This window comes from Clostridium swellfunianum (assembly GCF_023656515.1).
GTDB classification, from domain to species: domain Bacteria; phylum Bacillota; class Clostridia; order Clostridiales; family Clostridiaceae; genus Clostridium_AT; species Clostridium_AT swellfunianum.
The window spans coordinates 2,048,086-2,104,445 of sequence record NZ_JAMOFV010000006.1 but is presented as its reverse complement, the minus strand read 5'-3'; the positions used below and the strand labels follow the sequence as shown (position 1 = coordinate 2,104,445).

Genomic DNA, 56,360 nt, shown 5'->3' with positions numbered 1-56,360 from the left:
GGAGTATAAGGTTGTAACAATTAGAACAGACAATTATTTTAAGGCAAAATTACCTAAGATTATATCTCCAGTTTCGCAGAATGAGTACGATGATTATAATCACCCTGAAAGCGTTGATTATAAAAAAATTATAACAGACTTAAATAATTTCATTCTAAAGGAATATGATATTATTATTATTGAAGGTATAATGATATTTTATTTTGAAGAGATAAGAAGGCTATTAGATCTTAAAATATTCATAGAATTGGATTCTGACGAACGGATGTATAGAAGGATTAAAAGAAATATGTCTTTATGGGGACTAAAAATGAAGGAAATAGCGGATTACTACCTCGAAGCAGCTAAACATAGAGAAAGAGAATATATTATTTGGACAAAAATGTTTGCAGACATTATAATAAACGGAAATAATTTTGAACCGATTCCATTAGAAGTAATAACGAGCTGGATTAGAAACAGAACTATTAAGAGATAATTTTAGATAAGTTCTCAGTTTTCAGCGCACTATTTAAGACTAAAAAATGAATAAGTTTTTATAATACCGTGTTATTCAGGAATGAGTACTACGGTATTTTTGTTTATAAAAATAAGGGGATGATTAAATGCAAACATTGTGGCAGCCTATACAAGTGCTAGGAATAAAAGAACAAGATAATAGGACAATCCTCCAGGTTGCTATACAGGCTCCTAAGGAGGATATCCTAAGGTATTCAAGCAATGGAATACTGCAAGGAGAATTAAAACTAGATGATGGCAAGCTAATAACAGCAGAGCAGCGTAAGAAGATATTTGTAACGATAAAAGATTTTAGTTTATACACTGGTTATGATGCGGAGTATGCAAGGCATTTATTAACACTAGCTTTCTGTTATGAAAATAATATAGAACCTTTTAGCTTATCAGATTGTAGCTTAGAGATAGCTAGAGAGTTTATAAGCTATTTAATAGAATTTTTCTTAGATAATGACATACCACTTTCACAAACAGCAATAGAGCGTACAGATGATATAGGAAAGTATTTATATCTATGTATAAAAAAATCTATATGTTGTTGTTGCGGTAAGCAGGGAGTTGTTTATAGCTTAAGTAATGACTATAAAATTAGTTTATGTAACATTCATCATGATGAAGCGAAAATAAAGGGATTACAGAGGTTTGAGATGCTGTATAAGGTTTATGGAATAAATATAAAAGACAAAAGCAACCCCTAATTAGAAGTTGCCTTTGCTTTGTGAAGCCAAGAAGTCACTGTAAAACTTAAAAAAATGGTTATTAGCTTATCGAGAATAAACCATCCATTACTGTATAGAACCGCAAAATTAATTGTGATTATACCGTAATGAAATAGAAGTATTATGATAGCTAATATAAAAATAATTAAGTTTAGATGCTTCATAGATATTTCTCCTTTATGGAACTCTACAAATTTTCCATCAAGTGTTTATATCACTCTAGCATCATAAGTAAAACATTTTCTTGTCTTCTGTACATTTAGTATTATTTACCAATATTAAAGAAATATACAACTTTAAAATATAACGAATTTAAAAAATAAACAAGGAGATAAAGCCATGGGAAAAAGTACATTGGAATTAACAACAGTTGAAATGTTTGCGTTAAAACATGCTTTACAGAGTCAGGTTAGATATAAACAAGATAAAATAAAGACTTTAGAATCAACAACATTGCATGATGACAATATAGATTTCTACATAAGGCTAAAGAAAGATGTTGAGCACGAGAAAGAATTAACAGATAGGTTAGAAGCTGGAATCAAAAGATGCAGTCCTAGAGTAAGATTGTAGGAGGAGCTATGAGAGAAGTAATATTATGGATAACCGCGGCCACAACTCTAATATTAACCTTTCATATGGACAAGAAGAAAAGACAAGCAGAGAGACAATTAAGAATTAAGAAATATAAGTGCAAATATAACGAGCAGATTGGATGCTATGGAATGTGCTGCAACCTGTGTGATATTAAAAAAGAATGCCAAAAATGTTGCGGAGAAAATAATAAATACTGCGGTGGCTTAACAGAGGAGGTATAGAGTGATTACAGAAGATGCATTTAGAAAAACAGAAGGAAGACTTTATAGGTATTATTGGCAGCTAAGACAGATAGATAAATTAAAACATAGAGTAGTAATTCTTTGGAAACAGCTGCAGTCAATAGAACACGATATCAAACAAACTAATGTTACTATCGAACCAGAAAGCAGGAGTTTTGACTATAGCAAAGTAAGGGTTCAAACATCTAATGATGGTACAAGCTATGCAGAGAATGAAATAATTAAGGAACTAGAGAAACTACATAGAGAATGGCAGAGAACTAAGAAGAATCTCCTTAAGACTAATGCTCAAATTAGAGAATTTGAAAAGGAAATAGCTGATATAGGCTATGTAATTAGTCTTTTAAACGAAGAATGTAAGCAATTTGTGGAGCTTAAATATGGAGAAAGCAAGACTCTTTATGAAATAGCTGACAGGCTGAACATAGGAAAGTCTACAGCTGGTAGGAGACGTGAAGAGATTGTTGAAGACATAGCAAAATGGCTGAATCAGTAAATGAAAATATTAGGAAGAGACCTTAGAAACTTTAAGGAAGGACAATGATCATTGAAAACTAAATAATATGGTGTTAAATAATGAAATATTCCCCTTGCTCTATAAATATTTACATGAACTAGATTGAAATATATGGTATAATTACCGATAATAAATTCGTAATTGTAATGAATACTTCGGTAAACCATTGTGCAATAAGTAGAAAGGAAAAATATTATATGAATGAATTTAAATATCCTTATTTTGTTAGCTATTCTTATGCAAATAGGTTTGGTAGAGCTGGGTATGGAATGATTGAGATATATTGTAAAAAACCAGTTGAAACTTTCGATGATGTTAAAGAATTTATAAATACTATTAAAAAATATAATCCCAAATTAGATAATATAGTGATACTTAATTATATACCGTTAAAGGAACTTAGTGAATAATACAAAAATAGGTACCAGGATGCAGCAGCTCTGTAGATAAGTGCGAATGGAAGATTATTTATATTAGGTGGTGTATAGAATGCCAAATGGAATTGTTATTTTTGGTGCAAATGGATGTGGCAAAACTACATTAGGATGTGAATTGGCTCGTAAACTAAAAATTAAACATTTAGATGTTGAAGACTATTACTTTGAAGAATCAGAAATTCCTTACTCCAAACCACGCTCTAAAGATACAGTGATTGAATTAATGCTTGTTGATATAGAGAAATGTGATTCATTTGTGCTTTCATCTGTAAAAGGTGATTATGGTGATAAAATTAGTTCTATGTATAAATTAGGTGTATTCCTATCTGTCCCGATTGATATACGTTTAGAACGTGTGAAACGCAGGTCATTAGAACAATATGGAGAACGTGTTTTAGTAGGTGGCGATATGTATGAGCAAGAACAAGGTTTTTTAGAATTTGTTAGAACTCGCAATCTTTCAATTATTGATGAATGGGCAAAAACATTAGCTTGTCCAATACTTCATCTTGATGGCACTAAAGCAATTTCAGAAAATATTCAATTAATAATTGAGGGATACAATCGCACAAAATAAGCATAATCAGAAACTGTGTTACCACGCACTTTTCTTATAAGGCGATACAATAATAAAAATTGAATATGTAATTTAACACCGTATTATTCAGTAATGTATTTTGCTGTATTATATTATTCAAATCAATATAGTGGGACAAAATCGGGACGAAAACGGGAAAAATATCAGCTAAACATGTGATACAATAATAGTATGAAAAACCATAAATTTTTAATCGCTGTGATTTCATGGTGGGGACTATGGCAACAGCGGCAAAATTAAGCACTCATATGTTGAGTGCTTTTTATTGTATAAGAAAACATAGATAGGCAACCCTATAATGAGGTGTTGATTATGTCTGAATTAGAGGATTTATTAAAGGATGTTGAAATCCTAAGAGAGCAATTAAACCAATTAATAAATGACAAGCAAGGGAATCTAATAGATCCTGAGGTAGTAACTGCAAGCAAAATTTTAAATGCGGCTTTAAATCAATATAATAACTTTATTAAAGAAAAATTTGCAAAAAATATAGAGTGATGTTTAAAGTAATAAAAAGTGGACATATTTTAAATAACTTGTTAAAACATTTTATTAATTTTAATCTCTTAACTCCTTTTTTCAGTTGGTATTATGCCAGCTGTTTTTTTATTAAATAGCATTGAAGGAATCTTAAGTATAATGTCGAATACTAAAATTAGCGGAGACTATTCTCATATAATATTAGCGAAAAGATATGGGTTAATGCTTAGTTATGAAAGAGGATAGACATGAGGAAACTTATATGCAATGAATGTGGAACCATATGGTATACATCAAATAACCTTGATGATAGCATATGTGAAAACTGCGGAGAAATACTTGTCGAAGATATTGAAGTAAATATTGACGATAGACAATCCTAAATATTATGAAAGAGCTCTTAGTAGAGCTCTTTTTGATTTTTAAGGTGTCTTGGTGGGAATTACAATCAATGGTGATAGTAGCAAGAAAGCGGTAGTAGGGTTATTGGTGTTTTTTACTGTTTGCTAGCAGGAATTTAACTTTGTATATAGAAATATACAAAGAGGTGAAAATATGGATAATTTAGACTATCTGATTAATGAGATTTTTGATGAAATAAAAAATTACGAGAAATCATCTAACGAGATTCCGATAGCTTATCAAGGTGTTTTATTATACCATTATACAAGTATTAATGGATTAATGGGAATACTAGAAGAAAAATCTTTTAGAATTTCACAGGCAAATTTTCTTAATGATTCTTTAGAAATAAAGTATATTAAAGAATGCGTGAGAAATACAATTGAAGGGATGAATATTAAAAATAGTGAGCTTTTTGATGAATTATGTGATTATATAGGTATGGCAGAGCATGAATTTAATTGGGATCCTAGCTTCTGGGCTAATAATGCATACATATTATCATTATCTGAAAATCCCGATTCGCTAATGCTGTGGTCATATTATTCCAAATTTGACGGATATAATTTAGGAATAGACTTCTATAAATTATTGCATTCATGTGATAGAGATAGAATAATAAATTTGCATGGAAAAGTTATATATGACGAATATGAGCAATCTAGGAGAGTTAGAGATAAAATAAATGGTATTTTAGATATATATAATAAATATGCCGCTTGTCTTCCAGATGGTGATTTACGCACTATTAGAAAACACTTAATTGAAAGATTTATTCTTAAAATGGGAATATATTCATTGTTTTTCAAGCATCCATCTTTTAAGCATGAGGAAGAGTATAGATTAGTATCAAATATATATTTAGACTTAAACCCCAAATTTCGGAATAGTAATGGAGTCATTATACCGTACATTCAATTGCCAATCGAAAAAGGAAATTTTCTTCCGGTAAAAACTATTACAATTGGACCCAAGAATAATATAGATATAGCAGAGAAAGGGGTAAAGAATTTTATACAGTCCATTGGGTATAACTCAAGTGACATTAAAGTAAATAAATCAAAAGTGCCTCTAAGATATTAATATATTTATAGATTTTGAGCTCTTATAAGGGCTCTTTTTATTTTATATTTAATTATTTAATCTATTAAAGGAATGTGAAATAAATGTGGTTAAAAGAGTATTTAGAGAAATATATTTTTACTTTACCAGAGAAAGAGATAGAAATTAACTCAGTAGAAGCAAAGAGTGTAAAGAAGCAGAAGTATTGCAAGAAATTTAGATTAAGCAATAAAAATATATGCAGATTTTATATAGGCAAAGATATAGCTAACTGTTATGATAGATGCGCTTTGAAGAAGATAAAGAGATATAAATTATTCAACAATAGCAGGAAACCTCATCTTACTATAGAAGTTATTATGTATAAGGGAGGGGATTTGCTTGAATCAAGAACAAAAAGAGAAAAAATTAAAATACTTACGAGAACAAAAGGAGAATCCTACAGGAAATTATAGAAAATATTTAGTTAGAACTTATGGATATATACAAAATGACTCCAAAGTTGATAATAGAGGATGGAGTAAAACAACTCTAAGAAAAATGATGAATTATGTTTATGAAGGAAATCCAGACCATATGGCTAATGAATTAGTAGTTGAATATAAAAATACACTTAGAGATTTAGGATACATAAAAAATATTAAAGAAAACGGAGAGTGGCATACTTATATAATTAAAGAACTAGATTTTTAAAATATCAATTTATTTATGAGCTCTTAATGGGCTCATTTTTTATAAATAAATCTAATAACCATTTAGGGCAGGTGAGGTGGTAATGGGAAGGCAGAGAAGTCCGGATAGAGATAAAGCATTTGAAATATATAGAGAGCATAAAGGAAATATAACAAACAGAGAAATTGCTAACATACTTAATGAAGATGAAAAGAAAGTTGCAGTATGGAAGCAAAGAGATAAATGGAATGAAAAAATAAATGTTGTACGACAAAAGAATGAAAGTTGTACAACAAAGAAAAGTAATAAAAATAATACTAAAAATAAAGAGTCTGTGCAATCAGAAGTTACTGAGATTGATAATCCGGAACTTAATGTTAAGCAAAGGCTTTTTTGTATGTATTACGTTAAGTATAGGAACAAGACAAAGGCATATATAAAAGCTTATCAATGTAGTTATGAAAATGCTCATGCTAATGCATATAAGCTATGGCAAAACATGGCTGTTAAAAATGAAATAGATAAGCAATTAAGAGAACTTCGAGATGAACTAAAATTAGATGTTCAGGACTTAATACAAAAGTATATTGATATTGCTTTTGCTGATATAACTGATTTCGTAGTGTTTGGGCAGGAAGAAGTTCCGGTTATGGGAGCTTTTGGTCCAGTAGTAGATGAAGATGGAAACCAAGTGACTAGGATGGTTAATACAGTCAAGTTTAGGACATGGACAAATGTAGATGGAACTTTAATAAGTGAAATTGGGCAAGGTAAAGACGGTGCGAAATTGAAACTCTATGACAAAATGAAAGCACTAGATTGGCTATCAAATCATATGGACTTATTAGATACAGCAACTAAAGAAAAGCTTAAGCTTGAGAAGTTAAAAATAAGCGGTGGAAATGGAGAATCAGATAAGTCAGGTGTAGAAGAATTTATAAAAGCTACAACAATGAGTGAGGAAGATATAAAAGAACTCTTTAAGGATGATATAGATGAGTAGACGAAAGAAAACGGTCAAAGGATTTAGGTTCCAACCATTCTCTCTCAAACAGAAAAAGCTTTTATTCTTTTGGGAAAAAGGATCACCATTTGCTGATAGAGACATAATTATTGCCGATGGAGCTATAAGGTCAGGCAAAACTATAGCTTGTATATGCAGCTTTCTTAGGTGGAGCTTAAAGCACTTTTCAGGAGAAAACTTTATACTATCTGGAAAGACAATAGGTTCACTTAAAAAGAATGTTATAGGACCTATGCAGCAGATATTAACAGCATGGGGTATTAAGTATGAATACAATAGGTCAGAAAACTTTATTATCATTGGAGACAATACATATTACATGTATGATGCTAGCAATGAAGCTTCACAGGATAAGCTGCAAGGTTTAACAGCTGCTGGAGCCTTGGCTGATGAAGTAGCTTTGTTTCCTCAGAATTTTGTTGATCAGATGATAGGACGTTGCTCGGTAGATGGGGCAAAGATATTTATGAATTGTAATCCAGGAAGTCCGTATCATTTTGTTAAAACAGAGCTTATAGATAAAGCTAAGGAAAAGAATATACTTTATATGCACTTCGATATGGATGATAATTTAAGCCTTTCACAAAAGGTTAAACAGAGATTTAGACGTATGTTTTCAGGGGTATTCTTTAAGCGTTATATCCTTGGATTATGGGTACAGGCTGAAGGAATTATCTATGACATGTTTGATGAAATTAAGCATAAAGTAAAAACAATTGAAAGAGCTTATAAGGAATTCTATGTTAGTTGCGATTATGGTACTCAAAACGCAACTGTTTTTCTATTATGGGGCCAGTTTGAAGGTAAATGGTACTTGGTAGATGAGTATTATTACTCTGGTCGAGATAAAGGAAAGCAGAAATCAGATCCTGAATACTATAAGGATTTAGAGGAATTTGTAGGAGAAAGAAAAGTTAAGGCAATAGTAATAGACCCAAGTGCAGCATCCTTCATAGCTCTTATAAGAGAAAAAGGTAAGTTTACAGTTAGAAAAGCTAAAAATGATGTACTTGAGGGAATAAGGAATGTAGCAGCATATCTAACCGATGAGCTATTATTGTTTAATGATAATTGCTACAACACATTTAAAGAATTCTTCTCCTATATATGGGATGAAAAAGCAATTCAGCGTGGAGAAGATAAGCCAGTTAAAATAATGGACCATGCTATGGATGCAATCAGATACTTTGTAAATACTATACTGCAATTCAATCAAGCAGCATATGAGAAAGAAATTTATAGCAAAGGTAAAGGGGTTATTAAGCCTAGCCCTTATACCAATAAGAAAGGAGGCGCAGTATTCTAATGTCAGATGTGAAAGAGACACTTTTAAAACTTTCTGATGCAGAGAAAAAAGAGAGATTGAGAGTAAAGTCAGATTATCATTTTTATAAAGGTAAATGTGAAGATGGAAAAGCAGCTAAGCAAGATAAGTCTCTTTTGGGGCAAAGCTGGGAATCGAATGATAATGTAGATTATACTCCCACTCAGGACATAAGAAATAAGGTTAAACCGTTACTTAAAAAGCAAGCAAGGTTCATGTTTGGAAATGAGCCTTTTATTAATTTCAAGCCAAATAATATGAATGATAGTAATAAATGTGAAGAGCTCAGAAAGTTTATTGATGATGTGCTTGAAGCGAATAAATTTTGGAACAATACTAGAAAGGCTTTTTTAATGAGTACAATCAAAAAACGTGTACTTTTGAGAGTGGAAGCCAATCCTGGTATGCCTATAATTATTAAGTATGAGAATATAGAAGATTTTTATTATAAAGAACAAAACGGTATCCTTCTGGAAGCAAGATTTTTCGAGGAAGATGAAGCTAATGCCTTTACCGAAGCCGATAAAGACAAAATCTATTATATTCATGTATATTGCTATGATAAACCTGAGGATAGTAAGGAGGTAGTAGCTTTTTACAAGCAGCTAACTTATAAAGGTGATGATCTAATAAATCCAACAGAGGTAAAAGCACAACCCACAGGATTTTCTAGAATACCATGTTGGCTTATTAAGAACGGTGGAGAGCTTGGAGATAGCTTCGGAGAATCCGATGTTGACGAATTAAGGGAGCTGCAAAATCAGTACAATAGGAAGAATTCAGACTTTGCAGATGCTTTAAAGTTTCAAATGTTCGGTGCTGAAAGCATTATTGATGGAAACCCAGATGATGTAAATAAGCTTACAATAGCACCTAATGCTGTACATGCTATAAGAACTGATGATAATGCTGCAAACAATAACAAGCAAGCTGTAATCCAAAGATTAGAATACAACATGGGAAATGCTGAAGCTGCTAATTCGTACCTTGATAGATTAGATCATGATATGAAAGATATACTTGATATGCCTGATATAAAGGATTTATCTAACATTCCAAGTGCTAAGGCAATGAAATACATGTACAATGACTTAATTGGACGCTGTGAAGAAAAGTGGAATGATTGGGAGCCTGTGTTAAAAGAATTAATCAACTTTATTATAGAGGCAGCTCCATACTGCTATAAGAATAAATTTAAAAATGAGTGGTCTAATCTAGCGTATACTTTGATATTTACTCATAACTATCCATTGCCAGCTGATGAAGAGGATAAAAAGAAAACAGCAATGGATGAGGTAATTACAAAGGTTAGATCTATTAGAAGCTATATTAAAGAGTTTACGGATGAAGAAGACGCTGAAAAGAGCCTTAATGAAATACTTGAGGAGATTACATTAATAGCTTCAGCAGAATCCGAGCAGCCACAATTAAATACTGGTGGTTCAAATGAATAACGAGTACCTTAAACTAGTTCATGAGGCCCTAAATAAAAAGATAGAGCTTGCTCAGAACAATGCAAAGCAGCTAAAAAAGCTTTATGAGGATGTAGCAGAGGATTTATTAAAAAAAGCGTCTAAGTCTAAAGGATTTAATAAAGCTTGGCTAAATGATTACAGTAAAGTTGTGCAGAACAGATTGAGAGAGCTTGAAAATAATATTTATGAACTTAATGAGGATGCTCTAAAAACAAGTTCTCAAATTGCAGCCGCTGTACAAGCTACTTTCTTTGAATACCTAGAGGATAAGTTTGAGTTAGATATTCCTAAGGAGCTATATAAATCAATTTATTCGATACCTGAGGACATAGTTTTAAAGCTTATTAGCGGTAATTTATATAAGGATGGTAAGGGGTTAGCAAGTAGGATTTGGTCATCTACTAATAAAATGGGGCAGGACATAAACTTTATATTAGCTAAAGGCATAGCAGAGCAGAAGTCTTATTTAGAAATGATAAAAGACCTAGAAAAGTACGTGGATCCAGCAGCTAAAAAGCCATGGAACTGGAAGACAGTTTATCCAGGTGTAAATAAGCAAGTAGATTATAATGCTCAAAGGCTTATGAGAACTGGTATAAATCATTCCTTTTATCTAAGTTCTATGGAAAGCAATAAAAGAAATCCTTATGTAGAATCTGTGCATTGGGAGCTATCAGGGCAGCACTACGAAAGACAGGTTAAAAGATTTGGTCGTGATGAGTGCGACGATTATGTTGAGCAGAATAAATATAATTTAGGTCAAGGTAATTTTCCTAAGGATGAAGTACCAATTCCTCATGTTCAATGTTTATGTACGCAATATGGTGTAATTACAAAAAGTATGGAGGAAATAGGCAAAGAGTTAGGTGATTGGATAGCTGGCGGTAATAATCCAATGCTTGATGAATGGTACACTACTAACGGAAAAAATAATGCTTTTAGTAAATTAGCTGTTTCAAAAGAGGAAAATAGTGGTATAATAAAAGCAATCTTGAAGGAAGGAGGAATAATAAATGAATAGCAGAGAGATTTTCAGTAAAACTAAATTTAATAATAATCAGCTAACTAATGTTTTATCTAATACCTTAGAAGTTGTAAAGGATGATATTTTAATTGTTGAAGAAAGTGAAGATTGGTTAAAAAGAAATGGTAAACCTATTGTTGTAGAATACAAGGCTTTCTTAGATGATAAAGAAGAAGATGATGAATATTATGGCTATCATTATTATGACTTGTATCTTGATGATGATAGAGTATTGAACAAATTAAAGGACTTACAAAAAGAACTGGGCAATGATGTCATAATAGCATTAGAATAAAAACACTTACTTAGCAGTAAAGAGTAAGTGTTTTTTTATTGTAGAAAGGAATGATTATGAATAATAAACTTATTTGCGATAAATGCAAAAGAGAAATAAAACTGAAACAGAAACACACCAAGATAGTAAAAATAGAAAATGATATTGAAAGAATGTACTTTAAATGCCATCATTGTAATACAAAGTACACTATATCTTATACTGATGATGAGTTCAGGAAAAATATTAACACTCTAAATGTTATTAGGGTTAAGTTAGCAGATAAAAGCATTTCTGTTGAAGCAGCTAGTGAGCTAGTGAAAGAATACGATACTTTAATGGCTAAAAATAAGCTAATATCTCAAGGATATAGAAAAAAGTATGAAAGTGTAGTGTGATATAGCACTATTAGGATATCTAATCTATAAAGTTCAAATTTATAATATTTTTTTAAATCATTCGATATGCCATAGACTTAAAGTATAATAAAGGTGAGTATTGGTAGTAAATGAAAGAATATTATTTCCGTAAGAAGGAGAATGAAAATATTATGAAGGGTACAATATTTTGCACATTATTAAAAAGAGAGATTTCTGAAGGATATTGTTTTGAATTATGTAATATTGCATCGGACGATATTCTGATTGAAGAAGACAAAGGGAAGATAACAGACTGGAATAAGGCTCAGAAGATATGTAAAGAATGCGCCAGATATGAAGAATAGAAAGCACTTACTAAGTAAAAATAGTAGGTGCTTTTATTATGCCTGAAAGCGAGGTGAGAAAGGTGTCTAAGTATAGAAAGAAACCAGTAATAATTGCATCTGTTCAATTCGATGGAACAGATGCAAGTGTTGAATGGCTATTACCACAACTAAAAAGTGGAGAAATAGGGAGAGCAACAAATAAACTTTACATTAAAACGTTGGAAGGAATTATGACAGCAGATAAAGGTGACTACATTATTAAAGGTGTTAATGAAGAATTTTATCCATGTAAGCCCGATGTATTTGAGAAAACATATGAATTAGTTAAGTAAAGTCTTAGAAATAAGGCTTTTTATTTTACACCAAAATCGTCTTTTTAAGCTTTACTTGTAGACGTAAAAGAATAAATAAGCAACTCTATATTCGTGGTCGAGACCCACGTAAAAAAGCGTGAATAGAGCAATTAAGGAGGATTTTATATTATGCCAAATTTAAAAGAAATCATAGGTGAAGAAGCTTTCAAGGCTCTTCCGGAAGATACTAGAAATAAGTATAAGGACACTGACTTTGTAAATAGTGCTGATTATGTTCCAAAAGAGCGTTTTTCTCAGGTTACAACTGAAAAGAATGATTATAAGCAGCAATTAGCAGATAGAGACAAGCAACTTACAGATTTACAAGGCAAGGTAAAGGATAATGAAGCCTTAACTCAGGAAATTGAAAAGCTTAAAGCGGCTAACTCTACTACTGCAGCTGACTATGAAAAGAAACTTCAAGAAATTCAGTATGAATCAGCTATTAACAATGCGCTCAAAGATAGCAAAGCAAAGGATATAAACCTTATTAAAGCTTTGTTAGATAAGAATAAGCTAAAGGTAAATGGTGAGGAAGTTGTAGGCATTAAGGAGCAGCTAGAGGCTATTAAGAAAGATAAGGATTACCTATTCGAAAAAGAAGTACCTGGAACTGGTTCATTTAATACTGGGGCAAAGAAAAATCCAGATGGTGGCGAAGTAAAGAGCTTAGGCGAAAGACTTGCTAAGGAAAAGGCAGAACAAGTTAAATCAAGTGAAGAAATTAATAAATTTTTCAAGTAGGAGGTAAAAAACAATGAAACAAAGCTCAAGAACTATTATGGGTGAACAAAAGAACATTCTTGCCTTAGCTGGGCAATTATTTCAAAACACTAATATAAAGGTCAATAAGACTGTAGCAACATTAACCAATGGGATTTTGCCAGCAGGGACAATAGTAGACAAGACTGGGAAGAGTGTAAATACTGCAGCTTTAGGAGCAACTGCCTTTGGTATTGTTTATGAAGATGTAGACTTTAATAACTCTAAGGGAACTGAGGTAGTACCAGTTACTATTTTTGGTTTTGTAAAAGAAAGTGCACTTCCAGCAGTACCGGTTGCAGAAGCAAAAACAGCATTAAAAATGATTCAATTTCTATAATTTAAAGGAGGAATAAACATATGAATTTAACAGATTTTATAAGTGCAAAGGAAATAGCATTATACATTCAAAATCTGCCACCAAGAACTACAATAGACCAAGCGCTGTTTCCAAATACAAAGCAGTGGGGAACAGAAATAGAGCTTGCAAAAGGCGCAAAACAAAGGCCAGTAGCTTTAAAAATGTCTACTTTTGATGTAGCTGTTAAACCAAGAGCTTTAAAAGCTAATTTAAAAATTGATAAGAAAGAACTTCCGTTTTTTAAGGAATCTGTACTTATCAAGGAAAAAGATAGACAACTGCTTATGATGGCGATGCAGGCAAATAATCAAAATCTAGTAGAGCAAATTGTTTCACAGGTTTATGAAAATTATCAAAGCCTAGTCGATGGTGCCGGAGTTCAAGCAACCAGAATGAGAGCTCAATTGCTCCAAAAGGGTGTTATTAATATTGTAACTGAAGATGGTGACATAGTAGTAGACTATGAAATCCCTGCAGCACATAAAGAAACACTTTTAAGTACTGCAAGATGGTCTGATCCTTCAGCTGATATTATAGGGGATATACAAAGATGGCAGGGAGTTTTAACTGATGAAGGATATGCAGCACCAAGCAGAATGTTGTTAACAAAGACTACCTTTGGATATATCTCTCAAAATACAGCTATACTTAATGAATTAAAGGCTCGTAACATGGGCGAAGTTATAGTAACTAGCCAAGATATAATAGCTTATTTAAACAGAAAGCTAGGAATATCTGTAGGTATCTTAAACGGAACGTTCGTAGCTGAAGATGGCTCAACAATGAACTATTATGAAGATAACTATGTAACTCTAATTCCGGATGGGGCCTTAGGTAAAACAGTATATGGAACAACTCCTGAGGAGGCTGACAAGGTATATGGCAGCGGTAAACTTGATACTCAAATAGTTAACACTGGTGTTGCTATTACTACAATGCTCAAAGAAGATCCTGTTACTGTAGAAACAAAGGTGTCTCAATTGGTGCTACCAAGCTTTGATAGGGCTGATGAGTGTTTCTTTGCAGTAGTTGCTTAGGAGAGGGCGGAAAGCCTTCTCTTTTTATTTTGATTTTGAAAGGAATGAGATAAATGGCTAAGGAAAAAAGAACTGTTAGAGTTAACGCTAAGATTAACCTAAAGTATGATAAGGATGTTGTTAAAATAGGGCAGGAGTTCCTAGTTAGAAAATCAGATATAGAGGATATAGGAGCTTATGTAGAAGTTCTAGGAGAAGTTGATAAGGAAGCCTCCAAAGGAGATGGAGCAAGCAATGAGGATGATAAGAAAAGTGAAGAGTAGGTGAGATAATTGGATGATTTAACTCTTCTAAAACTTTTAATCCAGGAGAAGAAATATCCTTACTTTACAGATGAAGAATTACAAGGTTTTCTAACTGTAAATGGGGGTAACGTAAAGTTAACAGCAGCTAAATTATGTCTTATGAAAGCTGACATGGAGAAATCCATTAAAGTAGGACCAATTACTATAGAAAACCCTGAGCCTGAATACTGGACTAATTTATCAAAACAATATATGACAGAGTATCAGCAAGAAAGCAATACCAATAATGTTTCAAGTGGTTATTACAACACTTCAATGAGAAGAGCTGATGAAATATGATAGATAAGGAAAGATTAAAGCAGGCAGTTATTAAAGGTGTTAATCAAATGCCCTCAGAGTGTAAAGTCTATAGGCAAAAGTTAAATAATTATAAGGAACCAGAAGGAGCTCCTGAGTTAATAACTACCTTGGTAGGATTACTATATAAATCTACTACCACAAGGGATATAAACATTAAAATTCAAGATAAGGGAGAAGTTTTGGAGCAACAAAATTCTAAGTTTTTAACTGTTTATGACAATGAATCTTCTAAGGTGAAGACTGGTGATATTTTAACTATTGATAATAAAAGGTATAGGGTAATAGATCCAGGTGAAAATTTTAAGGTTTATTTTGATATGGTGGTGGAGTAAGATGGGCAGCTTAAATTTTATTATTGATGATGTATTAAATAAAATGAATTCGCTTAATAACAAGGTAGATAGAGCTACTCAACTATATGCAGAATCTGCAGCTAAAAAAATGGAAGCGTTCATGAAGAAAAAAGCGCCTTGGACTGATAGAACCGCCTTAACCAGACAAGGATTAAATGCGAGAGTATTTAGAACTAGTTCTGGTAAGGAAATAAGATTATCAAGCCCTACGGAACAATTTAAATATCTAGAGCTAGCAAACGAAAAAGGGTATGCCATTGCATGGCCAACAATACAAAGATTTAAAGGTGAAGTAATAAAAGGCTGGGCAGAAATGATATCAAGGATTAGGTGAATGTATGACTAGAATATATGATTATCTTAATTCAAAAGGAATAGATGTATACTTTATAGGTCAACATCAAGGGGAATGCGATAATCCTTATGTTGTGTTAAAAGATGATGGCACAGTAGGTCAGAACGATTCAAATAAAATCGGAGCTCAAACTGTAGACATCATTTTTTTTATACCACAAAACCAATTTACTAAAAGTATATCTTATAAAAAGCAAGTCAAAGGCTATTTAAAAGAACTTAATTTTATAAGATATACAGGTGTCGAAAGCGGCGCTGTTACGGATGATGAAAAGAAAGCAATAACATTTAGTGTCATGTATGAAATATTAAAAAAATTGGAGGGATAAACATGCCTAACTTGGAAGGTAAACCAATTGTTAATATAAAGAAAGTGGAAATAACTACAGAGGAAACTATACCTAAAACTTATACGTGGGAAACTGCTTCAGAATGTGAGCAATCTCCTGATATATCTGAGGGCGAAGAAGCAATTCTAAGGGTTAAAAATACCGTATATGCTACAGATAGAACTGAAGATATAGTTATCGGTACAACTCTTACTTTTAAAGATAATTTATTTCATCCTGAGGTGATTGAAGTAATTGACGGAGGTACACTAGTTTATGATGCAGTTGAAACAACCAAAGCAACAAAATATGAACCTCCGGTTATCGGTTCTCCGGTAATTAAAAAGAAATTTACATTGAATATCTATACTGAAGAAAAGGATGCTGATGGTGAGGTTACTGGATATGTTAAGTTCTCATACCCGCACTGCAAAGGAAAACCATTCAAAGCGAGTGTAAAAGATGGAGAATTCTTTGCTCCTGAATACACTTGTGTTAGTAGACCCAAAAAAGGTGAAAAACCTTATGCAATTGATTTTTTAACCCAATTACCATAATAGGAAGGAAGTATGTATATGAATATTACTAGTATTGATGAATTAAAAAACATAGCCAAAGGTCAAATAGTTGAGCTTCCCGGTTTTGGAGATGGTAAACCATTTGTATGCAGGGTAAAAAGAGCAAGCTTACTAGGTCTAGCTGTAAATGGTGCAATACCAAATCCCCTATTATCAGCTGCAAATCAAATATTCTTTGGAAAGAGCTCTAATAAACAAGAAGTAAGTCTTAAGGAAACCGGGGAGATATTTGAAATAGTAGCTAAAGATTGTTTGGTTGAGCCTAGCTATGAACAGATAAAAGAAGCAGGATTGACATTAACAGATGATCAAGTTGTAACCCTCTTTAATTATTCCCAAGAAGGTCTAAAAGCACTGGAGCACTTTCGTACAGAGCAGGGAAATACTGAGGATAATAAGAATCTCACAGAAATATAATCAAAGACCTAGCGAGGTAATGGATATAAAAGATCCTTATCTCGCTTTTTGTTTTGATGAGGCTGTAGAACTAATTTTAATGCAACAGTATGTTGATGAAAAAGGATACCTTAGGTGGAAAAACAAGCCTCGGTGGAAAGAAACAACAAGTAAAAATATTGCTCAGAACAATAACAGTGAACTTATAGCTGAAATGAAGAAAGAACTAAAGAAATACAAGTAAGGAGGTGGAACGATTGATAAGTGCTGGAGAAGCAGTAGCGATATTATCATTAGATACCTCACCTTTTAAATCAAGTTTAAAATCCGCAGGACAAGATTTAAAGATATTTGTAGATGGAACGGAAAGTGGAGGAAAAAGAATTAAAGCTTTAGGCTCATCTATAACTACCGTTGGAACTACTTTAACAAAGGGATTTACATTACCTATTGTAGGAGCAGGCGCTGCCGCAACTAAAGTTTTTGTGGACTTTGAGTCTCAGATGAGCAGGGTTAAAGCAATATCAGGAGCCGCAGGTGCGGATTTTAAAAAGCTTAATGATGAAGCAAAACGATTAGGTGCATCCACTGCATTTAGTGCAAAAGAAGCAGCTGAGGGAATGGAGAATCTAGCAAGTGCAGGTTTTAGTGTAAATGAAATAATGGATGCTATGCCAGGTATGTTAGATTTGGCTGCTAGTGGTGGTACAGATTTGGCAGTAGCAGCTGATATTGCAGCTTCTACATTAAGGGGATTTGGACTAGAAGCTAATCAGGCTGCTCATGTATCAGATGTCTTAGCTAAAGCGGCTGCAGACACTAATGCTGGCATAGAAGATACTGGCGATGCAATGAAATATGTTGCTCCTGTCGCTAGAGCTATGGGATTAAGCTTAGAAGAAGTTACAGCAGCTATAGGTGAAATGTCTAATGCAGGAATTAAAGGTAGTCAAGCTGGTACTGCACTAAGAGCATCACTTTCAAGGCTTGCGAATCCATCTGATGAGGCTGCAAAACTAATGAAGAAATTAGGCTTTGATGCTTATGATTCTTCAGGAAAGATGTTACCTCTTAAAGATATAATTGCTAAATTACAAAAGTCTATGAGTAAGCTAACCGAAGAGCAAAAGCAACAGGCTATTGCAACAATATTTGGACAAGAGGCTATGTCTGGAATGCTAACTCTTATCCAAGCAGGACCTAAAGAATTAGAAAAGCTAACCACTAGTTTTAAAAATTCTGATGGAGCAGCTAAGAAGATGGCTGATACTATGAAGAATAACTTAAAAGGGCAGTGGGATAACTTTACTGGTGCAATAGAAGGAGCTGCAATTGCAGTAGGAGAAAGACTTGCTCCTATGCTAGGAAAGTTAACTGAAAAGATGAATAAGGCAGTGGACTGGTTTAATAATCTATCAGATGCTCAAAAGGATCAAGTTGTTAAAATCGGATTAATGGTTGCAGCAGTTGGACCATTATTAATGGTAGGTGGAAAAACAATCAGTACTGTAGGGGCTTTAGTTGGTGGGGTAACTAAACTTACTGGGGCATTTAAAACTCTAACAACAACTACAACGGCAGTTAAAACAGTGGCTACAGTAGCGAATGGAGCACTGGGTGCAACAAGTGTAGCTGCAAGTACAGCAGGAGCTTCAGCTGTTGCCAGTGCTGGTGGATTGGCTGGATTGGCAAGTGGTTTAGGTGGAGTTGTATTAGCGGCAGCACCATATTTATTAGCCGCAGGTGCTGTAGCAGGCGCTGGATATCTTATTTATAAAGGATTAAAAAAGGAGACTAATCCAGAACTTGCATTATTTGCCGACAGAGTAGAAAATACAGCAAGTTCGGTAACGGACAGCTATGGTGAAATGAGTACCAATATCCAGACTAGCACAACAAAAATAAGTGAAAGTACTAAAAAGGCTGTTGGTTCATACCTGGAGCTTGATAAAAAGGCTACCGAGTCTCTTCAATCTTTAAAAATTAATAGTAGCAAAATAACAAAAAATATAGCAGATAATTTGTCTACAAACTTTGGAAATATGGGAGAACAAATAAAGTTAGGGTTAAAAGAAGACTTTGATGAGCAGTATACCATAATGCAGGATTTTTATGCTAAGTCTAATGCTTTTAGTGATAAAGAAGAAACCGAGTCTTTGAAAAAACTACAAGATAATTATAATTTCCAATTAGAGATTGTAGATAGTGGTAATAAGAAAATCAATGAAATAATCAAAAAAGCTACTGACGAAAAAAGAGAACTTAAAAACGAAGAGTTCAGCATAATAGCTAATATCCAGGATAATATGAAAAAACAGGCTATTAAGACATTATCCGAGAATGAGGTTGAAGCTCAAATTATACTGCAGAGAATGAGTGACTATAATAGTAAAATTACTAAACAAATGGCTCAAAAGCATATTCAAGAGCTTAATGCTAGCAGAGATAAGGCTGTAGCTATAGCTAATGATGAATATGAAAAAGTTATTGGTGCTATTATCAGGATGAGGGACCAAAGTGGAGAATTAACTGCGGCTCAAGCTGATACATTAATTAAAGAAGCTCAAAGACAAAGAGATGGTATTGTAGATTCAGCTGAAGAAACTAGGCAAAAGGCTGTTGACAAAATATTTGAAATGAATACTGAACTAGCAAATGATGTGGATCAAACAACAGGCAAAGTAGTAAAATGGTATGAAAAAATATTTACATCTTGGGATAAATGGACACCTAGTAAAAAATTCTTTGAATACACCGTAACAGCTCGAAAAAATCAAATAAGTTCAGCAATACCTGATGATGGATATGCCACTGGTACTTATTCAGCTGGGAGCGGATTAAAATGGGTAGGTGAAAGAGGACCAGAGCTTATTGATTTAAATGGTGGCGAAAGAATTTATAATGCGGCTGAAAGTACTAGAATTGCTAATTCACTAACTTTAGATGGTACAAGTGTAAATAGCAATAGAATTGAAAAGTTACTAGAAGAACTAAACAAGGCTATAACAAATAGTAGAAACGAGAGAAGTAATGAGGTTAATGTTACTCAGAATATTTACTCAACAACAGCAAGCCCTAGCGAAGTTGCAAGGCAGACAAAAAACAACTTGCGAAGATTAGCACTAGAGTGGTGAGGTGAGTTATTTGGAAGAAAAATTAATATATACTAATTCTCAGGGCTTAAGTGCAGAAATATCTCATTCAAGCATTTTTTTTCTTAATAAAGTCAATGGATTAGATGCAATTAAAAGTACATTTTATACATCCAAAGGTATCAAGCAAGATGGGGTAACTATTATAGCTCAAAGTTTAGATGTAAGGGATATATCTATTGAAGGTACAATTGTTTCTGATGAACAAGAAGAGACTCTTGGTTATAGAAGGGAATTAATAAAAATTTTCAACCCAAAACTTACTGGTGTTTTAAGATATGAGCTGGATGATTTTATAAAGGAAATTGATTGTAAGATTGAAATGCCTCCTGTTTTTCAGCATACAGAGTTTAATTTTAAAAGTTTTCTCATTCAATTAATGTGCCCTGATCCATTATGGAAAAACGCGATTACAACAGGTGAACAAATAACTACTTGGATAGGGGGCTGGAAGTTTAAATTTAAGCTTCCTTTTAAATTTAAGACTAAAGGTGAGACTAAGAAGAATATTTTTAATAGCGGTCATGTTGAAACTCCGATTGAAGTTATTTTTAAAGGTCCTGCAACTAATCCATCAATTATAAATCAAACTACAGGAGAGTTTATTAAAATTAATAAAGTACTTACTAGTGATGATACTCTCTATATAACAACTGAGTTTGGAAATAAGAAAGTAGAAATCGAAAAAAATGGTGCAAGAGCAAATGCTTTTAACTATATTGATTTAGATTCATCTTTTTTCTGGCTCCAGGTTGGAGATAATCTAATTGAATATACTACTGAAAGCTTGGAACCTCAAAGTGTTGAGATTCGATATAAGAATAGGTATTTAGGAGTCTAGGAGGTGATACTTTGGAATACTATGGTTTTTTTAATGGAACGCAGGAATATGGACAGGAAGAATTTAATAGGTACTTTGATAACATATATGAAAGTGGGGTATCTGTAGAAAACGGCTCGATGACTTTAGCTGTAACTAAAACTGTAACTGGAGTACAGGTAGAGAAAGGTTTTTCTATAATCAAAGGGTTTTATCTATATAATGATAGTGTCAAAGCTATCACAATACCAAGGAACGCTAACTATGATAGAATAGACAGGATTGTAGTTAGATTAAACTTAAGCAGCAGCACAGTAAGTATAGCATTAAAACAAGGCACTGCAGGAAGTAATCCTCAAATTCCAGCGCTACAAAGGGATAATCTAGTTTATGAATTAAGCCTAGCTCAGGTATTAGTTCCTAGAAGCGGTGATTTTATTGTAACTGATGAAAGATTTAGACAGGATTTTTGCGGAGCTATAAGGCCTAAAAATTTAACAGAATTTAATGATATGATTAATGGCCTTCAGGAGCAGTTTGATAGATGGTTTAACTCTCAACAGACAAAGGGATGGAGAAATATTTATATACAAAGCACACAACCAACTCCAAGGGTGGCAGGTAGCATATGGATAAAAACGTTGTAAATATAAGGTTTTTTGATAAGGATATAAATTTTTTAGGAGAAGTAGATAATTTTACTTCTCTTTTTTATATACGAAAATGGGAAACCTTTGGAGAGTTTGAATTTCATCTAGTTTCTCTTAATAGAGAGCTTATTAAAAAAGGTAATATCATAATGCTCAATAAAGATGGCAGCATGACAGGAATTATAGAGCATATCGAGATAAATGAAGATGAGCAAGAAAATATAACAGTTAAAGGATATTCTCTTGGGTATATTTTAACTCAAAGAATTACAGTTCCACCAGTTGGATATGCTTATCATTCTCTTAATTCTAATGTTGAAGATACTATGATTGCCTTAGTTAGAGCTAATGCAGTAGATCCTGTAGATATTAATAGAAGAATTCCTAGACTAGTGATTAATCCTTCTAGTTCAAGGGGGCAAAGATTGGAGTTTCAAACTAGGTTTAAAAACTTAGCTGATGAGCTTACAAAGCTTAGCAAATCCAGTGGTTTAGGATTTACTATAGAACTTGACTATAAAAACAGACAGTTTGTATTTAAGGTTTTAGAGGGAAAAGACCTAAGCACTACTCAAAATATTAACCCTCCATCTGTCTTTTCTGTACATTATGATAATGTAAGAAAACAAAAATACATTGAAAGTAATATAGGCTATAAAAACATGGCTTTTGTAGGAGGTCAGGGCGAGGGAGAAACTAGGCAAATAGAGTATGTAAATAATGAGCTTAGTGGTTTTAATAGAAGAGAAATTTTTATAGACGCAAGAGATATTAGCGGAGAGGGAAGCTTATTAGATAGAGGCAAGATTAAAATCGCAGAAACACCTCAAATATCTAGTTTTGAATGTGAGGCTGAAGCTTTAGGGTATAAAGAAAGCTGGAATTTAGGTGATATAGTCACAACTTTAAATAAAAAGTGGAACCTATTAATGCACAATAGAGTTACCGAGGTTAGGGAAGTATGGGAAAGCAGTGGATATAAAGTAGAGCCTACCTTTGGAACTACTATTCCTTCATTTCCTGACAAAGTCAAACAAGCTACTGACGCTCCTATACAAGAAAATATACCAGGGCCACAAGGCGATATAGGTGAGAGAGGACCGCAAGGCTATAGTGTCCAATTTCTTTGGAATGGAACTAAGCTAGGGATAAAGCGAGAAGATGAAGCAAGCTATACTTATGTCGAATTGAAAGGAACTACTGGCTCACAGGGACCTCAAGGCACAGGGCTTATGTTTAGCTGGAATGGAACACAACTAGGTGTAAAAAAAGAAACAGATGCTGTTTATACTTACGTGGATTTAAAAGGTGTAAAGGGAGACCAAGGTATACAAGGGCCAAAAGGTGACCAAGGATTTCAGGGCATTCAGGGAATACAAGGTGTTAAAGGAGACAAAGGCGATAAAATAAAACATCAGTGGTCAGGAACTATCTTAAAACTTGAAAACACTGATGGTACTTTTGATGTTGGTGTTGATTTAAAAGGAGCTAAAGGAGACATAGGGCCTCAAGGACCTCAAGGTATACAGGGTGTGCAAGGTCCAGCTGGAAATGGACAATCTTACGTGGTATTTCAGGAACTCTTTAGGGCAATTCAGGGGCAATCAGTGTTTGAGTGGAATGATGGATATGTTTATCCATTAGGAATAAATGCTGTGAAAGTATATATAAACGGTACAAGGGTAAGCAATAAAGCATTTACAGAGCCTGCGGGAAATAAAATTCAAATGAAGCAAGGGCTTAGTGCAGGAACTATAGTTTTCATTGAAGCAATGCAGGCTGTAGTAGATTTGCAAGGCCCTAAGGGTGACAAAGGCGATAAAGGAGATAAGGGTGATACCGGAGCGCAAGGAATTCAAGGAATGCAAGGTGTAGCAGGAAAAAATTTAGAGTTTATATGGAATGGTACTCAATTAGGAGTAAGACAGCAAGGACAAACTACTTACACGTATGTGGATTTAAAGGGTGCCAAAGGTGATACTGGAGCTCAAGGCGCTCAGGGTATACAAGGTGTAAAGGGAGACACTGGTGCACAAGGCATCCAAGGTATTCAAGGTGCCAAAGGAGATACTTGGAAACCTTCAGTAGATTCTAGCGGTACTTTATCATGGTCTTTAAATAACAGTACTACAGCACCAACTACTGTAAATATAAAAGGGCCAAAGGGTGACACTGGTGCCACAGGAGCAACAGGCCCGGCAGGCAAAGATGGTACCCAAATAATAGTTTCATCTACAAGACCAAGCGGACAAGTAGTTGGGCGAGTATGGATTAAAATATAAAGGAGAGCGGTATAATGGCGACAACTAAGAATGCTGTTTATCAAGTAGATAACGGAACAGATTTTGATACTATATATTTTGAAACAAAGGCAAGTCTGGTTAAAACTAATTCAAGTTCGGATGTTGAGACGCAATTGGCAGATATTCTGAGCCAGATGGCTGTAAGGCCAATTATAACTACATCAGCAAGAACATACTATGTAAATGCTAGCACAGGTAACGATAATAATGATGGATTAACTGCTGGAACAGCGTTTAAAACTATTGGTAAAGCAGTAGGAGTGTTACCACAAATAATCAATCATGCAATCATGATAAGTGTGGCAGCAGGCGACTATGTTGAAGATGTATATCTAAATGGTAAAGTAGGCAATGGAAACATATCAATCATTGGCGCAGGTAAAACAATAACAAAAGTAAGGTATATAGAAGGGAACCAATGTACCATTCAGCTTTATATTAAATCGCTAGCTACAACAACTAATGTTGATACAATGAGGTTTTTTCGTTGTAATTATGTGATTATAGAAGATGCTACTAACATAGCATCATTAGCATCATCTGCTTTCGTTATCTTTATTGCTTCACATGGAATACTTAAAAATAGCTCGATTAACTATGCTTATGTTGTAGCACAGGCTATAGATATGTCAAATGTACTTGTTGCGAATAATACGGGAAGTGGTAACACATATAATATTATGGCCAATGCAAGTACGGTCTATAAGAGTGGTACTCAACCCTCTGCGACAACTGCAGAATTTTTAAGCAATGGTGGTGAAGTAAGATGATAGGATATATTTATAATCCTGAAAAAAGAGAGATAGCTACTAAAATAGCTAATGTTATAAGGTGTAACGATACGACAATTAAAGGTGATGAAACTGCAGTTCTTGGAACTGGAGAGTACATTATCACAGATTTAGTGTTTAACGAAGGGGATACTTTACCTGAAAATATAGCTGATAGGAGAAGTGAAATACAAACTTTAGCGTCAGAATAGGATGAACTAATAAGATAGGTCAAATTTATTTAATTAAAAAAGAGCGAGTATAAATTTAAACTTAATCAAGAGAACATCATGATATCTTATGCGCATATTTATGTTATAATATGGTATTGATTGTTTAGAAACCTTGAGCATAATTCCATATATGGTTGTGTTGGATTATGTTAAAAAAAGAAAAGGGGACAAGCTATGTTTAAATCAAAGCCTAATTTAAATGATGCATATTTTATATTCGCTGATGATGTATTAGTTGACAGGATACCTTATGAAAAATTTAAAAACCTTATTAAGTTCTATGCTTTGTTATATGATAGAATAATCATTCCAGACTCATTTGTTATAAATAATAAAAATCTGCACAGGTTCTTTTTAGAAGAACAGGGTTATGATTATTTAACAGAGGGCGTAATAGTATTCACTATGAGAGAAGAAGTAAAAGATATACAGGATCTGCTTTATGCGTATCGAGAAAGTAAAACTTTAAATAACAATATTAAAGAAGATACTATAAAGCAGATTCTTGAATATTATAATTTTAGGAATACTTTAAAGTGGAAACTATCAAATGTATCTTCTAATTTCGCAAAGCATATTTTAAATTCACAGAATACAATTAATTTAAAGGATGAAGAAAGAGAATCTTGGAAAGATATCATTTTAAATTTGAATGAGAAAAAAAACTTAACAAGACAACAGATTTACAATCATGCAAATGAAAGATTTGGAATAAATAACGACAATGCAAAATTAATTATGCAACACGCAGATATAGTATATAATTTCAACTTGCCAAATATGTTTATGATTTCTGCAGCATATCCAGAAAGATTGCTTTCAAATAAAGCATTATCACCAGAAAAAGTGTTTTTCTACAGAGAAACATCTAAAGGGCCAGTTTTACAACCAGAAGATTTATTTTCTAAGGATGATTTAATTCTAGATGAACCATTAATATTTTATACTGCAATTATTAATCAACTAAAATTTAATAATATAATAGAAATTCGTAAGACAAAGCAGTTTAAAAATTACCTCAAAAGCATTATAGAGAATAATCCATCTAAAATGGTTAATGCTTTTTACGACTATTGCAAGACTTGTAATCAAATGATTCCTAATATGATATCTGTTGATTACCAAGAAATCAAAGAACTCCATACAAAAATACATATGTTTGAAAGTGGGAAAAAGGTTGCAAGTAAGGTAACTAGTATTATGTTAGGTGTAGTTCCACTTGGGAATGTGGTGAGTACGGCTGCAGAATTTCTAATATCAAAAGGAATCCAATTCACAAGTAAAACTTTAGCAGATAGAGTTACATGTGATTACGAAAGTAGGTCAATAAATGCTAACAGGAGTGTAAAACGAACAATAAAGGATAGCCCCTTTACTGTGTTAGATGATATGAATGAGGTTTTTCAGATTAATAAATTAAAGTAGGTGAATTTGGTTGAAAACAGAAGTATATAATAATGGATACTATCGTGTTTATGATGAAAATAATATAATTTCTCTAGAAGCTCTTAAAGGGGGAGCAGTAATAATCCCAGTTACTACAGATAAAAAAATTGTCTTGATAAAATCCTTTCGTCCATCGATTAATCAATTCTCAACAGAGTTACCTAGAGGATTTTTAGAAGTTGGAGAGCTACCTAAAGACGGAGCAAGAAGAGAACTATTTGAAGAAATCGGTGGAACAGCTGTAAGATTTGAATCATTAGGTGTCACCGCAACAAATAACGGAATATCTAATGAAATGGTTGAGTATTTTATTGCTTGGGATGCAAAATATTCATGTGACAAACTTCAAGTTGAAGAAAACATAGTAGATGCGGTAGAGTTTGACTTAGCTGAGTTAATAAATTTAGCTGGAGATAATAAGATCACAGATGCTTTTACATTATGTGGGGTACTTAAGTTTATTGCTAAGTACAGAAATCTTCGCTAGGATTCAGAAATTCATAAAGATGAAGTCTTGAAGTTTTACATAGACAGTTTAAGGAAATTAGCTTAAGTATAGCAGGAATAAGAGAAACAAATAGCAGTTAAGAGACTTGGAGAGATCCAGGTCTTTTATATTTTACGAAAGTAGGTGCAGTATGGATGATAGAGAATTAATGCAGGACGTTAGAGATAGGCTTATAAGAATTGAAGGAAAGATTGAAACAACATATGAAAAGTACAGTATATTAGAGAAAAGGGTAACAAAATTAGAAGAAAATAATACTTGGCTTTCAAGAGCTGTAATAGGGCAATTAATTGCTGCTATTATAGCTTTTTTTATTATTAAAAAATAAGGGAGGAATAAACAATGTCTTATCAAATCACAGAAAAGTTCATATCCAAAAACCGTTCGGGAAAAGTACTAACAGCAAAGGGAACTGTACTTCACGAAACTGCTACTCCAGGAGCAACAGCAGAAAATGAGTTTCGCTATTTTAACGGAGCCTATAGAGGAGTTTCAGCACATGCTTTTGTAGATCATGAAAGCATAATTCAAACAGTACCTTGGAATGAGCAAGCCTGGCATGCTGGAGGAACAGCAAACAGAAACTACATAGGAATAGAACTTTGTAATTTTGATGATAGAAGTAAATTCGATGAGATATGGAAGCGAGCTGTCTGGCTATTTGCTTATGTTCATGTGAATGTGATTAAAGTTACAACTATCAATAAGGATACCCTTATGTCTCATGCTGAAGTATCAGCTAAATGGAAAGAGACCACTCACCAGGATCCTATAGCCTACTTCGCTAAGTTTGGAAAAACAGTTGACCAATTCAGGGAAGGAGTACAGAAAGCTATTAATGTTATGATTGGACAACCTCAGCAACAACAAAATAATAATACTGTCCTATATGGTACTGTGACTGCAGATGTGCTAAATGTTCGTGATGGTGCTAGTACAAACTTTGGTGTTATTGGCAAGCTTAAAAAAGGTGAGAGAATTAAACTAGGTTGGAGAGAGGGTAATTGGTGGAACATTTACTTCGGTGATCATGGTGGATGGGTAAGCGCAGACTATATAAATGTTTTTGAAGAGGAGCCAAAACCTAAAATACAGTATGGAATAGTAAATGTAAAGTCCAGCTTAAATGTTAGAAGCGGAGCTGGTACTAACTATAGTTTAATAGGAAACTTAAAGAATGGTGTAAAAGTCCGTATAGGTTCAACAGAGGGAGATTGGTATAACATCTATTTTGGCGACCACGGTGGTTATGTTAATAAAGATTATATAAAGTTAGTTTAATATATTAGGGAGGAAAAACAGAATGGATATAATGCAATTTATTAATGAAAAGACATTGATACTAATACCTGTAATATTTATTTTAGGAACAATATTAAAGGGTAATTCTAAAGTACCAGATTGGACTATACCATGGATATTGCTTATAGCTAGTATTGGATTAAGCATAGGGGTTTTAGGAGTCACAATTCAAGCTATAATCCAAGGAATACTAGTTGTAGGAGCTGCAGTATTAGGTAATCAATTATTCAAACAAACTATGGAAGGCTTTAAAGGTAGCATACCAGAAGTTCCTAAGGAAATAAAACCAGATGGACAGATAACAGAGTTTAGAAAGTAGTATTATACCTAGAGGGAGAAATCCTTCTAGGTCTTTTTTGCATTATTTGTCGAATAGTGATGCATAAAAGTTATCCACAAATAGAAGGTTTTTTTCAAAATTTGAAGAATTACTAAATTATGCAAGCTCGGCAAGATAATTAGCATTTTTATGTGTCGGAATAGAATTATAAATGTTGTATTTTGGAAATATATAATATAAAATAATGTATGATTTAAGTGATTGATTTTTGTAAACTTATTGGTTTTTCTTAATAAACTATTTATAGGGAGAGTTCTATAATAGAATTCTATAGTGGGGTGTAAAAATGATAGATAAACAAACGAGATTCAAGATTGAGATAGGATTATCAGATAATATCCATAATTTTGATTTCGAAGATGTGGAAAATAGCCAGATACAAGAAAGGCATAAAAATAAAGAATCTGCAGTATATATTTTTAATAAAGAACGAAGTGATGATGTAACTATTGAGGGTGATGAAATTACTTTTGACTTTTCAGATATAGAATCAGGTGAAGAAAATATTAATTATATAGAAAAGGTATATAAATCCGTTATAAGCCGTAATGAAGATATAAAAATACATTACGCTGAGATTGAAAGTGTACTTTTTTATGATACAGACGATGAAGCTTTTATAGAGAATTTCTATACAGATTTTGATTCTGAAGATAGTATAGTTGATATTCAGTTAAGAGGTTATATTTTATACCTGATGATTGATGATAGACCGGCAATTATGGAAGTAAATCCGAATTTTGCAAAAAACTCTTCGTTTTCCATTAAACTAACAGTAAGATTTCAATGCAGTGAATTTAATCAATTTGTAGAGGGTTTTGAGACAGTAGTGGATACTATAAAAACTAGATTAGAGAATATAATATTAAAAATGATAAAAGAAAAAAGGGATGGTGGAAATGAATAATATTTCATGGATATCAAATGCATTCGATAAAAATTTTATCGAGGAATTCATGTGTAGTGAAAATTTACAAAATTATTCTATATTCAATCGCCATAGAGAATATAATCCTTTATTAAGGGACAGACTTTTAAATGATAAGAAAACATTTAAAAGAGGTAGTAATGAACTAATGAAAACGAATAAAATAACAAATCATTCGGTTTGGAACCAAGGTGATGATGTAACTGTTTTTATTAAGGCAAAGATGGATAGAGTTTATTCAAAGTACCCAATAGTAGGTAATTATACTTATCAAATCGATGAACGAGTTTTGAATCCAAGAATAATTGAGCTAATGAAATTATCAGAGGAAGATGAGGAATAAAGCTAATGCCAAGTATTAAGGACTTAATACGCCAGACTAAAGCAATGGATGAGCTTACAGTAAAGAGAGGTATGATTTATCGTGTAGGGTTTCCTTTCAAAGTTAAGGCTCCACTACAAATATTTAATTGCTGTGAGGAGAAGTGTGCTAGTCATTTAAATAACTGCTTAAAGTGTAAGGCTAGTACTAATGTTACTTGTGAAGAATGTACTAAACAAAAAACAATGCAACTCAATGGTTGCAAAGGATATATTGGTAGATACACAAAAGATGATTTGTTAAAAATATCATTTACTGAAAAGGTTCCTAAAGTACAAAAGAGCATTCCTCTAAATAGTGTAGTAAAAGTTAAAGTTAGGCCTTTTTTAATTTTATCCTCAAACATTAATGTACAAGCTTTTGATAAAGATTACCTTTATGGTGTTCCCATTAAGTCGTTAAAGGAACCATTGATAAGTGATAAAACATATATGGAATTACTTAAAACAAGAAATATTCCATATAAGCTTTACGTTGATAAGATAGAAAAAGGAGCTAAAAAACCATCATATATTGATTTGGCTTCTATTGTGACAATACATAAAAATCTTATAATAGATTATTTAGGATTCCTAGAGGCTGAAGAGATGATGTATGTCTCTGAACAAATATCCATATTGCTTGATTTAAATCAGTTTAATAATATAGATGACCTTCTACTGTTACAGAAACAAAAAGAGAATCTTATTAGTCAACTGAGTATGATTGAAACAAAGATAAATACTTTAAAACACGCTAGTAATACATAATGAATTAAATGAACATGATGTTAAAAACAAAGAGGTAGTTATAAAATGACTACTTCTTTTTTGCTGTCCCAAAGCCTCAGTCATCCCCCTAGTCAAATACCTATCTTGATGACTTATATTTTCTTTCCTAACCCTTTTGCCTCCCTAAACTCCAAGAGCAATAAATTGCTTTAGTATAAGCCCTATCTGTCTTTTCCACAACTAATAACCATACTGTAACACAGAAACTTTTTTCTATATGCTACTTAATTTTAGAAATTTCCAGTATATAACATATATAATGCATTTTGACGAGAATAATATTAAATTGAATATTCTGAAACTTATATAAAAGCTTATTTATTAAGTTAGAATAGTAAATGTTGTGTTAAGAAGCAAACATGTAAAAAAGGGATGGGGAAACTAGTGGAAGAAAAAATTGAGTCTACACGATCAATTTTGTGTGAATTAGTGGCAGAAGAAAATGCACAATTATGTGATGGTAAAATACTAGAAATTAGTATGGTACTTGATAATTTAATAGCATTATTTTATGAGGAAAGCTCTAATGTTTAGAGCTTTCTTATTCTTTCAAAGCCTAAGAAATAATGCCTAAAATCGTTTGTGTACTAGTAGTTTTTATCTAGTACTCATGAACGGAATAACTTTGCAGCTTTTCTCAGGATACTTTTGACTTTTTAACTTCACAATAGCATCACACGCTTTCTCGCACTCGCTTAGTGTTGTCATTCCACTAATTAGCAGCTCCAGCATTAGTCGTTCCAACTTGTCTATATTATCATCAGTTACACTTACATTAAGATTTATATAAAGCTTGTTCACATTATCACCTCAGTTAAATTGTTGACACATAAGAAAAATATATACAAATCTTAAAACTATCTTGAGGGAATAAAGAATCAAAGCTCACTTTTGTTGTAGTAAAATGAAGGAAATTTTGTATTTGTGTAGAAATATGTTATAAGCAGTTAATATAATTCACACTGGAGGGATGAAGTTGAATTTTAAAGAAATTAAATTATTTAAAAACAAGTGGACTACAATAGCTCTTTATGTAGTAGTATATAGTCTTATTATGCTTGCTTTACCTAGAGTTACAGGATATTTAACTATTATTGGTATAGTCGCATATGGATTTTACTTGTTTTTCAAAAATCAGAAGTTTAAAGAAAAAACTAAATTAAGTAAGGGATTAACTTGTTTAGGATTAATATTTGTTATTTTATGGGGATTAGCGTTAACTACACTAAGCCCTGAATCAATAAAGCAAGGTAAAGTATCTTCAGAAAAGCTACAGCTTGAAAAACAAGAAAAACTAGCGGCTGATAAAAAAGCTAAAGAAGAGGACGATAAAAAACAAACAGAAGAGAAATCCAAGCGAGAAGAATTAACTAAACAAGAAGAGGCTAAGAAAGAAGAATCAGTTAAAGAGGAGCAGAAACAAGAACCCGTAAAGGAAGAACCAAAGCAAGAAGAGCCTAAGAAAGAAGAGCCAAAACAAGAAGCTCCTGCAAAGAATGTTAGTACTACAAAGCCTACAGAAACGAGTATGCCTGAACCTACTCCGGCAAAACCAACTCCTACTCCTGATCCAAAGCCAGTAGAAGAAACCAAACCACAACCGAAGCCAGTAGAGCAGCCAAAACCGGAACCTGTTAATGCCTTTATTTACAATGAAGAATTGACTAATCAATATAATGCTACATTTACAGATAATCATAAATATAATGGAGCAGCGTACAAGCATATGATTAATGCAGCAAAAGCCTATACAGAAGGCAAAGTATCCTCTGACTATATAAGAGCGGTTACAAAAGTCGGTGATAGAGTACCATACGCTTTTACTAAAGACCCATTACAGATAGGTAGAAAATACTGGTCTGAGCCTGATTTGTATAATTTCAATACAGATTCTGAAACTATAGGTTTAACAAAAACTACTGTTACTGCAGGAACTATAAATGAAATACACGATAGAGCTAAGGCTCAAGGCTTATATAAAGAACCTTGGGGCGTAGAATATGCAAAGCTAAATTTTAAAAGAGTTGTAATATATAAAAATGAAGCAACTAATCAGATAAGAATTGGAAGAATGGTGGTAGCTTTATTTTCTGCAAGTGGTGACGGAAGAGGAACTTATGAACCTGGCTATAAATTTCCATAGAATAAAAGTTAAAGCATATACAGATGAAAGCCATTATGAAATATTTTATCACAGTAGTATCTATGAATATGATTATGGATTCAAGATTCAAATGTCTAATAAAGCCTCAAAAGGTGCGTGACCTAAGTATAATCTAGATGTACCTGACACTTCATGAACCTTTAACTCATGTAATAGAAGAAACAGATGGACAGATAAAGGAATTTAGAAAGTAATATCAGACATAGAAGAATAAAGCCCTCTATGTCTTTTTTATTTTTTTGAAGGATTTTAAACAAATATGTTGAATTATGGTTTATATAAAATTCTTTTGGAGGACATTAATGGGATTTAAAGAAATTTTCGTTTTTATAACTATAATGGCTATAATTTTGATGATTATTATATACAATGTTTTATATTTTTATAAAAAAATAATTAAATTAAGGAATAGAGCATTAGAAGTACTTGAACTTATTAAATTAAATAAACATAAGTTTCGGAATATAAAAGTTAAAAAACTGAAAAGCGTGGGATTAAAAGATTTATTTAATAAGATAAAAAGATTAATATCTGGAAATACCTATATTACTAATAACAAAAATATGCTCATTTTGTTAATAGTCGCTACAATTTTTATGATGTTTTTAGGCCCGATTAACTGGCCAAAGAACATGTTATGGTTTAATTTGATATACTCTGTATTAATTATTGTTTCTTTGTATGCATATTTAGATTTCTTTATAAACTTCATTTTCTCAGAACGGATGGGAGCTCTAAGAATTCTCATGATTGTAGTTTTTATTATGCTTCTATTAATTATGTTCATTGGTAATATCAAATCAGCTTTAGAGGGTAGTTATAATATTTTAACAATAGTAATAATGTTTGTTCTAAATTTCAGAGTTACGATTAATTTCATTACTAAGTTTATAAAAAACTCTAATAGTAAATTACTGACAACTATCATAGGTATATTTTCAATAATAGGAATGGAATGCTATTTAATATTTATGTATGGAATTTATAATGTAAGAAATATGAATAACCTAATATTAAGACAAGAGTCTGATGTTAGTGAAATTTTAAGTTATTTCTATTATGGGTGCTACTATGCTTTTAATTTGCAACAGCCTGCACAAGAAGCAGCTTTTTTTCCTCTGTTTGAATATCTTTCAATAACATTTTATAACATCTTAATAATAGGATTTTTTATGGCTTACTTTTATGATTTAGCTAAAGAAAAAAAGAAATATAAGAAGAACAAAAAATCTGAAATAAATCTAATAAAATTCGAATAGATTACCCCTAGGGAGAAATCCTTGGGGATTTCTTATTTTGTCTAAAAATTATAGCTATTATAGTCACAGTTATTTTATATCAGATTTAAGTGTCAATAATTCATTGTCAAAGCGCTAACAAAAGAAGGAAAATTAACCTGTTTGGAGAATATTTACATATAATAACAATAGATAAGTTTATGAGGTGATAACATGGGGGTTAAGAATAAATTAAAAGAAATTAGAATGAAAGAATATATGCAGGATCAGAGAGAGTTTTCAAAAATGCTAGGAGTAAAAAACAGCACCTATAATTCTATAGAGCTTAATAAAGTTCAAGGAAATGCAGAAACATTATTGACAATTGCCAAAGCACTTAATCGCAAGGTAGAAGATATTTGGTACCTAGAAGATTAGGTGCTTTTTTTTACGCTTAAATACTGATTTTAGGATTAAAAATAAATTTTAATAAAAAATACTATAATTAGGAAAAAAATTAAACTTCATGCATATAAATATATTAGAAACATGAAAATGTCCTAAATCTATTAATTTTTAAGAGGTGATATGTGTGCCTGAACTTAAGCCTATAACCATAAGCTTTAAGCAAACACCTGAGGAGATAGCACTTTATAACATTATTAACCAGTATAGCTCTAAAGGCGCGTTCATTAAAGACACTTTAATAAATGTACTAATAAGGGGCTCAGTTTTAAAGAAAAGTCTATTTGGAGCTGAGATAGATGAACTGCTTGAAGATGGGAGGGAATAAAAAAATAAGCCTACCCGAACCGGATAGACTTATCTAGGACTTAGACCAAAACAATAATAATAAACCGCCAATTAACCACCACATACGAAATACCTCAGATATTATTTGTTAATATTATACCCATACTAAAGGGTTTTATATTCATACGTAGTTTTTGGCTAGGGAGCTATAAGCAACGCTTTGCTATAGCGTATGCTGGGAGAGATTAAAAAGATACCACTTTTAAAAGGTATTCACAAATTTTTTACAGTGAGGTGTAAAATGACTAGGTTTTTACTTAAATTAGGCATTGGAGTTATAATAGGTATTCTTTTAAGCAGGAAGCAGATAGAAAAAATTATGAAAGATTGGAAAGGGGACAAATAAATGAAGATATATGGGTTTTATGTTAGAAAGGACTCAAAGAAACATAGAGTTAAGGAAATAAGTATAGATGTCAATAAAGCCTTAATGACAGCTTCGGTTACTGTGATGATGTTAAATGGCATGAGCTATACAGCTTATGCTGGGAGCATAACTAGTAGCGTTCAACCTATAATTGATGTACTAAAGGATCTTGCAGAACCTATCGCTTATGGATTCATGATTAAAGGGTTTATGAAAATTATGGCTGGAGATGAGCACGAAGGCATGAAAACCATTAAGTATTCTGTTGGCGGTTATGTTGGAATACAGTGGATACCGGCTATATTCAGACTAATAAAAGGAATCACTTTTTAACAGGAGGGAATTATGCTAGGAAAAATAGCTGATTTTATTAAGTCTTGGACAGTTGATACTGCAACAGATGGACTCGTAGCTTTTGGCAACGGCATATTAAAAGTTATAGCAGCTCTCGCTAATGCTGGAGAGGGAATGTTTATACTGGCTGCAATACTTGGTTTATTCATAGTTATGATGGGCAATAAAAAGCTTGGGACAAAGATATCAAGCATATCAATAATAACCTACTTCATAATAAGGGCGGTGACTAATGTATGAGGAACATTAAGCCAGATAATATAATCACTTCTTTGGTGCCTTATGTTGAGGAGGTAGACAACAACTCTGCCTATTTTATAGAACGAGTAGCAGAGCCAGTGACTACATTTAGGATAATCCCTGATATAAATATAAGTAACTCTCAAAATGAAGTATTAACGCATACATTTTCTCTTATGTATAGAACACCAAGGCAGCGAATAAGCATTAAAAATTTAAACTATACTCAGTCAAGGCAAGCATACTTTGATATTATGTTTGAGCCCCAAAATGTGGCTAAGTTTTATTTAACTGTACATGATGAATACAGCGAGCTGGTAGAAGGAAAACTTCATACTATTTACAATAAATCAGAGGTTAGAAAGACCAATATATTAGAGGTCAATGATTTCAATAAAAGCTATACAGAAGTATGTGAGATGGTTTTAAGAGATTATAACTTCAAGAGTTTGAGCATTAGCAAAGGGGACCTATATCCTTTAACAAATATGATGGGCGTTTTAAAGCAGTTGAAAGGTGATGAAAAGATAAGAATAAATATTGCTATTGAACCTATTAAAAGAATGAACTGGATTAATACAGCTAAGGATGAATTTGAAAGCTACAGGAGAGGTAAAATAGTTGACAATGAGATGAGCACCAAGGACAAAGCTATAAAGCTAGGGTTTCAAAGTGCAGAAGCCTTGTTAAGTCTCTATATTGAATATAAGCTTCTCATATTTGAGAGCATCTTAGGTATAGTTGTACCTGAGAAAAAGAAAGAGATACCTGAGGAGAACAAATTTCAAATCAAAATTGATAGCATGGAAGCAATTAAACAAGAGAATAGGTATAATGGGCTATCTCCAGCGACAACAGCCAAATTAACAGCAGAATCTTTCAAGGTGAGAATAACTATTATGTCTCAAAGTACTGATAGAAATAAAGCTAAGCTAAATATGCTGTTTGTAACTAATAGCTATAAAGATTTAAATGAAGACAATGAATTAGTAGCAAGATTCCTAAGCAGGAAGGAGCAGGAGTCCTTATTTGATACAGTACTTTACAGTTATGTACCAATGAGTAAACACTGCATACTAAGCGATAAAGAAGTATCTAAACTGATTCAGCTGCCACAAAGGGACCTGCAGCAAGAATATAAGATACAAAATATTGATAGCAGAGAGATTGATGTTCCTCCAGAGCTTCAGGATGGTAAGGTTAGAATAGGGATTGCAGAATTAAGAGGAAAAAGAATTAATGCTACTTGGAGCAGGGATAAGAATGTTATGGCATTGGCTAAAGTATTTGTAGGACCTCAAAACGCTGGCAAGACTACCGCCATTAAAAGAACAGTTAAAGATTGTTATATGGCCAATTATAGTAATATAGTAATAGATTTTATTGAAAGCAACGACACCGCAAAAGAGATTGCCGAGATTATACCTGAATCTGATAAGGTTATTATTAAACTTGGTGAGAGAGAGTATATACCAGCCTTAGCCTACAATGAAGTAAGCAGACTTATTACTGAAGATATGGATCCATGGAAGAGGATAAGACTTGCCAATTTAATTGCTGAACAAGTAGAATATCTTATAAATGCTGTAACTGACAGTAGTACAGGAGAACTCACAGCACCAATGTTGAGATATCTTCATGCCGCTTCAATGGTAACATTTATACGACCAGGCGCAAAGATAAATGATGTATTTACTATACTTAGGAGATGGGATAAAAGGAACGAGGCTATAAGGTATGCAAAATATTGTAAGTGTTTTGGTGAAGAGGAGGATATATTCTTTGATTTGGAAGAACTTCATAAAAGAGAAAAGGATGGCGGCAAGATTATAGGGACCAGAGAGGACCTTATAATAGGAATAATAAATAGAATAATAATACTGCAGAAAAATCCAGATATAAAAAATATGCTGTCTGCAGACATAAACATGGATGAGGACTTTACAAGATATATTGAAGAGGGAAAAAACATCTTTATAATGATACCTCAGAATAAATTTCCTAATCGTATGGTAAGGGACATACTTACAACATTTTATATAAGTAGGACTTGGCTGACTGTCCAGATGCGTGAAAACAATAAGGATGCAAGGCTCTGTAATGTAATATTTGACGAAGTTCATCAGGTGCCAACTACGGCAAGATTTCTTTCAAATCATATTACAGAGTTCAGGAGGCACAGGCTAGGGCTTATATTATCATGTCACTTTCTTAAACAACTTAGAGATTTGCTCACAGCTTTAAAGAGCAGCGGGGCAAGTTATGTATTAATAGCTGGTACTGAAAAGGAAAACCTAGAGGCATTGAAAGAGGAATTGCTACCATTTACAATTGAAGATGGACTTAAACTTAAGTCTCATACAAGCCTTAATATTATTAATTATGGTAATCAATATGCGAAGTTTATAACCTCACTGCCAGAGAAATAGGAGGTAGCTTTATGAGTATCAATGTAGAATGTATAAATGAAATTAGAGATAAGATATTTGAATATGAAAGGCTGTTTGAAATAGGCATTGAACTTTATAACGACAGAAAAGATGAAGAGAAGATTAAGACAAGATTTTGGAGTTATATATGAGGAGGCTAAATGATGGAAGATATAAGTAATCTCTTCTGCATTATAGAACAATTGGAACAACAGGCGAAAAGCTATATAAGAGACTTAAGAATAGCAGATATAATTAATAGGATAGAAACGCTACTAAATGTATAAATGTATAACTTTTAGTTGATAATTAAATACAAAAGATAACAAGGAAGTGCACTGATGAAAATTAAGTTTAGAAACATACTTATTCTTACATTAATATTTGCACTATTTGCGGCATTGCTCACAAATCCTAAAAAAGATAACTACGTAAGTTGGATGAAAGAAAAAGCCTCAGCTGAAAGTTCAAACTCGATAGAGAAAGGTTTAGTAGCTTTGCTGGGTGGACCATTAATTAAGGAATCCACTCAAAGTAAGAATTATGTTTTATTTTCAGTATATGAAACATCATTTGGTGAAGAAAAAATAAAAATATTAGGTATCTATAATAATTTTATACCTATAGGCAAAAGTACAAAACTTGATATTACTGAGAAGAAACAAGGAGCATAAGCTCCTTTTTGTTTTAGTAAAATGCAGGAAATTATGTATTTGTGTAGAAATATATTGTAGGCAGTTAGTATAATTCATATGGGAGGGATGAAATTGAATCTAAAAAACAATAAACTTTTACAAAAGAAATGGTTTCAGGTAGTAGCTGTTTTATTTATTTTAGGAGCAGTCACAAATATTTCTCAAATAGCAGCTGGAATATTAATAATATTAGCAACATTACTAGGATCTTATTATTTATTTTTTAAAAGTGAAAAATTTAAAACAAAAAAGGTAATTTCTAAGATAGGAATAGGATTCCTATTATTTTGTACTTTACTAGGAGGGTTTGGATTTGCTAATCCACCCACACCAGAAGAACAGGCTAAATATGAACAGCAGAGGTTGGAAAGATTAGCAGCTAAGAATGCTGAAAAACAGGCAAAATTAGATGAAAAGAAAGCTGAGGAAGCTAAAAAGGAAGCCGAAGAAAAAGACAAAAAAGAAGAACTAGCGAAGCAAGAAGAAGCTAAGAAAGCCGAAGAAGCTAAGAAAAAGGAGGAAACTAATACTACAGTGTCTGCAGTAGCTGACCCAGCTCTAGATACAAACAAAGCAGTTAGTGGTCAGTTAAAAGTACATTTTATCAATGTAGGTCAAGCAGATTCAATATTAATACAGCAAGGAAACTCAAGTATGCTCATTGATGCTGGCAATAATGATGATGCTCAAACAATTAAGAACTATTTAGATACTCAAGGAATAAAATCACTTGATTTTGTAGTTGGAACACATGCCCATGAAGACCATATAGGAAGTATGGACTATATCATAAATTCATTTAAAGTTGGCAAGGTTTATTTTCCAAAACAAACTTCAACTACTAAAACCTTTCAAGACTTTGTAAGTGCAGTAAAAGGTAAAGGGCTTCAATTGACAGTTCCAACTGTAGGGGATAGCTTTAAGATAGGTGATGCTACAGCAACAATTTTAGCACCAAATGGTTCAGGATACGAAGATGCTAATGATTATTCTATAACTATAAAGCTCACTTATGGAAGCACTTCGTTCTTGCTAACTGGTGACGCTGAATCAGTTTCGGAAAGCCAAATGGTTTCAAAAGGATTAGATTTATCTGCGACAGTACTAAAGATTGGCCATCATGGAAGTAAATCTTCTACTAATCAAAGCTTCTTGAACAAAGTAAACCCTAATTATGGAGTGATTTCAGTTGGCAAAGGTAACAGCTACGGACATCCGACACAAGAAGTTATGGATAGATTGAAATCTAAAGGAGTACAGGTATACAGAACTGATGAAAATGGAACTGTCGTAGCTACAAGTGATGGCACAAATATAAGTTTTAATACTAGTCCTGGAAGCTATAATGGAATTGTTTCAAATTCATCAAGTAACGATACTAATCAATCTAATCCAAAGCCAGCTCCAACACCGAAGCCTACTCCTACTCCAACTCCATCACCTACACCAAGTACAGATAGTAAGGTATATTGGCTCACTACAGGAACAAGCAAATCCTATCATAAGGATTTGAATTGTCAGTACATTAGAAATAAAACCACTAAAAGTGGAACGATTCAGCAAGCAGCTGCAGATGTGCACGACGATCCATGTGATAGATGTGCTAAGTAAGGAGTGAGAATTTATGAAGGTTATCATAGATAGATTTGAAGGCGAGTATGCTGTTTGTGAAAAAGAAGATAGGACCATGATAGATATATTAAAAAGCAAACTTCCAGCTAATGCAAAAGAGGGAGACGTACTTAGTATTGATGATCAGTCTATAACTATTAACGTTGAGGAAACTCAGAAAAGGAAAAAATTAATTGAAGATCTTACAAAAGATTTGTGGGCGTAATTTTAGGAGCTAAGGCTCCTTTTTTCTTTACATAAATATTAATAGTAATGTATAAACTACTATTGACAACCAAACGTATGTTCTTTTATAATTACAGTAGCAATTGGTTAGGGGATGCAATATATGAAAAATAATGATAATAGGGTTATATTTCACATTGATGTTAATTCAGCCTATTTATCTTGGACAGCTGTTCACATGCTTCAGCAGGGCTCAACATTAGATATCCGAGAAATCCCCTCTATTGTTGGAGGAGACCCCGTTACAAGGCATGGAATAGTTTTAGCTAAGTCTATACCTGCTAAAAAGTTCAAAATACAGACTGGTGAGACAGTATATAGAGCTTTAGAAAAATGTCCTGAATTATATATAGTTCCACCTAAATATGATTTATATATGAAGTGCAGCAATGCTATGGTTGAAATTTTTAAAGAGTATACACCTACGATTCAGCGTTTTTCGGTTGATGAGTGTTTTCTAGACTTTACTAATATGGAACACTTATACCCTGATTACATAGAGCTTGCCAATACAATAAAAAATAGAATAAGGGATGAATTAGGATTTACTGTTTCTATTGGAATATCCAATAATAAGCTCTTGGCAAAGGTAGCATCTGATATAAAAAAGCCGGATGCGGTTATCACTCTGTTCCCTATAGAGATTAAGGACAAAATGTGGCCTCTTCCAGTAGAGGATTTATTCATGGTTGGAAGAGCTACACTTCCAAAGCTGCATAACTTAAACATATTTACTATAGGAGATTTAGCCAACTGCGATTTAAAGCTTTTAAAGGAAAAGTTAAAGAGCCATGGACAGATGATTTGGAATTATGCTAATGGAATAGAGTTTTCAGATGTTAGAAAGTCAAATCATATAGATATGAAAGGTATTGGAAACAGTACAACTATCCCTTTTGATGTAACACGCAGAGATGAAGCACATAAGGTTATATTATCATTATGTGAGACAGTTGGAATGAGACTTAGAGACTCAGGAAACTGTTGCAGCCTGGTATCAGTACATATAAGGACTAATGAATTTTTTAATCAAGGCAGACAACGCAAAGTATATTTCTATACAGACAGTACAAAGAAAATAGCTCAGCTTGCATGCGAATTATTTGATGAGATTTGGAAGGGGGAACCATTGAGGCATATTGGAGTAAGAGTTTCAGAATTATGCACAAATGAATTTTGCCAATTGACACTGTTTGAAGAAAAAGATAATGCCAAAAACAGTGCTCTCGATAAAGCGGTAGATTCTATACGTTTGAGATTTGGATCTAAATCAGTTATAAGGTGTACTTTTCTAAACTCCGGAATAAGGCCTTTAACCGGAGGAGTTCAGGAAGATGATTATCAACTTATGAGCAGTATCTTATAGGCCCAACAAGAATTTCTAAATAACATTGAAAGATACTATACCGAGAACAATACAGATACTAAGATGAAATTCATAATATATAAGACATGTAATACTCTAAGAAGTAATACATGTCTTTTTATTTTACATGAATAAATTTATAATTTGTGTCTAAAATTAAATCATATAAAAAGACAAACTGTAACTTATATATATGTAGAAACTTTTTTTTCATGGGATAATATACAAATATACTCTTGGATTTTGTCCATTAAGCTAATGTTAGGTTTATATTTATCACATTCCCACTGACGTACGGTAGACCTATGACTTCCTAGAACTGTAGCAAGTTGGTCAATAGTATGTCCATGATATAGCCTAGCTTTATGAAGTTTTTCACCGAAAGTATGCTCTGGAAGGGTATCATAACATCCTATATACCATATTGGAACGTTTAGTATATCAGATAATTTTCTAATCAAGTATTTAGACAATTTTGAGCGGTCAAGTTCGTTATTGGTAATAGTTAAGGGGAATACTCCAGCAACTGAAGCAAGTTCTTTAATTGTAAACCCAGCAGCAGCACGAGCTTTATATAACCTTGATCCCTGCGTTTCATTCTCAGCATCGTATATATTAGTAGAAACTCCTTTTTCAATTTGAATGTCTAAGTTATTATACGCATGCTTGTCAATGTGGCTATTATTTAAGTAATGTTAAAAATTGCAGTTGTTCGGATCATGAAAGAAGGAAGTATGTAAGCAAGCTAAGTGGACCATTGCTTGACAGAATTGATATGTTCTGCTATGTTACTTCCTTAAATTATTCAGAGATAAATGGAGAGAGTAAGGGGGAGCCTTCAAAAAAAATAAGAGACAGAATAAAAACTGCTAGAGAGATACAAGCTCAAAGGTATAAAGAAGAGCGGATTTATTGCAATTCACAAATGGATCATAAAACTATAAAAAAGTACTGCAAGCTTGATGGAAATAGCAATAATCTACTGAATAAAATCTATGATAAATATGGGCTAAGCAATAGAGCCTACAGCAGAATACTAAAACTTTCCCGTACAATAGCAGATTTGAATGATAGAGATGAGATACAAAGTAGTGATGTGGCAGAAGCTATTCAATATAGAAAATTTTTAGATGATAAAGTTATTTGATTTCATAGCGTTAGGAGAATTATAAAATGATAGAGTATGAAATATGGTTTAGCATGTTAAAGCTATCTAACAGAATAAAATTAGAACTTATAAAAAAATACGGCACACCAGAAAACATACGTATCCAGTACTTAAATGGAAGTATTAGTGATGAAGCTTTAAAGAAGCTGTTTCAAGATAGTTGGAATGAGAAAGAAATAAGTATAATGCTTGAACGAATACTTTCAAATAATATAGGAGTGGTTTGTTTTAATAGTACACTATATCCTAAAAAGCTGCAATTTTATGATGACGCTCCAAGCATTTTGTTTTATAAAGGAGATATTAGCAAGTTAAATACTACTGTTGGAATTTCTATAGTAGGTTCAAGAAGATGTACTTCTTATGGAATTAACGCTACTAAAATAATTTCAGAAGAACTTTCCAAAAATAAAATAAGTATTATAAGCGGCATGGCTAAAGGGATAGACACTTGTGCGCATATAACCTGCTTGAATAACGGAGGATATACTTGCGCTGTGCTAGGAAGCGGATTAGATGTAATTTATCCGAAGGAAAATAAATCTCTATACGATAAAATAGTTGATGCTGGATGCGTTGTATCAGAATACTTGCCGGGAACACAGCCTGCTGCATATAATTTTCCTGTTAGAAATAGAATAATAAGTGAATTAAGCAGTCTTGTAATAGTTGTTGAAGCAGGTATAAAAAGCGGATCTTTAATAACAGCTTCCTTTGCGGCAGAGCAGGGCATAGATGTAATGGCTTTGCCAGGTTCAATATTTTCAGAGCAAAGTAAAGGCTGCAATAAATTAATTAAAGATGGAGCATATCCATTAACCTCTATAGAAGATATTTTCAATCTGCTGGATATGTCTCATGACAATTTTATGGATAAAGAAAGTGTTAATTTTAATGGTTATGAACATAAAGTATACGGCACTTTAAGTGATAGTCCTATTCATATTGACGATATTATTAAGCTAACTAATATTGACATTAATTATTTATATGAGGTATTATTTGAGTTGCAGCTAAAAGATGAAATAATGTGCTTAGCTGGAAACTATTATGTAAAGAATATCAAAAAAATTTAATCATGTGTAATGAATTGATATTTAACTGTATATTAAATGCAAAATCACAAATAATTAATACAGTAGATTTTTTAGAGGGGGTGAAATCTATAATTCTTAATTTTAGAATTATAGTAGTTATATGGGTCAAAGACTAGTCATTGTCGAGTCTCCTGCGAAAGCTAAAACTATTGGTAAATACTTGGGTAAAAATTATATAGTGGAAGCTTCAATGGGACATGTTAGAGATTTACCTAAAAGTCAGCTAGGAGTGGATGTAGAAAATAATTATTCACCTAAGTACATAACTATAAGAGGTAAAGGCGACCTTTTAGATAAGCTTAGAAAAGCGGCCAAAAAAAGCGAGAAGATTTATTTAGCAACGGACCCCGATAGAGAAGGAGAGGCTATCTCCTGGCATTTAGCTAGAGTACTAAATATAAATGAAGCTGAAAAATGCAGAATTGAGTTTAATGAAATAACAAAAAATGCTGTTAAAAATGCAATTAAGACTCCAAGAGCTATAAATTTAAATTTAGTTGATGCACAGCAAGCAAGAAGAGTTCTTGACAGACTTGTTGGGTATGAGATTAGCCCCATACTATGGAAAAAAATTAAATGGGGACTTAGTGCAGGTAGGGTTCAATCTGTTACACTTAAAATGATTTGTGATAGAGAAAATGAAATAACATCTTTCATACCAAAGGAATATTGGACTATAGAATGTGACTTGCAAAAAAATGATGTTAAGAAGACTTTCATTGTAAAACTTGTTTCTAAAAATAATAAAAAGATAGAAATAGATAATGAGCAGGAAAGTAATTTAATAATTCAAGAAATCGAAAAAGGAAAATTTGTTGTTAATAAAATAAAGAAAGCTGAAAAACACAAAAATCCACTGCCGCCATTTACAACTAGTACACTGCAGCAGGATGCATATAAAAGATTGAATTTTGCCACAAAACGTACTATGTCTATAGCCCAGCAGCTTTATGAAGGAATTGATATTAAAGGGCATGGAACACTCGGATTGATAACCTATATGAGAACAGATTCCGTTAGAATTTCAGAGGATGCTCAAAAAGCTGCATCAGAATTTATACAAGGTACCTATGGAAATGCGTATATTCCTCCTGCTCCGAGAAACTTTAAGGGGAAAAAGAATATTCAGGATGCACACGAGGCTATAAGACCAACATATGTTGAGTTGACGCCGGCTATTGTAAGGGATAGCTTAAAAGATGAACAGTATAAACTGTATAATTTAATATGGAATAGGTTTATGGCTAGTCAAATGGCAACTTGTGTACTTAACACAATATCCGTAGAGGTAGTCAATGGGGATTACAAATTTAGGGCCAGCGGATCTAGCGTAAAGTTTGACGGCTTTATGAAACTTTATGAATACAGTACAGAGGAAGAAGAAGAAGCGACACATATTCCTGAGCTTTTAGAAGGTGAGAACCTTCTAAAGAGAACAGTTTTACCAAAGCAACATTTTACACAGCCGCCTCCAAGATTTTCAGAAGCATCTTTAGTCAAAACTTTGGAGGAATATGGAATAGGAAGACCTAGTACATATGCGCCTATAATATCTACTCTTCTTGAAAGAAAATATATAAACAGAGATAAAAAGACTTTAGTTCCTACTGAATTAGGAGTAATAGTAAATACAATAATCAGCGAATACTTTAAAGAAATAGTTGATGTTGAATTTACTGCTGGAATGGAAGATAAGCTTGATAATATTGAAGAAGGTAAGGAAAATTGGAACAGTGTAGTAGATGATTTTTTTAAGCCTATTAAAAAGTCAATCGAGATAGCTGAAAAGGAAATTTCCAAAATTGAAATTGAAGATGAGATAAGTGAAGAAAAATGCGATAAATGCGGAAGAAATATGGTTATAAAGCATGGCAGATTTGGTGACTTTTTAGCTTGCCCAGGTTACCCGGATTGTAAAAATACAAAGCCAATAGTTGAACAGCTTGATGTACCATGTCCCAAATGTGGTGGAAAGATTCTAGCCAAAAGAAGTAAGAAGGGAAAGAAATTTTTTGGATGTGGAAATTATCCAAACTGTGATTTTGTAAGTTGGTTTGAACCAAGTACAAAAGCTTGCCCTGCGTGTGGAGGAATTACTGTTAAAAAATACTCAAAATCCAAGGGCACGGTACATGAATGTATGAATGAAACTTGTAAAACTAAGACTTATGAAAACGACAACCAATAAGATTTTGTAAAAAACATGTCGAAATAAATATAAAAGTTGTTGAAATATAATAATTATTATGATATTATTATGTGAGGCGAAATAAACAATTCGAAATATTTTAAAAATTGAAATTGCTTTTATTTATATCAATAGTTTCGTTCGTCAAATTGCATTATATTAGCTTTAGTTCAAATAGAGTTAGTTTTATAGCAATATATGATTTAATCAAAGTAGAAGGAGGAGTAAATAATGTCATCATTATTAAGTAAAACTCGTATGCTTAATAAAATATTACAAAAGTCAGGTACTGAACCTGTTGTATTTGACGATATATGTAAATTATTAAGCGATGTTTTGACATGTAATGTCTACATAATAAGTAGAAAAGGTAAAATATTAGGATATAATCTGGCTGCTGATTTCGAATGTGATATAGTTAAGAATAAGATAATCAGCGATATGAGGTTTCCAGAAGCATATAACAGCAAACTGTTAAATGTTCATGAAACTATGGCCAATATGGAAAATGAGGGGCTTTGTGTTTTCGAACAAGAACTTGGATGTGAGATTAAAAACAAGTTATCAACAGTAGTTCCTATTAATGGCAATAGAGAAAGATTGGGGACACTGCTTTTAGCTAGGTTTGATAATGATTTTACAGATGATGATTTAGTTCTTGCAGAATATAGCGCTACTATCATAGGACTTGAAATACTTAGATCTAAGAGCGAAGAAATAGAAGATGAAGCAAGAAAGAAAGCTGTAGTTCAGTTAGCTATAGGAACACTTTCTTATTCAGAATTGGAAGCTGTTGAACACATATTTAATGAGTTAGAAGGAAGTGAAGGGCTTCTAGTTGCTTCTAAAATAGCTGATAAAGTAGGAATAACAAGATCTGTTATAGTAAATGCACTAAGAAAATTTGAGAGTGCTGGAGTTATAGAGTCAAGATCCCTTGGAATGAAGGGAACACATATTAAGATATTAAATGACAAGTTATTAGATGAATTAAAAAAAATTAAATAAAATTCGTCAATATTATTGCTAAAATAAACAATTTGTTAAATTTATTATTGAATAGGTTAAAAGCTTATGTTATACTACATAAGTGGAAAATACACACATCACCCAATCTACAAATAGGTGCCTATGGGTTATTTTTAGATATGAAGGTGATGGAGGCAAAACCAGGGAGGTAAAATTATGTCAGTTATTTCAATGAAACAATTATTAGAAGCAGGTGTTCACTTTGGACATCAAACAAGAAGATGGAACCCTAAAATGGCTCCATACATCTTTACAGAGAGAAATGGTATCTATATAATAGACCTTCAAAAGACTGTAAAGAAAATAGAAGATGCTTATGAATTTGTTAAGAGCATTTCAGCAGATGGAAAAGATATCCTTTTTGTTGGTACTAAGAAGCAAGCTCAAGAAGCAATTCAAGAGGAAGCAGTAAGAAGTTCAATGCACTTTGTTAACAACAGATGGCTAGGTGGAATGCTTACAAATTTCAGAACAATAAAGGCTAGAATAAGAAGACTTGAAGAATTAAACAAAATGGAAGAAGATGGAACATTTGATGTTCTGCCAAAGAAAGAAGTTATTAAGTTAAAAGCTGAAAGAGAAAAGCTTGAAAAGAATCTTGGTGGAATACAAAACATGGATAGCCACAATGTTGGTGCTTTATTTGTAGTTGATCCAAGAAAAGAAAAGAATGCTATATCTGAAGCTAAAATTCTTGGTATACCTGTTGTTGCTATAGTAGATACTAACTGTGATCCAGATGAGGTTGACTATGTAATACCAGGTAATGATGATGCTATAAGAGCTGTTAAACTTATAACTGCTAAAATAGCTGATGCTATAATAGAAGGAAGACAAGGCGAGCAATTAGCTGAGTAATTAGCTTTTTTATAGACATATTAAAGGTAGGTGAAAAGATTCTTTTCATTTACCTTTTAAATTAACTTTTTACGGGAGGAATTGAAATGATTACCGCACAAATGGTTAAAGAATTAAGAGAAAGAACCGGCGCTGGCATGATGGAATGCAAAAAAGCGTTAAATGAATCAAACGGTGACTTAGATAAAGCTGTAGAAATCCTTAGGGAAAGAGGATTGGCTGCTGCTGCAAAGAAATCAGGAAGAGTTGCTGCAGAAGGACTTGTTGAAACATTTGTTAGCGAAAACCAAAGAACTGGTGCTATAGTTGAAGTTAACTGTGAAACTGACTTTGTTGCTGCAAATGAAGAGTTTGCTACTTTAAGCAAGAACATAGCTAAGCAAGCTTCAATAACTAATGCTAAAACTGTTGAAGAATTAGTTGAAGAAAAGTACATAGCAGATAACAATATAACAATAAAAGAAGCTTTGACAGCTTTAATAGCTAAATTAGGCGAGAACATGACAGTAAGAAGATTCCAAAAGTTCTCAATAGATAAAGGTGTAGTACATAGTTATATTCATGGTGGCGGAAGAATAGGAGTTTTAGTTGAAGTAGCTTGTGAAAAAGACAGTGATGTTGTATTAACAGTAGCTAAAGACGTAGCTATGCAAGCAGCAGCTGCTAATCCATTATTCTTAAGCAGAGAGCAAGTAGACAGTGAAACATTAGCTAAGGAAAGAGAAATCTACAAAGTTCAAGCTATGAATGAGGGAAAACCAGAACATATAGCTGAAAAGATGGTTGAAGGAAGAATTCAAAAATATTACAAAGAAAATTGCTTATTAGAGCAACTTTGGATTAGAAACGGTGATTACACAATTACTAAGTATCTACAAGAAAAATCCAAAGAGGTTGGTGCACCAATAACTGTTACAAGATTTGTTAGATTTGAAAAAGGTGAAGGTATCGAGAAGAAAGAAGAAAACTTTGCTGAAGAAGTTCGTAAACAAATGCAACAGGGATAATAAAGTAAAAGAGAACACCTTGTGTTCTCTTTTTTTAAAGATAACATTTTAATTAGAAATTTATACTCGGATATGTAATAATTACTAATTTGGAGGTATAATATAAATGGAAACCGTTAAATATAAAAGAATAATGTTAAAGCTGTCAGGCGAAGCTCTTGCTGGTGAAAACGGATTTGGAATTGATTTTACTGTTGCGCAAAGAATTGCTGAAGAAATAAAAGAGTTAGTAGATATGGGAATTGAAATCGGGGCTGTTGTTGGAGGCGGAAACATATGGCGCGGCAGAAGCGGTAAAGGAATGGATAGGACTACTGCTGACTATATGGGGATGCTAGCTACTTGTATTAATGCTCTTGCGCTGCAGGATTCACTTGAAAGTATAGGGGTTAATACTAGGGTTCAAACAGCTATAGAAATGAGAGAAATTGCAGAACCATTTATAAGAAGAAGAGCTATGAGGCATTTGGAAAAAGGCAGAGTAGTTATATTTGCGGCAGGTACTGGTAACCCATACTTTTCAACTGATACTACAGCAGCTTTAAGAGCAGCAGAAATCGAAGCTGATGCAATACTTCTTGCGAAAAAGGTTGATGGTGTATATGATAAAGATCCGCATAAATACTCGGATGCAAAAAAATACGACAGTTTATCATATATTCAGGTTCTTGAACAAGGACTTCAAGTAATGGATTCAACTGCAACTTCATTATGTATGGATAACAGTATACCTATTGTTGTGTTTGCACTAGATCAACCAGGAAATATAAAGAGAGCTGTTTCTGGTGAAAAAATTGGTACTATAGTATCAAGATAATATAGGAGGTAATTCTATGGTTAAAGACATCATTAATAGTGCTGAAGAAAAAATGAACAAAACTATATCAGTTCTAAAGAAAGACTTAGCTTCAATGAAAGCTGGAAGAGCAAACCCTACTATTCTAGATAGAGTAGAAGTTGAGTATTATGGAAGCATGGTGCCAATATCTCAAGTTGGCAACATTTCTGCGCCTGAACCAAGAATTATATTGATTCAACCTTGGGAAAAAAGTTCTATAAAAAATATAGAAAAAGCTATTTTAAAGTCAGATTTAGGATTAACTCCATCTAATGACGGTTCAGTAATAAGATTAATAATACCAGAGCTTACTGAAGAAACTAGGAAAAACCTAGTTAAAACTGTTAAAAAAACTGGCGAAGAAGCAAAGGTAGCTGTTAGATCTATAAGAAGAGATGCAAATGATAAGATTAAAGCTTTGAAGAAAAATAACGAAATATCTGAAGATGATATGAAAAAGTCAGAGGATGATATACAGAAAAAAACTGATAATTTTATCAAGGAAATAGACAAAACTATTGAACATAAAGAAAAAGAGATTATGTCTGTTTAATATTATTAATAAAACCTGCTATACTGCAGGTTTTATTAATAATATAAGTTTTTAAAATTTCAATACATAGAAATGGAGAGAAATTCTGTGTGGATACCTTTTAAAAAGAAAAAAAGAAAAGAAAAATCCCTTTCCTATGAATTGGATATGAACCTCATTCCAAAGCATATAGCTATAATTATGGATGGTAATGGTAGATGGGCTAAAGAGAGAAATTTACCACGTACCATGGGACATAGAGCAGGAATAGAGACTATAAGAGAAATAGTAAAAGAATGTAGTAGATTAGGTGTTAAATACTTGACTCTATATGCTTTTTCTACAGAAAACTGGAAAAGACCTACAGATGAAGTTAATGCTCTAATGAAACTTCTGGTTGAATATCTTAAGAATGAGTTTGATGAATTGCATTCTAATAACGTTGTTATCAATTCTATTGGAGATATTTCAAGGTTGCCTCTCATTTGCCAAAAGGAATTGGAAAATGCTTATGCAAGAACAAATACAAATTCAGGTTTGGTTTTAAACTTGGCTCTTAACTATGGAGGCAGAGATGATATAACCCATGCATTTAAAAAAATGTATAAGGATTTGAAGTTTGGTAATTTGATGGAGAATGACATATGTGAAGATACTATATCAAAATATTTATATACAGCTGGGATACCTGATCCTGATATTATTATTAGACCAAGCGGCGAACAAAGGCTAAGCAACTTTCTACTATGGCAATGCGCTTATTCTGAATTCTGGGTTTCTAATATAAAATGGCCTGAATTTAAAAAAGAACATCTTCATCAAGCTATTTCAGACTATCAAAATAGAGATAGGAGATTTGGCGGGATATGATATACAATAAAGGAGAACATTATGAATAAACGATATTTAGGAGCGCTAATACTTTCTCCGCTGATTATATTTTTATTCGTGGGCGGGGTTTATCTTAAATATTTTACACTTATTGTTTCTTTGGTTGGTATGCATGAATTTTTCACTGTGGTTAAGGTTAAAAATATAAATGCACTTAGTTATATAAGCTACGGTGTAGCTATTATCTACTATACGATACTGCTAGATACATCCATGAGCTTTCAGACACTTACACTCTTAATAGTTGCAGCTGCATTTATTATGCTTTGTGTTCCAGTTATAAATACAAAATATAATTTTATAGATGTTGCTGTAAGCATGCTAGGATTTATTTATGTAGCAGTATTCTTCAGTTTTATAGTTTTAGTTAATGGTAAAACCTATGGGCGTTATTTAATATGGTTAATATTTATTTCTTCCTGGCTTTGTGATACAACAGCCTACTATGTAGGAAGATTTCTAGGAAAAAATAAATTGTGCCCTAAAGTAAGCCCTAAAAAGACAATCGAAGGGTCAATTGGAGGACTTTTAGGAAGTGCCGCTGCTTGCGGGATTTTTGGATTCATTATTAAGTCTTATGGAGTAAACATAGATTTAATTCATTTTATCCTTATAGGATTGATTTGTGGTGTGTTTTGCCAATTCGGTGATTTAGTTGCTTCATCCATAAAAAGATATGTAAATGTAAAAGACTATAGCAATCTTATACCAGGACATGGCGGTATATTAGATAGATTTGATAGCATACTTTTTGCATCAGTGGTAGTATATTATTATGTAAGCCTTGTTATAGGTATATAATTGTACAAACTGATGGTAGAGGCTTAAATTAAATATAGTATTTAAATTAAATGAGCAGTTTATACTACCTAATTATTTGTATAAATAAAAAATGGTAATAAACTGCCTTATTTATTCTATCAATCATGTTAAATTAATATATGTATAGTAGAATTAATATTTGGTATAATAGGATTGTTTAAAGTAAAATAAACTTTATTATATCACTAAGTTATTTTAGGAGGAACAAAAGTTGAAATACATAAGTATACTAGGGGCAACAGGTTCTATTGGTACTCAAACTCTAGATGTCATAAGGCAGGAAAGAGAAAAATTTTCTCTAGAAGGTATATCAGTAAATAAAAATTATGATTCAACAATACAAATAATCAATGAGTTTGCGCCAAAATACGTAGCGGTGATGGATGAATCTACCTATGAAAGTGTTAAAAATTACTGTCATGAAGCTAATAAAAGTATCCACGTTTTTTATGGAATGGAAGGGTTAAATAAAATTGCTACTATTCCTAATGTTGACATTGTAGTTACTTCAATTGTAGGAATGATAGGCCTTGTCCCTACATTAAATGCCATAAAAGCAGGAAAACATATTGCTTTAGCTAACAAGGAAACCTTAGTAGTAGGTGGAGAAATTGTTATGGCTGAGGCGAAAAAAAATGATGTAATGATTTTGCCTGTAGACTCAGAACATGGTGCGGTGTTTCAATGTCTTCAAGGAAATAATAGAGAAGAAGTTGATAAAATAATATTAACTGCATCAGGGGGACCCTTTAGAGGAAAAACAACGAAAGACTTAGTAAGTGTTACATGTGATGACGCTCTAAAACATCCGAAATGGAGCATGGGGAAAAAAATAAGTATAGATTCAGCTACACTAATGAATAAAGGGCTTGAAGTTATTGAAGCTCACTGGCTTTTCGGAATAGATTATAAAAATATCGATGTAGTGGTACATCCTCAAAGTATCATTCATTCCATGGTTCAATATGTGGATGGAAGCGTAATGGCTCAACTAGGAACTACTGATATGAAGCTTCCAATTCAATACGCAATTAACTATCCTAGAAGACAAAAAAGAGTGGTGGATACATTAGATTTTTATAATTTGGGAAGTTTATCCTTTGACAAACCTGACTTAGAAACGTTTAAGTGCTTAAAGCTTGCTTATGAAGCTGGAAACACAGGTGGAACAATGCCTGCTATTTTAAATGGATCGAATGAAATAGCCGTAGAACTATTTCTAGAAAAGAAGATAAGCTTTCTCAAAATAGCGGATATAATCGAGGAATGTATGAATAAGTTTTCTTATTCAAGCAAATTAACTGTGGAGGATATATTGCAGACTGACAGTGATGTAAGAAAATATGTGCTTAAAACATATGGGGAGTAAGGAGGAATATTGATGAATTTAATTTACATATTAGGTGCAATACTTGCCTTTAGCGTACTGGTAATCGTTCATGAACTAGGACATTTTACGTTAGCAAAATTAAATGGGGTTAAGGTTGAAGAATTTTCATTAGGAATGGGTCCGAAGCTATTTGGTATTAAAGGTAAGGAAACTGAATATTTGATAAAAGCTCTTCCAATAGGTGGTTATGTTAGAATGTTAGGGGAAGAAGAAAAGGTATCTGATGCTAGAGCTTTTTCAAGCAAATCACCTGTGCAAAAACTGAGTATAATAGCAGCGGGACCATTAATGAACTTTATACTTGCCATACTTATGTTTGCTTTTATTGGATCCATAAGAGGATTTGCACTACCTGTTGTTGATACAGTAGATAAGGATAAGCCTGCATATTCTGCTGGCATACAAAATGGCGATAAAATTATTATGGTAAACAATAAAAAAATTAAAACCTGGGATGACTTTTTTACTGAAGTGTACCTGGCTAATGGCAGTACTATGAATATTAAATTGTTAAGAAACGGGGAAACAAAGTCAATAGATGTTACACCTGTTAAAGATACGGTGGAAAACAGATATATTGTGGGAATAAGACCAGTTCTTTTGGAAAAGCCGAGCTTTGGTCAGTCTGTATCCTATGGATTCACACAAACTAAAACCATTATAGGCCAAACTTTTAGCGTTTTAAAGACGTTGTTCACAGGAAAGGCATCTGCTGGAGATATTGGTGGACCTATAACAATTATTAAGGTTTCTACTAAAGCTGCTGAACAAGGTATAATTCCGCTTATGGCATTTGCAGCTTACCTGAGCGTTCAACTAGCTATATTTAATATAATACCATTTCCAGCACTTGATGGAGGTTGGATTTTCTTGCTTCTATTTGAGATAATTACACGTAAAAAGCTAGATGACAATAAGGTAGGCGTATTAAATTACATTGGCTTTGCTATTCTTATGGCATTGATGGTAGTTGTTGTCATTAAGGATATATTATACCCAATAAAACTATAAGTAATTGTAGGAGAATGATATGGAAAGAATTAACACAAGAAAAATTAAAGTAGGAAAAATATATATAGGTGGAGATTCTCCAATAACAGTTCAATCCATGACTAATACAGATACAAGAAATGCAGTTGCCACTATAGAACAGATACTAGGACTGGAAGAGGCTGGCTGTGATATAATCAGGTGTGCTGTACCTGACATGGAAGCAAGTGAAGCACTTAGGGAAATAACAAAGCAGATACATATTCCTTTGGTTGCAGATATACACTTTGATTATAACTTAGCCTTAGCTTCAATAAAAAATGGAGTATCAGCACTAAGAATTAATCCTGGTAATATAGGAAGTCCTGAACGAGTAAGAATGGTTGCGGAGGCTGCTAAAGAAAAAGGTATACCAATCAGGATAGGTGTAAACTCAGGTTCGCTTGAAAAGGAGCTATTAGAGCGGTATGGAAGAGTGTGCCCTGAAGCTCTTGTAGAAAGTGCTCTTAGACATGTAGATATTTTGGAAAATCTAAACTTTAATGATATAGTAATTTCTATAAAGTCTTCAAATGTACTGCAAATGATTGATAGCTATAGATTAATATCACAAAAGGTAGACTATCCTTTGCACATTGGAGTTACGGAGTCTGGAACCATTTGGAGAGGAACAATAAAGTCAAGCGTTGGCATAGGTGCCCTTTTATGCGAAGGTATAGGAGATACAATTAGAGTGTCTCTTACTGGTGATCCAGTTGAAGAAGTAAAAGTAGGTAAAGAAATACTTAAATCAGTTGGTTATTTGCAGGAAGGCGTAGAGTTCGTATCCTGTCCTACCTGTGGCAGAACACAAATAGATTTAATAAGTATAGCGAAAGAAGTAGAGGATAGATTAGGAACCTTAAATAAAAAAATTAAGATTGCAGTGATGGGCTGTGCTGTAAATGGACCTGGAGAAGCTAGAGAAGCTGATATAGGCATAGCTGGAGGAAATGGAGAAGGGTTAATATTTAAAAAAGGAAAAATTATCAAGAAAGTTAAGGAGCAAGATTTAGTAGGAGAACTTATCAAGGAAATAGAAAATCTATAATTTTATCAAATTGACTTTGTTTTTACTATAAAAGTAAATTTTTCTTGAAAAAAAATTTTACTTGTGCTACAATATTGGTAGTTAATTTTACTGATAAATTTTTGCGAGGAGAGTGGGTTGAAAAAACCCGCTTTTTCTATTTTTGTAGCGCAACGTA

74 protein-coding genes and 1 pseudogene (1 of these 75 running past the window's edge) are annotated in these 56,360 nt (G+C 32.8%); 72 read left to right on the top strand and 3 right to left on the bottom strand.

Annotated elements, in window-relative coordinates; all coding sequences use genetic code 11:
• Together NBE98_RS09745 and NBE98_RS09740 are read left to right on the top strand one after the other, a co-directional pair.
• Positions 1-478 carry the 3' portion of a uridine kinase family protein gene (locus NBE98_RS09745; RefSeq protein ID WP_250814754.1) on the top strand. 83 nt of this gene lie to the left of the window's left edge, so 478 of the gene's 561 nt are visible here — the last part of the coding sequence; its start codon lies off the left edge, out of view; its stop codon occupies positions 476-478.
• A 127-nt stretch (positions 479-605) separates the two neighbouring features.
• Complete coding sequence (locus tag NBE98_RS09740; protein ID WP_250814753.1) at positions 606-1,214, top strand: putative HNHc nuclease; 609 nt, start codon at positions 606-608, stop codon at positions 1,212-1,214.
• Here NBE98_RS09740 and NBE98_RS09735 read toward each other — a convergent pair.
• Positions 1,211-1,399 (bottom strand): hypothetical protein, encoded by a 189-nt coding sequence (locus NBE98_RS09735; protein WP_250814752.1) that lies wholly within the window; start codon positions 1,397-1,399, stop codon positions 1,211-1,213. The genes NBE98_RS09740 and NBE98_RS09735 overlap by 4 nt on opposite strands.
• A 175-nt stretch (positions 1,400-1,574) precedes the next feature.
• On the opposite strand from NBE98_RS09735, the gene NBE98_RS09730 reads away from it, so the two are divergent.
• From NBE98_RS09730 to NBE98_RS09525, 43 genes are all read left to right on the top strand, one after another.
• Positions 1,575-1,808, top strand: a complete 234-nt coding sequence (locus tag NBE98_RS09730; protein WP_250814751.1) for a hypothetical protein — start codon at positions 1,575-1,577, stop codon at positions 1,806-1,808.
• Between the two features lie 8 nt (positions 1,809-1,816).
• Positions 1,817-2,053, top strand: coding sequence for a DUF4033 domain-containing protein (locus tag NBE98_RS09725; RefSeq protein WP_250814750.1), 237 nt, complete (start codon positions 1,817-1,819; stop codon positions 2,051-2,053).
• Between the two features lies 1 nt (position 2,054).
• Complete coding sequence (locus NBE98_RS09720) at positions 2,055-2,570, top strand: DUF722 domain-containing protein (protein ID WP_250814749.1); 516 nt, start codon at positions 2,055-2,057, stop codon at positions 2,568-2,570.
• A gap of 218 nt (positions 2,571-2,788) precedes the next feature.
• Positions 2,789-3,001: a hypothetical protein gene (locus tag NBE98_RS09715; RefSeq protein ID WP_250814748.1), complete on the top strand. Its 213-nt coding sequence runs from the start codon at positions 2,789-2,791 to the stop codon at positions 2,999-3,001.
• A gap of 79 nt (positions 3,002-3,080) precedes the next feature.
• Complete coding sequence (locus tag NBE98_RS09710; RefSeq protein ID WP_250814747.1) at positions 3,081-3,605, top strand: P-loop NTPase family protein; 525 nt, start codon at positions 3,081-3,083, stop codon at positions 3,603-3,605.
• A gap of 333 nt (positions 3,606-3,938) precedes the next feature.
• Positions 3,939-4,124: an aspartyl-phosphate phosphatase Spo0E family protein gene (locus NBE98_RS09705; protein ID WP_250814746.1), complete on the top strand. Its 186-nt coding sequence runs from the start codon at positions 3,939-3,941 to the stop codon at positions 4,122-4,124.
• A gap of 230 nt (positions 4,125-4,354) precedes the next feature.
• Entirely contained in the window at positions 4,355-4,489 is a 135-nt protein-coding gene (locus NBE98_RS22435; RefSeq protein ID WP_284703622.1) for a hypothetical protein, read from the top strand.
• 172 nt (positions 4,490-4,661) lie between these two features.
• Complete coding sequence (locus NBE98_RS09700; protein WP_250814745.1) at positions 4,662-5,591, top strand: DUF2971 domain-containing protein; 930 nt, start codon at positions 4,662-4,664, stop codon at positions 5,589-5,591.
• Between the two features lie 360 nt (positions 5,592-5,951).
• On the top strand, positions 5,952-6,263 hold the full coding sequence (locus NBE98_RS09695) for a hypothetical protein (RefSeq protein WP_250814744.1): 312 nt from the start codon (positions 5,952-5,954) through the stop codon (positions 6,261-6,263).
• Positions 6,264-6,345: 82 nt separating this feature from the next.
• On the top strand, positions 6,346-7,245 hold the full coding sequence (locus NBE98_RS09690; RefSeq protein ID WP_250814743.1) for a terminase small subunit: 900 nt from the start codon (positions 6,346-6,348) through the stop codon (positions 7,243-7,245).
• Positions 7,238-8,572, top strand: coding sequence for a PBSX family phage terminase large subunit (locus NBE98_RS09685; RefSeq protein WP_250814742.1), 1,335 nt, complete (start codon positions 7,238-7,240; stop codon positions 8,570-8,572). The genes NBE98_RS09690 and NBE98_RS09685 overlap by 8 nt, the downstream gene beginning before the upstream one ends.
• Positions 8,572-10,044 carry a phage portal protein gene (locus NBE98_RS09680; protein WP_250814741.1) on the top strand — a complete coding sequence of 491 codons (1,473 nt, stop codon included), beginning with the start codon at positions 8,572-8,574 and terminating at the stop codon, positions 10,042-10,044. Before NBE98_RS09685 ends, NBE98_RS09680 begins: the two co-directional genes overlap by 1 nt.
• A complete protein-coding gene (locus tag NBE98_RS09675; RefSeq protein WP_250814740.1) occupies positions 10,037-11,086 on the top strand; it encodes a hypothetical protein in 1,050 nt (349 codons plus the stop codon). The genes NBE98_RS09680 and NBE98_RS09675 overlap by 8 nt, the downstream gene beginning before the upstream one ends.
• Complete coding sequence (locus NBE98_RS09670) at positions 11,079-11,384, top strand: hypothetical protein (RefSeq protein WP_250814739.1); 306 nt, start codon at positions 11,079-11,081, stop codon at positions 11,382-11,384. Before NBE98_RS09675 ends, NBE98_RS09670 begins: the two co-directional genes overlap by 8 nt.
• Before the next feature lie 56 nt (positions 11,385-11,440).
• Positions 11,441-11,761 carry a hypothetical protein gene (locus NBE98_RS09665; RefSeq protein ID WP_250814738.1) on the top strand — a complete coding sequence of 107 codons (321 nt, stop codon included), beginning with the start codon at positions 11,441-11,443 and terminating at the stop codon, positions 11,759-11,761.
• 152 nt (positions 11,762-11,913) lie between these two features.
• Positions 11,914-12,087, top strand: coding sequence for a hypothetical protein (locus NBE98_RS09660; protein ID WP_250814737.1), 174 nt, complete (start codon positions 11,914-11,916; stop codon positions 12,085-12,087).
• 38 nt (positions 12,088-12,125) lie between these two features.
• Positions 12,126-12,401, top strand: a complete 276-nt coding sequence (locus tag NBE98_RS09655) for a hypothetical protein (protein ID WP_284703621.1) — start codon at positions 12,126-12,128, stop codon at positions 12,399-12,401.
• Between the two features lie 150 nt (positions 12,402-12,551).
• On the top strand, positions 12,552-13,166 hold the full coding sequence (locus NBE98_RS09650; protein ID WP_250814736.1) for a phage scaffolding protein: 615 nt from the start codon (positions 12,552-12,554) through the stop codon (positions 13,164-13,166).
• A 13-nt stretch (positions 13,167-13,179) separates the two neighbouring features.
• A complete protein-coding gene (locus NBE98_RS09645; protein WP_250814735.1) occupies positions 13,180-13,524 on the top strand; it encodes a hypothetical protein in 345 nt (114 codons plus the stop codon).
• Between the two features lie 20 nt (positions 13,525-13,544).
• Complete coding sequence (locus tag NBE98_RS09640; RefSeq protein ID WP_250814734.1) at positions 13,545-14,582, top strand: major capsid protein; 1,038 nt, start codon at positions 13,545-13,547, stop codon at positions 14,580-14,582.
• A 53-nt stretch (positions 14,583-14,635) separates the two neighbouring features.
• Positions 14,636-14,845, top strand: a complete 210-nt coding sequence (locus NBE98_RS09635; RefSeq protein ID WP_250814733.1) for a hypothetical protein — start codon at positions 14,636-14,638, stop codon at positions 14,843-14,845.
• Between the two features lie 9 nt (positions 14,846-14,854).
• Positions 14,855-15,166 (top strand): hypothetical protein, encoded by a 312-nt coding sequence (locus NBE98_RS09630; protein ID WP_250814732.1) that lies wholly within the window; start codon positions 14,855-14,857, stop codon positions 15,164-15,166.
• On the top strand, positions 15,163-15,519 hold the full coding sequence (locus NBE98_RS09625) for a hypothetical protein (RefSeq protein WP_250814731.1): 357 nt from the start codon (positions 15,163-15,165) through the stop codon (positions 15,517-15,519). The genes NBE98_RS09630 and NBE98_RS09625 overlap by 4 nt, the downstream gene beginning before the upstream one ends.
• 1 nt (position 15,520) lies before the next feature.
• Complete coding sequence (locus tag NBE98_RS09620) at positions 15,521-15,874, top strand: hypothetical protein (protein ID WP_250814730.1); 354 nt, start codon at positions 15,521-15,523, stop codon at positions 15,872-15,874.
• Positions 15,875-15,878: 4 nt separating this feature from the next.
• The gene (locus NBE98_RS09615; protein WP_250814729.1) at positions 15,879-16,223 is read left to right on the top strand and encodes a hypothetical protein; all 345 of its coding nucleotides are present in this window, start codon (positions 15,879-15,881) and stop codon (positions 16,221-16,223) included.
• Between the two features lie 2 nt (positions 16,224-16,225).
• Entirely contained in the window at positions 16,226-16,780 is a 555-nt protein-coding gene (locus NBE98_RS09610; protein ID WP_250814728.1) for a hypothetical protein, read from the top strand.
• A gap of 18 nt (positions 16,781-16,798) precedes the next feature.
• Complete coding sequence (locus NBE98_RS09605) at positions 16,799-17,218, top strand: esterase (RefSeq protein WP_250814727.1); 420 nt, start codon at positions 16,799-16,801, stop codon at positions 17,216-17,218.
• Positions 17,219-17,237: 19 nt separating this feature from the next.
• The gene (locus NBE98_RS09600; RefSeq protein ID WP_250814726.1) at positions 17,238-17,441 is read left to right on the top strand and encodes a hypothetical protein; all 204 of its coding nucleotides are present in this window, start codon (positions 17,238-17,240) and stop codon (positions 17,439-17,441) included.
• 13 nt (positions 17,442-17,454) lie between these two features.
• On the top strand, positions 17,455-20,331 hold the full coding sequence (locus NBE98_RS09595) for a phage tail tape measure protein (protein WP_250814725.1): 2,877 nt from the start codon (positions 17,455-17,457) through the stop codon (positions 20,329-20,331).
• A gap of 10 nt (positions 20,332-20,341) precedes the next feature.
• Positions 20,342-21,190 (top strand): phage tail family protein, encoded by an 849-nt coding sequence (locus NBE98_RS09590; protein WP_250814724.1) that lies wholly within the window; start codon positions 20,342-20,344, stop codon positions 21,188-21,190.
• Positions 21,191-21,201: 11 nt separating this feature from the next.
• The gene (locus NBE98_RS09585) at positions 21,202-21,816 is read left to right on the top strand and encodes a hypothetical protein (protein ID WP_250814723.1); all 615 of its coding nucleotides are present in this window, start codon (positions 21,202-21,204) and stop codon (positions 21,814-21,816) included.
• Complete coding sequence (locus NBE98_RS09580) at positions 21,798-24,101, top strand: Gp37-like protein (protein ID WP_250814722.1); 2,304 nt, start codon at positions 21,798-21,800, stop codon at positions 24,099-24,101. The genes NBE98_RS09585 and NBE98_RS09580 overlap by 19 nt, the downstream gene beginning before the upstream one ends.
• A 14-nt stretch (positions 24,102-24,115) precedes the next feature.
• The gene (locus NBE98_RS09575) at positions 24,116-24,892 is read left to right on the top strand and encodes a hypothetical protein (protein ID WP_250814721.1); all 777 of its coding nucleotides are present in this window, start codon (positions 24,116-24,118) and stop codon (positions 24,890-24,892) included.
• Entirely contained in the window at positions 24,889-25,104 is a 216-nt protein-coding gene (locus tag NBE98_RS09570) for a hypothetical protein (RefSeq protein WP_250814720.1), read from the top strand. The genes NBE98_RS09575 and NBE98_RS09570 overlap by 4 nt, the downstream gene beginning before the upstream one ends.
• 195 nt (positions 25,105-25,299) lie before the next feature.
• Complete coding sequence (locus NBE98_RS09565) at positions 25,300-26,550, top strand: hypothetical protein (RefSeq protein WP_250814719.1); 1,251 nt, start codon at positions 25,300-25,302, stop codon at positions 26,548-26,550.
• A 10-nt stretch (positions 26,551-26,560) separates the two neighbouring features.
• Positions 26,561-27,058, top strand: coding sequence for an NUDIX hydrolase (locus NBE98_RS09560; protein ID WP_250814718.1), 498 nt, complete (start codon positions 26,561-26,563; stop codon positions 27,056-27,058).
• 151 nt (positions 27,059-27,209) lie between these two features.
• On the top strand, positions 27,210-27,407 hold the full coding sequence (locus NBE98_RS09555; protein WP_250814717.1) for a hemolysin XhlA family protein: 198 nt from the start codon (positions 27,210-27,212) through the stop codon (positions 27,405-27,407).
• Positions 27,408-27,421: 14 nt separating this feature from the next.
• Entirely contained in the window at positions 27,422-28,360 is a 939-nt protein-coding gene (locus tag NBE98_RS09550; protein ID WP_250814716.1) for an N-acetylmuramoyl-L-alanine amidase, read from the top strand.
• A 22-nt stretch (positions 28,361-28,382) separates the two neighbouring features.
• Positions 28,383-28,700, top strand: coding sequence for a phage holin family protein (locus NBE98_RS09545; protein WP_250814715.1), 318 nt, complete (start codon positions 28,383-28,385; stop codon positions 28,698-28,700).
• Positions 28,701-29,007: 307 nt separating this feature from the next.
• Entirely contained in the window at positions 29,008-29,628 is a 621-nt protein-coding gene (locus NBE98_RS09540; protein WP_250814714.1) for a hypothetical protein, read from the top strand.
• Positions 29,629-29,797: 169 nt separating this feature from the next.
• Positions 29,798-29,992, top strand: coding sequence for a hypothetical protein (locus tag NBE98_RS09535; RefSeq protein ID WP_250814713.1), 195 nt, complete (start codon positions 29,798-29,800; stop codon positions 29,990-29,992).
• 5 nt (positions 29,993-29,997) lie between these two features.
• The gene (locus NBE98_RS09530; RefSeq protein WP_250814712.1) at positions 29,998-30,780 is read left to right on the top strand and encodes a type II toxin-antitoxin system PemK/MazF family toxin; all 783 of its coding nucleotides are present in this window, start codon (positions 29,998-30,000) and stop codon (positions 30,778-30,780) included.
• A gap of 405 nt (positions 30,781-31,185) precedes the next feature.
• Positions 31,186-31,335, top strand: coding sequence for a Spo0E family sporulation regulatory protein-aspartic acid phosphatase (locus NBE98_RS09525; protein ID WP_250814711.1), 150 nt, complete (start codon positions 31,186-31,188; stop codon positions 31,333-31,335).
• Positions 31,336-31,398: 63 nt separating this feature from the next.
• On the opposite strand, the gene NBE98_RS09520 is transcribed toward NBE98_RS09525, so the two are convergent.
• Positions 31,399-31,602, bottom strand: a complete 204-nt coding sequence (locus tag NBE98_RS09520) for a hypothetical protein (protein ID WP_250814710.1) — start codon at positions 31,600-31,602, stop codon at positions 31,399-31,401.
• A 175-nt stretch (positions 31,603-31,777) separates the two neighbouring features.
• Here NBE98_RS09520 and NBE98_RS09515 point away from each other — a divergent pair, with 175 nt between their 5' ends.
• The 13 genes from NBE98_RS09515 (at position 31,778) to NBE98_RS09460 (ending at position 42,303) form a co-directional block, all read left to right on the top strand.
• Positions 31,778-32,944: an O-antigen ligase family protein gene (locus NBE98_RS09515; RefSeq protein ID WP_250814709.1), complete on the top strand. Its 1,167-nt coding sequence runs from the start codon at positions 31,778-31,780 to the stop codon at positions 32,942-32,944.
• A 323-nt stretch (positions 32,945-33,267) separates the two neighbouring features.
• Positions 33,268-34,224, top strand: coding sequence for a hypothetical protein (locus tag NBE98_RS09510; RefSeq protein ID WP_250814708.1), 957 nt, complete (start codon positions 33,268-33,270; stop codon positions 34,222-34,224).
• 192 nt (positions 34,225-34,416) lie between these two features.
• A complete protein-coding gene (locus NBE98_RS09505) occupies positions 34,417-34,620 on the top strand; it encodes a helix-turn-helix transcriptional regulator (RefSeq protein ID WP_250814707.1) in 204 nt (67 codons plus the stop codon).
• A gap of 154 nt (positions 34,621-34,774) precedes the next feature.
• Entirely contained in the window at positions 34,775-34,975 is a 201-nt protein-coding gene (locus tag NBE98_RS09500) for a hypothetical protein (protein WP_250814706.1), read from the top strand.
• A gap of 366 nt (positions 34,976-35,341) precedes the next feature.
• The gene (locus NBE98_RS09495) at positions 35,342-35,695 is read left to right on the top strand and encodes a hypothetical protein (protein ID WP_250814705.1); all 354 of its coding nucleotides are present in this window, start codon (positions 35,342-35,344) and stop codon (positions 35,693-35,695) included.
• A 12-nt stretch (positions 35,696-35,707) separates the two neighbouring features.
• Positions 35,708-35,956, top strand: coding sequence for a hypothetical protein (locus tag NBE98_RS09490; RefSeq protein WP_250814704.1), 249 nt, complete (start codon positions 35,708-35,710; stop codon positions 35,954-35,956).
• Entirely contained in the window at positions 35,953-38,385 is a 2,433-nt protein-coding gene (locus tag NBE98_RS09485; RefSeq protein ID WP_250814703.1) for a hypothetical protein, read from the top strand. Before NBE98_RS09490 ends, NBE98_RS09485 begins: the two co-directional genes overlap by 4 nt.
• Positions 38,386-38,396: 11 nt before the next feature.
• The gene (locus NBE98_RS09480; RefSeq protein WP_250814702.1) at positions 38,397-38,537 is read left to right on the top strand and encodes a hypothetical protein; all 141 of its coding nucleotides are present in this window, start codon (positions 38,397-38,399) and stop codon (positions 38,535-38,537) included.
• A 9-nt stretch (positions 38,538-38,546) separates the two neighbouring features.
• Positions 38,547-38,672, top strand: coding sequence for a hypothetical protein (locus tag NBE98_RS22430; RefSeq protein WP_284703619.1), 126 nt, complete (start codon positions 38,547-38,549; stop codon positions 38,670-38,672).
• A 54-nt stretch (positions 38,673-38,726) separates the two neighbouring features.
• On the top strand, positions 38,727-39,059 hold the full coding sequence (locus NBE98_RS09475; protein WP_250814701.1) for a DUF4359 domain-containing protein: 333 nt from the start codon (positions 38,727-38,729) through the stop codon (positions 39,057-39,059).
• 93 nt (positions 39,060-39,152) lie between these two features.
• The gene (locus NBE98_RS09470) at positions 39,153-40,691 is read left to right on the top strand and encodes a ComEC/Rec2 family competence protein (protein ID WP_250814700.1); all 1,539 of its coding nucleotides are present in this window, start codon (positions 39,153-39,155) and stop codon (positions 40,689-40,691) included.
• 13 nt (positions 40,692-40,704) lie between these two features.
• Positions 40,705-40,917, top strand: a complete 213-nt coding sequence (locus tag NBE98_RS09465) for a DUF3006 domain-containing protein (RefSeq protein ID WP_250814699.1) — start codon at positions 40,705-40,707, stop codon at positions 40,915-40,917.
• 123 nt (positions 40,918-41,040) lie between these two features.
• Positions 41,041-42,303, top strand: a complete 1,263-nt coding sequence (locus tag NBE98_RS09460) for a DNA polymerase Y family protein (protein ID WP_250814698.1) — start codon at positions 41,041-41,043, stop codon at positions 42,301-42,303.
• Between the two features lie 185 nt (positions 42,304-42,488).
• Here the strand turns inward: NBE98_RS09460 and NBE98_RS22590 are convergent, their stop codons facing one another.
• On the bottom strand, positions 42,489-42,764 hold the full coding sequence (locus tag NBE98_RS22590; RefSeq protein ID WP_432432663.1) for a helix-turn-helix domain-containing protein: 276 nt from the start codon (positions 42,762-42,764) through the stop codon (positions 42,489-42,491).
• A 212-nt stretch (positions 42,765-42,976) separates the two neighbouring features.
• On the opposite strand from NBE98_RS22590, the pseudogene NBE98_RS22425 reads away from it, so the two are divergent.
• From NBE98_RS22425 to ispG, 14 genes and pseudogenes are all read left to right on the top strand, one after another.
• Positions 42,977-43,102 (top strand): annotated as a pseudogene (locus NBE98_RS22425) (ATP-binding protein); the annotation flags it as partial.
• Complete coding sequence (locus NBE98_RS09455; RefSeq protein ID WP_284703720.1) at positions 43,079-43,450, top strand: magnesium chelatase subunit ChlI family protein; 372 nt, start codon at positions 43,079-43,081, stop codon at positions 43,448-43,450. The pseudogene NBE98_RS22425 and the gene NBE98_RS09455, both read left to right, overlap by 24 nt.
• A 26-nt stretch (positions 43,451-43,476) precedes the next feature.
• Positions 43,477-44,547 (top strand): DNA-processing protein DprA, encoded by a 1,071-nt coding sequence (gene dprA / locus NBE98_RS09450; protein ID WP_250814696.1) that lies wholly within the window; start codon positions 43,477-43,479, stop codon positions 44,545-44,547.
• 121 nt (positions 44,548-44,668) lie between these two features.
• Positions 44,669-46,756 carry a type I DNA topoisomerase gene (gene topA, locus NBE98_RS09445; protein WP_250814695.1) on the top strand — a complete coding sequence of 696 codons (2,088 nt, stop codon included), beginning with the start codon at positions 44,669-44,671 and terminating at the stop codon, positions 46,754-46,756.
• A 231-nt stretch (positions 46,757-46,987) separates the two neighbouring features.
• Positions 46,988-47,764 (top strand): GTP-sensing pleiotropic transcriptional regulator CodY, encoded by a 777-nt coding sequence (gene codY / locus NBE98_RS09440; RefSeq protein ID WP_250814694.1) that lies wholly within the window; start codon positions 46,988-46,990, stop codon positions 47,762-47,764.
• 177 nt (positions 47,765-47,941) lie between these two features.
• Positions 47,942-48,643: a 30S ribosomal protein S2 gene (rpsB, locus tag NBE98_RS09435; protein WP_250814693.1), complete on the top strand. Its 702-nt coding sequence runs from the start codon at positions 47,942-47,944 to the stop codon at positions 48,641-48,643.
• 86 nt (positions 48,644-48,729) lie between these two features.
• Complete coding sequence (gene tsf, locus NBE98_RS09430; RefSeq protein WP_250814692.1) at positions 48,730-49,650, top strand: translation elongation factor Ts; 921 nt, start codon at positions 48,730-48,732, stop codon at positions 49,648-49,650.
• Positions 49,651-49,756: 106 nt separating this feature from the next.
• Entirely contained in the window at positions 49,757-50,467 is a 711-nt protein-coding gene (pyrH, locus tag NBE98_RS09425; protein ID WP_250814691.1) for a UMP kinase, read from the top strand.
• 16 nt (positions 50,468-50,483) lie between these two features.
• Positions 50,484-51,041: a ribosome recycling factor gene (gene frr, locus NBE98_RS09420; RefSeq protein ID WP_250814690.1), complete on the top strand. Its 558-nt coding sequence runs from the start codon at positions 50,484-50,486 to the stop codon at positions 51,039-51,041.
• A 93-nt stretch (positions 51,042-51,134) separates the two neighbouring features.
• Positions 51,135-51,890, top strand: coding sequence for an undecaprenyl pyrophosphate synthase (gene uppS / locus NBE98_RS09415; protein WP_349305983.1), 756 nt, complete (start codon positions 51,135-51,137; stop codon positions 51,888-51,890).
• Positions 51,891-51,911: 21 nt separating this feature from the next.
• Positions 51,912-52,712 (top strand): phosphatidate cytidylyltransferase, encoded by an 801-nt coding sequence (locus NBE98_RS09410; RefSeq protein ID WP_250814689.1) that lies wholly within the window; start codon positions 51,912-51,914, stop codon positions 52,710-52,712.
• Positions 52,713-52,944: 232 nt separating this feature from the next.
• Positions 52,945-54,102 (top strand): 1-deoxy-D-xylulose-5-phosphate reductoisomerase, encoded by a 1,158-nt coding sequence (locus tag NBE98_RS09405; protein ID WP_250814688.1) that lies wholly within the window; start codon positions 52,945-52,947, stop codon positions 54,100-54,102.
• Between the two features lie 21 nt (positions 54,103-54,123).
• Positions 54,124-55,134: an RIP metalloprotease RseP gene (rseP, locus tag NBE98_RS09400; protein WP_250817522.1), complete on the top strand. Its 1,011-nt coding sequence runs from the start codon at positions 54,124-54,126 to the stop codon at positions 55,132-55,134.
• A gap of 19 nt (positions 55,135-55,153) precedes the next feature.
• Positions 55,154-56,203: a flavodoxin-dependent (E)-4-hydroxy-3-methylbut-2-enyl-diphosphate synthase gene (gene ispG / locus NBE98_RS09395; RefSeq protein WP_250814687.1), complete on the top strand. Its 1,050-nt coding sequence runs from the start codon at positions 55,154-55,156 to the stop codon at positions 56,201-56,203.
• The last annotated feature ends 157 nt before the right edge of the window (positions 56,204-56,360 follow it).

Bases quoted from the DNA above. Each gene is read 5' to 3' on its own strand.
- pyrH (WP_250814691.1), top strand. From the start codon at position 49,757: ATGGAAACCGTTAAATATAAAAGAATAATGTTAAAGCTGTCAGGCGAA.
- NBE98_RS09545 (WP_250814715.1), top strand. From the start codon at position 28,383: ATGGATATAATGCAATTTATTAATGAAAAGACATTGATACTAATACCT.
- NBE98_RS09530 (WP_250814712.1), top strand. From the start codon at position 29,998: ATGCCAAGTATTAAGGACTTAATACGCCAGACTAAAGCAATGGATGAG.
- NBE98_RS09705 (WP_250814746.1), top strand. From the start codon at position 3,939: ATGTCTGAATTAGAGGATTTATTAAAGGATGTTGAAATCCTAAGAGAG.
- NBE98_RS09650 (WP_250814736.1), top strand. From the start codon at position 12,552: ATGCCAAATTTAAAAGAAATCATAGGTGAAGAAGCTTTCAAGGCTCTT.
- NBE98_RS09675 (WP_250814740.1), top strand. From the start codon at position 10,037: ATGAATAACGAGTACCTTAAACTAGTTCATGAGGCCCTAAATAAAAAG.
- NBE98_RS09660 (WP_250814737.1), top strand. From the start codon at position 11,914: ATGAAGGGTACAATATTTTGCACATTATTAAAAAGAGAGATTTCTGAA.
- NBE98_RS09645 (WP_250814735.1), top strand. From the start codon at position 13,180: ATGAAACAAAGCTCAAGAACTATTATGGGTGAACAAAAGAACATTCTT.
- NBE98_RS09700 (WP_250814745.1), top strand. From the start codon at position 4,662: ATGGATAATTTAGACTATCTGATTAATGAGATTTTTGATGAAATAAAA.
- NBE98_RS09565 (WP_250814719.1), top strand. From the start codon at position 25,300: ATGTTTAAATCAAAGCCTAATTTAAATGATGCATATTTTATATTCGCT.
- rpsB (WP_250814693.1), top strand. From the start codon at position 47,942: ATGTCAGTTATTTCAATGAAACAATTATTAGAAGCAGGTGTTCACTTT.
- NBE98_RS09505 (WP_250814707.1), top strand. From the start codon at position 34,417: ATGGGGGTTAAGAATAAATTAAAAGAAATTAGAATGAAAGAATATATG.
- NBE98_RS09490 (WP_250814704.1), top strand. From the start codon at position 35,708: ATGCTAGGAAAAATAGCTGATTTTATTAAGTCTTGGACAGTTGATACT.
- tsf (WP_250814692.1), top strand. From the start codon at position 48,730: ATGATTACCGCACAAATGGTTAAAGAATTAAGAGAAAGAACCGGCGCT.
- NBE98_RS09605 (WP_250814727.1), top strand. From the start codon at position 16,799: ATGAATATTACTAGTATTGATGAATTAAAAAACATAGCCAAAGGTCAA.
- NBE98_RS09485 (WP_250814703.1), top strand. From the start codon at position 35,953: ATGAGGAACATTAAGCCAGATAATATAATCACTTCTTTGGTGCCTTAT.
- NBE98_RS09615 (WP_250814729.1), top strand. From the start codon at position 15,879: ATGACTAGAATATATGATTATCTTAATTCAAAAGGAATAGATGTATAC.
- NBE98_RS09455 (WP_284703720.1), top strand. From the start codon at position 43,079: ATGTTCTGCTATGTTACTTCCTTAAATTATTCAGAGATAAATGGAGAG.
- topA (WP_250814695.1), top strand. From the start codon at position 44,669: ATGGGTCAAAGACTAGTCATTGTCGAGTCTCCTGCGAAAGCTAAAACT.
- NBE98_RS09680 (WP_250814741.1), top strand. From the start codon at position 8,572: ATGTCAGATGTGAAAGAGACACTTTTAAAACTTTCTGATGCAGAGAAA.
- NBE98_RS09510 (WP_250814708.1), top strand. From the start codon at position 33,268: ATGGGATTTAAAGAAATTTTCGTTTTTATAACTATAATGGCTATAATT.
- NBE98_RS09410 (WP_250814689.1), top strand. From the start codon at position 51,912: ATGAATAAACGATATTTAGGAGCGCTAATACTTTCTCCGCTGATTATA.
- NBE98_RS22435 (WP_284703622.1), top strand. From the start codon at position 4,355: ATGAGGAAACTTATATGCAATGAATGTGGAACCATATGGTATACATCA.
- NBE98_RS09670 (WP_250814739.1), top strand. From the start codon at position 11,079: ATGAATAGCAGAGAGATTTTCAGTAAAACTAAATTTAATAATAATCAG.
- NBE98_RS09460 (WP_250814698.1), top strand. From the start codon at position 41,041: ATGAAAAATAATGATAATAGGGTTATATTTCACATTGATGTTAATTCA.
- NBE98_RS09580 (WP_250814722.1), top strand. From the start codon at position 21,798: ATGGATAAAAACGTTGTAAATATAAGGTTTTTTGATAAGGATATAAAT.
- NBE98_RS09635 (WP_250814733.1), top strand. From the start codon at position 14,636: ATGGCTAAGGAAAAAAGAACTGTTAGAGTTAACGCTAAGATTAACCTA.
- NBE98_RS09665 (WP_250814738.1), top strand. From the start codon at position 11,441: ATGAATAATAAACTTATTTGCGATAAATGCAAAAGAGAAATAAAACTG.
- NBE98_RS09640 (WP_250814734.1), top strand. From the start codon at position 13,545: ATGAATTTAACAGATTTTATAAGTGCAAAGGAAATAGCATTATACATT.
- NBE98_RS09690 (WP_250814743.1), top strand. From the start codon at position 6,346: ATGGGAAGGCAGAGAAGTCCGGATAGAGATAAAGCATTTGAAATATAT.
- NBE98_RS09710 (WP_250814747.1), top strand. From the start codon at position 3,081: ATGCCAAATGGAATTGTTATTTTTGGTGCAAATGGATGTGGCAAAACT.
- NBE98_RS09535 (WP_250814713.1), top strand. From the start codon at position 29,798: ATGAAAACGAATAAAATAACAAATCATTCGGTTTGGAACCAAGGTGAT.
- NBE98_RS09740 (WP_250814753.1), top strand. From the start codon at position 606: ATGCAAACATTGTGGCAGCCTATACAAGTGCTAGGAATAAAAGAACAA.
- NBE98_RS09600 (WP_250814726.1), top strand. From the start codon at position 17,238: ATGGATATAAAAGATCCTTATCTCGCTTTTTGTTTTGATGAGGCTGTA.
- NBE98_RS09575 (WP_250814721.1), top strand. From the start codon at position 24,116: ATGGCGACAACTAAGAATGCTGTTTATCAAGTAGATAACGGAACAGAT.
- NBE98_RS09625 (WP_250814731.1), top strand. From the start codon at position 15,163: ATGATAGATAAGGAAAGATTAAAGCAGGCAGTTATTAAAGGTGTTAAT.
- NBE98_RS09465 (WP_250814699.1), top strand. From the start codon at position 40,705: ATGAAGGTTATCATAGATAGATTTGAAGGCGAGTATGCTGTTTGTGAA.
- NBE98_RS09495 (WP_250814705.1), top strand. From the start codon at position 35,342: ATGAAGATATATGGGTTTTATGTTAGAAAGGACTCAAAGAAACATAGA.
- NBE98_RS09610 (WP_250814728.1), top strand. From the start codon at position 16,226: ATGCCTAACTTGGAAGGTAAACCAATTGTTAATATAAAGAAAGTGGAA.
- NBE98_RS09715 (WP_250814748.1), top strand. From the start codon at position 2,789: ATGAATGAATTTAAATATCCTTATTTTGTTAGCTATTCTTATGCAAAT.
- NBE98_RS09540 (WP_250814714.1), top strand. From the start codon at position 29,008: ATGATAGATAAACAAACGAGATTCAAGATTGAGATAGGATTATCAGAT.
- NBE98_RS09620 (WP_250814730.1), top strand. From the start codon at position 15,521: ATGGGCAGCTTAAATTTTATTATTGATGATGTATTAAATAAAATGAAT.
- codY (WP_250814694.1), top strand. From the start codon at position 46,988: ATGTCATCATTATTAAGTAAAACTCGTATGCTTAATAAAATATTACAA.
- NBE98_RS09655 (WP_284703621.1), top strand. From the start codon at position 12,126: ATGCCTGAAAGCGAGGTGAGAAAGGTGTCTAAGTATAGAAAGAAACCA.
- NBE98_RS09480 (WP_250814702.1), top strand. From the start codon at position 38,397: ATGAGTATCAATGTAGAATGTATAAATGAAATTAGAGATAAGATATTT.
- NBE98_RS09475 (WP_250814701.1), top strand. From the start codon at position 38,727: ATGAAAATTAAGTTTAGAAACATACTTATTCTTACATTAATATTTGCA.
- ispG (WP_250814687.1), top strand. From the start codon at position 55,154: ATGGAAAGAATTAACACAAGAAAAATTAAAGTAGGAAAAATATATATA.
- NBE98_RS09735 (WP_250814752.1), bottom strand. From the start codon at position 1,399: ATGAAGCATCTAAACTTAATTATTTTTATATTAGCTATCATAATACTT.
- NBE98_RS09570 (WP_250814720.1), top strand. From the start codon at position 24,889: ATGATAGGATATATTTATAATCCTGAAAAAAGAGAGATAGCTACTAAA.
- NBE98_RS09555 (WP_250814717.1), top strand. From the start codon at position 27,210: ATGGATGATAGAGAATTAATGCAGGACGTTAGAGATAGGCTTATAAGA.
- frr (WP_250814690.1), top strand. From the start codon at position 50,484: ATGGTTAAAGACATCATTAATAGTGCTGAAGAAAAAATGAACAAAACT.
- dprA (WP_250814696.1), top strand. From the start codon at position 43,477: ATGATAGAGTATGAAATATGGTTTAGCATGTTAAAGCTATCTAACAGA.
- NBE98_RS22430 (WP_284703619.1), top strand. From the start codon at position 38,547: ATGATGGAAGATATAAGTAATCTCTTCTGCATTATAGAACAATTGGAA.
- NBE98_RS09685 (WP_250814742.1), top strand. From the start codon at position 7,238: ATGAGTAGACGAAAGAAAACGGTCAAAGGATTTAGGTTCCAACCATTC.
- NBE98_RS09725 (WP_250814750.1), top strand. From the start codon at position 1,817: ATGAGAGAAGTAATATTATGGATAACCGCGGCCACAACTCTAATATTA.
- NBE98_RS09730 (WP_250814751.1), top strand. From the start codon at position 1,575: ATGGGAAAAAGTACATTGGAATTAACAACAGTTGAAATGTTTGCGTTA.
- NBE98_RS09550 (WP_250814716.1), top strand. From the start codon at position 27,422: ATGTCTTATCAAATCACAGAAAAGTTCATATCCAAAAACCGTTCGGGA.